Source organism: Streptomyces sp. NPDC090083, from assembly GCF_044747445.1.
Classification (GTDB): Bacteria; Actinomycetota; Actinomycetes; order Streptomycetales; family Streptomycetaceae; genus Streptomyces.
Genome location: NZ_JBIVED010000012.1, coordinates 170,972 through 227,973 on the forward strand (window position 1 = coordinate 170,972; position 57,002 = coordinate 227,973).

Consider the following 57,002-nt stretch of genomic DNA (forward strand, 5'->3'; position numbering starts at 1 on the left):
GGACCGCATCCTGCGGGCGCTGATCGAGGCACGGCTCTCGTTCCTGATCAGCGGCGGCACGGGCAGCGGCAAGACGACCTTGCTGAGCGCGCTGCTGGGGCTCGTCGGACCGGGCGAGCGGGTCGTACTGGCCGAGGACTCGGCGGAGTTGAGGCCGGACCACCCCCACGTCGTACGGCTGGAGAGCAGACCCGCCAACCAGGAGGGCGCCGGACTCGTCACGCTCCAGGACCTCGTCCGCCAGGCCCTCCGGATGCGACCGGACCGGCTGGTCGTCGGCGAGGTGCGCGGCCCTGAGGTCGTCCACCTCCTCGCGGCCCTCAACACGGGCCACGAGGGCGGCTGCGGCACGGTCCACGCGAACGCGGCGGCAGACGTACCGGCCCGCCTGGAGGCCCTGGGTACGGCTGCGGGCCTCGACCGGGCCGCGCTGCACAGCCAGTTGGCGGCCGCGCTGTCGGTGGTCCTGCATCTCGTACGGGACCGGGCCGGGCGGCGACGGATCGCCGAGGTCCATGTCCTGGAGCGGGACGGGTCGGGGCTGGTGCGGACGGTGCCGGCGTTGCGGTGGGGGGTGGAGGCGTTCGCGTACGAGCGGGGGTGGGAGCGGTTGCGGGGGCTGATTCGGGGCGGCGGTGAGGGGAGTTAGGGGTGAGCCGGTGGGTCAGTGGGTTGGCGTGGTGCGGGAGTTGGTGGCCCCGGAGTCGGGCGGAGTCATGACGGGCGTGGGTCCGGGATCGGGCGTGGTGGCGGCGAGTGGGAGTGGTGATGGGTGAGGTGTCGGGCGGGGTGGTCGTGGTGTGTGCCGGGGTTCTGGTGTGGCTGATGGGCGGGCGACAACCCGGATCTCGGCGGGCCGAGTTGCTGTTCGCGGGCAGTGGAGGCGTGGGCGTAGGACCGCCGTCCTGGGAGCGCGCCTTCGGTGAACTGCGCCGGATCAGGGGGCGGTTGCAGGTCGAGTGGTGGGCGCTGGGGATCGGGCTGGTGGTCGCGGTGCTGGGGGCCTCGGTGGTTCCGGTCGTCGCGGGGGCGGTCGGAGTGCCGTTGCTGCGGCGGGTGCGGATCGCCGGGGAGGCGCGTCGGGCCGGGGAGGCGCGGGGGGACGCGGTGATCGCGCTGTGTTCGACGCTCGCGGGCGAGGTGCGGGCCGGGCGGCAGCCGGGGGAGGCGTTGCTGCGGGCGGCGCAGGACTCCGGCGGGCTCGGGGAGGCGCAGGCCGGGGTGTTGGCGGCGGCGCGGTTCGGCGGAGATGTGCCGGGCGCGCTCACCTCGGCGGCGCGACAGCCGGGCGCGGAGGGGCTGTTGGGGCTGGCCGCGTGTTGGCGGGTCGCCGTGGACCAGGGCGCCGGGCTCGCGGCGGGACTCGACCGGCTCGAAGGGGCGTTGCGTGCCGACCGAGACCAACGGGCTGACTTGCGGGCCCAGTTGGCGGGGGCGCGGGCGACCGCCGTGATGCTCGCCGGGTTGCCGGTGCTCGGGCTGTTGCTGGGTGCGGCGATGGGCGCGGATCCGTTGCGGGTGCTGCTGCACAGCGGGGCGGGGTTGGGGTGCCTGCTGGTCGGGGGGTTGCTGGAGGGCGTGGGGCTGTGGTGGGCGATGCGGATTGTGCGGGGGGTGGAGGTGATGTGAGCGGTGGTGGGGCGCGGGTCGGAGTCGGAGTCGGGTTGGTGGCGGCGGTAGTTGGCCGGAGTCGGTGTTGGTGGTCGGAGGCAGGAGGTCGTATGGGTGCGGAAGTTGTCCACAGTCTGGGGGTGGCCCTGGCGGCGGTGCTGGCCGTGGGGTGGCTTGCGTGGTGGCTGGACGGGGTGCGGCGTGAGCGGAGGGCGCGGCGGAGGTTGGCCGAGCTGCTGCTTCGGGAAATGCGGGAAGCGCGAGCAGCGCGGGCGGTCCACGAAGTTCCGGAAGGGGTGCCCAACAGGCCGGGGTTCGCGGTGCGGGACGTCGCTCGGCGGTGGTTGCCCGTGGCCGGTGTGGTGGGGGCCGGGTGGGTGGTGGTCGGCGGCGTTGCCGGCGCCGTGGTCGGCGGGGTTCTCGCCGGCGGGCTGTGGCAGTGGCGGCGCCGGCAGGCGGCCGGGGACACCGGTGCCGAGCGCGATGCCGCCACCGCCGCCCGCCAACTCCCCCTTGCCGCCGATCTGCTGGCCGCCTGCATCGCCGCCGGGGCCTCGCCGGTGATCGCGTCCCAGGCGGTGGGCGAGGCGCTCTCGGGGCCCGTGGGGGAGCGGCTGGCGCGGGCCGCGGCTGAGGTGCGGCTCGGCGGCGAACCGGCCGATGCCTGGCGGAGGTTGGCCGCGCTTCCGGGCGCGGGGCCGTTGGCCCGGTTACTTGAACGGGCCGATGAGTCGGGGCTGCCCGCCGCCGGACCGGTAGCGCGGCTCGCGGCGGAGGCTCGCGCCGAGTGGACCCGTACCGCGACGGCACGGGCTCGGCGGGCGGCCGTTCTGATCACCGCGCCGGTGGGGCTCTGTTTTCTGCCCGCGTTCATCGCGGTCGGCGTACTGCCCGTGGTGATCGGGCTCGCGGGCGGTGCGGCGGGAGGGGGTGGCGGCTGACGGGAGGAGCACGGCGGTGACGGGCGTACGACGAACGACGACTCACCAAGCAAGCGAAACAAGTGAAGCAAGCGAAGCCGGCAATCAAGTGAAGCAAGCAACCAAGCGAAGCAAGCAAGTGAACTGACGGGAACCTCACGGGGGTTGAGATGTACAAGGCAGTGCAGGCGATGCAAGCGGTGCAGGCAGTGGCGGTGCGGGGCGTGCGAGCGGTGCGGGAGCGGTGGGGTGCGGCGGCGCGCAGGGACGCCGGGATGGCCACCGCCGAGTACGCGATGGGGCTGGTCGCGGCGGTGGCGTTCGCGGTGGTGCTCTACAAGGTGGTGACCAGCGGCGCGGTCAGCGCGGAGTTGCAGAGCATCGTGAAGCGGGCTCTCGATGCGCAGGTGTGAACGCCGGGGCGGGGACCGGGGGTTCGTGACGGCGGAGGCGGCCGTGGTGCTGCCGGTGCTGGTGATGTTCGCGATGGCGCTGGTGTGGGGGCTGCTGGTGGTGGCCGCGCAGATCCAGTGCGTGGACGCGGCCCGTTCGGGTGCTCGGGCGGCGGCTCGGCAGGATCCCGCCGACGCGGTTGTCCAGGTGGTCCGGGACACGGCGCCGCGTGACGCGAAGGTCACGGTCGGCCGGGAGGGCGACCAGGTCCATGTGGTCGTCGTCGCGAAACCCCCGGTGTTGAGCGGGCTGCCCTTCGAAGTGCGCGAGGAGGCCGTGGCGTTGGCGGAGGAGACGGTGGGCGAGGGGAGGGCGGTGCCGTGAGGCGGTGGATCGCGGCGGGGCGGTGTGTGGTGTCGGCGCGGGGGCGGCGTAGGAGATCCCGGGGCTCGGATCGTGGGTCCGCCACCGTGTGGAGCCTTGGTGGGATGGCCGTGATGTGTGTCGTGTTCGGGGTGGTGCTGGCTCTGGGGCAGGCCGTCGTGGCCCGGCATCGTGCGGCCGGCGGTGCGGATCTCGCGGCGCTGGCGGCGGCCGACCACTGGGCCGAGGGCGGTGCGGGGGCCTGCGCGCGGGCGGAGCGGGTGGCGCGGGCGCAGGGAGTCCGGATCGTGCGGTGCGCGATCGTGGGTGAGACGTCGGACGTGACGGCGTCGGCGGGCGGGGGACCGTTCGCGACGGAGGTGAGGTCACGGGCGGGACCTGCGGGGCCGGCGGCGACACCGCTGCCCTCACCGCCCCCTGCGGTACCGGTGCCCTCCCTGCCCCCTGCGGCACCGGCACCGGCACAGACACCGGCACCGTGGGCATCCGTGCCACCGGTACCCGCACCCGTGCCCTGAGCCGATGTCTACCGATGCCGTGCGGCGGCGTTGCGGGCCGCCTGTGCCGTGCTGCCCGTCAGACCCCGCCCACCCGCTCGCCGGGCGCCCCTGACGCCTCCCCCGGCACATCGCCCGGCACCTCACCGGCCCCAGCCCCCTCCGGCGCTCCCCGCAACAGTTCCGTGAGCAGCCGCACGGCCCCCCGCTTGTGCAGCGGTTCGTTGCCGTTGCCGCACTTGGGGGACTGGATGCACGACGGGCAGCCGGCGTCGCATTCGCAGGCGGCGATGGCCTCGCGGGTGGCGGTGAGCCAGGCGCGGGCCGTGTGGAAGGCGCGTTCCGCGAAGCCCGCGCCGCCGGGGTGGCCGTCGTAGACGAAGACCGTGGGGAGCAGGGTGTCGGGGTGGAGCGGGACGGAGACGCCGCCGATGTCCCAGCGGTCGCAGGTGGCGAAGAGAGGAAGCATGCCGATCGAGGCGTGTTCGGCGGCGTGGAGGGCGCCGCCGAGGATCTCGGGGTTGATGCGGGCGGCGTCGAGCTGGTCCTCCGTGACCGTCCACCAGACGGCGCGGGTGCGGAGGGTGCGTGGAGGGAGGTCGAGTTTGGATTCGCCCAGGACCTCGCCGGTGATGACCCGTCGGCGGAGGAAGGAGACGACCTGGTTGGTGACTTCGACGGAGCCGTAGCACAACCGGCCCTGGCCCCACGGGATTTCGACGTCCGTCTCCAGGACGGAGATGGCCGTGGTGTCGCGGGCGACCGTCGAGTAGGGCGGGCTGGCCTCCTCGACCAGGGCCACCGAGTCCTCCAGGTCCAGGGAGCGCACCAGGTACGTGCGGCCCTGGTGGAGGTGGACGGCGCCCTCGTGGACGGACGCGTGGGAGGCGGCCTCGTCGACCGTGCCCAGGAGGCGGCCGGTGCCGTTCTCGACGACCTGGACCGGGCGCCCGCCCCCGCCGCGGATGTCGGTGAGGTCGGCGGCCCGTTCGCGGCGCGTCCAGTGCCAGGCCTTCGCCCGGCGGCGGAGCAGCTTCGCGGACTCCAGCTGGGGGAGGAGGTCCGCCGTCGCCGGGCCGAAGAGGTCCAGGTCCTCTTCGGTGAGCGGGAGTTCCGCTGCCGCCGCGCACAGGTGGGGGGCCAGGACGTACGGGTTGTCCGGGTCCAGGACGGTGGACTCGACCGGCTGGTCGAAGAGGGCCTCCGGGTGGTGGACGAGGAAGGTGTCCAGAGGGTCATCGCGGGCGATCAGAACGGCGAGCGCTCCTCGGCCGGAGCGTCCGGCGCGGCCCGCCTGCTGCCACAGGGAGGCGCGGGTGCCGGGGTAGCCGGCGATCAGGACGGCGTCCAATCCCGAGACGTCGATGCCGAGTTCGAGGGCGGTGGTGGCGGCGAGGCCGAGCAACTCGCCGGAGTGGAGGGCGCGTTCGAGGGCGCGGCGTTCCTCGGGGAGGTAGCCGCCGCGGTAGGCGGCGACCCGCCGGGACAGCGAGCGGTCGACCTCGGCGAGGCGTTCCTGGGCGATGAGCGCGATCAGCTCGGCGCCCCTCCGCGACCGTACGAAGGCCACCGAGCGGACGCCCTGGACGGCGAGGTCGGTCAGCAGGTCGGCGGTCTCGGCGGTGGCCGTGCGGCGGACCGGGGCGCCCTTCTCGCCGTGGAGTTCGGTGAGCGGGGGCTCCCAGAGGGCGAACACCAGCTCACCGCGCGGTGAGGCGTCGTCGGCGACCTCGACGACCGGGAGGCCGGTGAGGCGGCGGGCGGCGACGGAGGGCTCGGCGGCGGTGGCGGAGGCGAGGAGGAAGACGGGGGAGGAGCCGTAGCGGGCGCAGAGGCGGCGCAGCCGGCGCAGCACCTGGGCGACGTGGGAGCCGAAGACGCCCCGGTAGGTGTGGCACTCGTCGATGACGACGTACTTCAGGGACTTCAGGAAGGAGGACCAGCGCGGGTGCGAGGGCAGTATGCCCCGGTGGAGCATGTCGGGGTTGGTCAGGACGTAGTTGGCGTACTGGCGGACCCACTCGCGTTCCTCGAACGGGGTGTCGCCGTCGTACACGGCCGGGCGAACCGCATTGCCCAGAGGTTGTGAAAGTTCCTTCACGGAACGCAGCTGGTCGGCTGCCAGGGCTTTCGTGGGGGCCAGGTAGAGCGCGGTGGCGCCGCGGCCGTTCGGCGCCTCGGAGCCGTCCAGGAGCGTCGAGAGGACCGGTACCAGATAAGCCAGCGACTTGCCCGAGGCGGTGCCTGTGGCAACGATCACTGACTCGCCGTCCAGGGCGTGCTCGGCCGCCTGTGCCTGATGGGCCCAGGGGTGTTCGACACCGGCTTCCTGGACGGTGGCGATCACCTCCGCGCGAATCCGGTCAGGCCAGACGGCATGGCGGCCCTCACGTGGGGGCAAGTGCTCCGTATGAGTGATGCGCGAAGCCCGGCTCGGTCCCGACGCCAGCCGGTCCAGAACCGTGCTCGGCGAGAGGCCGGACACGGTGTCCGCCGAGGGTCGATCGGTTCGCTGATTCTTGGCCATCGGCACCGAGTGTGTCACTGGCGTGACGGACAATGGAGCCAAGGCGTCGTGCACGCCCTGCGGTAAGTGATTGAATGCCATCGCGGCTGGCGAACCGTCCTGGGGGCTCTGCCGAGGTGTCCCATGGGATGACCGCTCGATAGCAAGGTGCTGGAGGATCCGTGGACCTGTCCCTGTCGACCCGTACCGTCGGCGATCGTACGGTCGTCGAGGTCGGTGGCGAAATCGACGTATATACCGCGCCCAAGTTGCGCGAACAGCTGGTCGAGCTGGTGAACGACGGGAGTTTCCACCTCGTCGTGGACATGGAGGGAGTCGACTTCCTCGACTCCACCGGGCTCGGCGTGCTGGTCGGCGGCCTGAAGCGGGTGCGTGCCCACGAGGGCTCGCTGCGCCTGGTCTGCAACCAGGAGCGCATTCTGAAGATCTTCCGTATCACCGGCCTCACCAAGGTGTTCCCGATTCACACCTCGGTCGAGGAAGCGGTGGCGGCCACCGACTGACCGACCGTTCAGGGAGCGGTGTGAGACCGCTCCCCGATCGGCCGTATAGACGACCGGCGGACCGGGCTTTCGGCGGCCCGGCCCTCCGACAGCACGCCCGTAGTCCCGAGGGGGATGCATGGCCACCGTTGAACTCCGCTTCAGCGCGCTGCCCGAGCACGTCAGGACCGCCCGTCTGGTGGCGGCAGCGGTGGCGCGCAGGGCCGGAGTGGACGAGGCCGTACTCGACGAGGTCAGACTCGCCGTGGGCGAGGCCTGTTCCCGCGCCGTCGGGCTGCACCAGAGCAGTGGGATCACCGCCCCGGTGAAGGTGCTGCTGATCGAGGAGGAGAAGCAGTTCTCCATCGAGGTCGGCGACGAGGCACCACGCTCGGCCCCCGGCGACAAGGCGCCCGGGGCGCTGGGCTCCGACCCGGACGCGGAGACCGAGGAGGACGAGATGGGCCTCGCTGTCATCAGCGGGCTCGTCGACGACGTCGAGGTCACCGCCGGGGAGCACGGCGGCTCGATCCGTATGACCTGGCCGACGACACCGCCGGCCACGACGCTTTCCTGAGACCCGCCGTACAACACAAGACCCGCCGCACGTCACAGCCGAAGGGCCCTGCTGAGCAGGGCCCTTCGGCATTTCCGAGAGAGGGCGGCCGGGGTGTCTTCCCGGATGTGTCCCCCGGTGTATCCCCGGCGCGACTGAATTCGTGAATCAATTCACGATCAATGCTTCCCGGTGCCCCGATAATTTGATCAAGCACCAATGCTTTCAAGGCATTACTATGCGAAGGCCAATTCCGTTTGCCGCGCTCTGTTTTGATCAGGTTCCGGTACCTACAATCCGTCCACATCTTGAGCTCAGCACAGGCGTCAAGGAGGACGAATGGCGGGGCTTTCTACCCCTCAGCAGTTTGACCACCCCACAACCTTCGCAGCCGCAGTTCTGACCGACGACAACCGCATCCTCGTGATGGTGATCGGCCTCGTGGCGCTGGCCGCGCTCGTGGTCGCGGGCATCCTGGTCCGCGAGGTGCTCGCGGCCGGTGAGGGCACGGACAGCATGAAGAAGATCGCGGCAGCGGTCCAGGAGGGCGCCAACGCCTATCTGGGACGGCAGTTGCGCACGGTCGGCGTATTCGCCGTGATCGTTTTCTTCCTGCTTCTGCTGCTCCCCGCGGACGACTGGAATCAGCGCGCCGGACGGTCGATCTTCTTCCTGATCGGCGCGGTGTTCTCGGCGACCACCGGCTATATCGGCATGTGGCTCGCCGTACGCAGTAATGTCCGTGTCGCCGCGGCGGCCCGGGAAGCGACCCCGGCGGAGGGTGAGCCGGAAAAGGATCTCACCGCCGTCTCGCACAAAGCAATGAAGATCGCTTTCCGTACGGGCGGCGTCGTCGGCATGTTCACGGTGGGGCTCGGTCTGCTGGGCGCCTCGTGCGTGGTGCTGGTGTACGCGGCCGACGCGCCCAAGGTGCTGGAGGGATTCGGCCTCGGAGCCGCCCTCATCGCCATGTTCATGCGCGTCGGCGGCGGCATCTTCACCAAGGCCGCCGACGTCGGCGCCGACCTGGTCGGCAAGGTCGAGAAGGGCATCCCGGAGGACGACCCGCGCAACGCCGCGACCATCGCCGACAACGTGGGCGACAACGTCGGCGACTGCGCGGGCATGGCGGCCGACCTCTTCGAGTCGTACGCCGTGACGCTGGTCGCCGCGCTGATCCTCGGCAAGGCGGCCTTCGGCGACTCCGGGCTCGCCTTCCCGCTGCTCGTGCCGGCGATCGGTGTGATCACCGCCATGATCGGCATCTTCGCGGTGGCGCCACGCCGGACCGACCGCAGCGGCATGTCCGCGATCAACCGGGGATTCTTCATCTCCGCGGTGATCTCGCTCGTGCTGGTGGCGGTCGCGGTCTTCGTCTACCTGCCGTCGTCCTACGGCGGTCTCGACGGCGTCACCGACGCGGCGATCAAGGCCAAGGACGGCGATCCGCGGATCCTCGCGCTCGTCGCCGTGGCCATCGGCATCGTGCTCGCCGCGCTGATCCAGCAGCTGACCGGCTACTTCACGGAGACCAACCGCCGTCCCGTGACGGACATCGGCAAGACCTCGCTCACCGGCCCGGCCACCGTGATCCTCGCCGGGATCTCGCTGGGCCTCGAATCGGCCGTCTACACCGCCCTGCTGATCGGTCTCGCGGTGTACGGGGCGTTCCTCCTCGGGGGCGCCTCGATCATGCTGGCGCTGTTCGCGGTGGCGCTGGCCGGCACAGGTCTGCTCACCACGGTCGGCGTGATCGTCGCCATGGACACCTTCGGGCCGGTCTCCGACAACGCGCAGGGCATCGCCGAGATGTCCGGCGACGTCGAGGGCGCGGGCGCGCAGGTGCTCACCAACCTGGACGCGGTGGGCAACACCACCAAGGCCATCACCAAGGGCATCGCCATCGCCACCGCCGTCCTGGCGGCGTCGGCGCTCTTCGGGTCGTACCGGGACGCGATCGTCACCGCCGCGAGCGACGTGGGCGAGAAGGTCTCCGGGGCGGGCGCGCCACTGAACCTGATGATGGACATCTCCCAGCCCAACAACCTGGTCGGGCTCATCGTCGGCGCCGCGGTCGTCTTCCTCTTCTCGGGGCTCGCGATCAACGCCGTCTCACGGTCCGCGGGGTCCGTGGTCTACGAGGTGCGGCGGCAGTTCCGCGAGCACCCCGGGATCATGGACCACACCGAGACGCCGGAGTACGGCCGCGTCGTCGACATCTGCACCAAGGACGCGCTGCGCGAGCTGGCCACGCCCGGTCTGCTCGCCGTGCTCACGCCGATCGCGGTCGGGTTCACGCTCGGCGTCGGCGCGCTCGGCTCGTTCCTCGCGGGCGCGATCGGCACCGGCACGCTGATGGCGGTCTTCCTCGCGAACTCGGGCGGTGCCTGGGACAACGCGAAGAAACTCGTCGAGGACGGCCACCACGGCGGCAAGGGCAGTGAGGCCCACGCCGCCACGGTGATCGGCGACACGGTCGGCGACCCGTTCAAGGACACCGCCGGCCCGGCGATCAACCCGCTGCTGAAGGTGATGAACCTCGTCGCGCTGCTCATCGCGCCCGCGGTCATCAAGTTCAGCTACGGCGACGACAAGAACATCGGGGTGCGCATCGCGATCTCGGTGCTCGCGTTCCTCGTGATCGCAGGCTCCGTGTACGTCTCCAAGCGCCGCGGGATCGCCGTGGAGGACGGGGACGACGCCGATCGCTCGGCCAAGTCGGCCGACGCGGCGGTCGTTTCGTAGGGGGTCCTGCGGGGCTCGGCTCAACGGGCGGGCGGATGGCGCGAGTTGTGGGCGCCGCCCGCCCGTTCCCGCTGTGTCCAGGACCTCGCCGTGAGCCTTCTCTCGCTTGGTGCAAATAGCTCCAAAAGGTCTGCTATCGGACCCTGGGTCCGGAGGTGTGGCCCGTCCGCCGTGTATGTTCCGGGGCCGAGAGCCATGGAAGGGACCGATCCGGTGAACAAGAAGCTTGCGCTCGCACTGTCCGGCGGTGCGGTACTGGTACTGGGGCTGTCGGGATGCGGCGGCAGCGGCGACGACAGCAACGCCAAGCTGGACGCCTGGGCCAAGCAGGTCTGCGTCGCGGTACAGCCGCAGGCGAAGAAGATCGAGGCCGCCAACACGGCGATCCAGAAGGAGACCTCGGACAACAGCACCCCGGAAGAGGTCCAGAAGACCGACGCACAGGCCTTCCAGGACATGTCCGACGCCTACAAGGCGATCGGGGCCGCCGTGAACTCTGCCGGGGCGCCGGACGTCGACAACGGCGCGAAGAAGCAGCAGGACGCCGTCAAGGAGCTCAACGACATCTCCACGTCGTACGCCACCCTGAAGACGCAGGTGGACGCGCTGAACACCAAGGACCAGGCGAAGTTCGCGGACGGCCTCAAGGACATCGCGACCTCCCTGGACAAGCTCAGCACCAGCGGGAACGACGCGCTGAAGACCCTCGAAGAGGGCGACGTCGGCAAGGCGATGACCAAGCAGGAAGCCTGCAAGACGGCTACGCCGGTGGCTTCTTCGTCGGCGGCGTGACCCGACCCGGAAAATGACGTCCCTGGAGGGCGTTTTTCCTCCGGCGTCTCCGGTGAAGGACGTCTCCTGTAGACAGCGATCTCGGCAGCGATCTCGGCAGCGATCTTTCAGGTGCTGAAAGATGCCCCGGTACGCGTGCGTGCCGGGGCCTTCGGCTGCGCGGGGGCCGTGTCGCCCGGCACGGGGCGGGGTGCCGGTCGGCCCCGGGGGGTTGCCGGTCGGCACCGGGCGGGTTGTCGGTGCGAGCCGCCACAATGGGGGAGTGAGTAACTCCAGCCTCCCCGCCCTGCCCGCATCCGACCGCCCGGAGGTCGCCGCCCGGCTCCGGGACGCCCTGCTCGGCGCCGCCTTCACCGCCGACGGACTGCTCGAACTGCTCGGCGCCCCCGCGTACACGGCGCTGGCCCGCAGCGAGACCGTGCCGGCGCTCCGGGCGACCAGAGGCGACACCCCGCTGGAGACGCTGGTCCGGCTGTTCCTGCTCCAGCAGCCCGTACCGCACGCACGCGTGGCGGACGTCCTGCCCGTCGCCGCGTGCCTGGAGAGCGGCTGGCTGGTCTCCGTGGGCACCGACGAGGTCGCCGCGACCGTGGACGTACGGCCCTACGGCGGGCCCGACGGCGAGGACTGGTTCATCGTGTCCGACCTGGGGTGCGCGGTCGGCGGGGCCGGCGGGATCGGCAGCCGGGAGGAGGGCGTCGTCCTCGGGGTGGGCGGCGCGTCCACCACGCTCGCGGGGATCACCGTACGGACGCCGGTCTCCGCCGCGCTCGACCTCGGCACCGGCTCCGGCATCCAGGCGCTGCACGCGTCCCGGCACGCCACGCGCGTGACGGCCACCGACCTCAACCCCCGTGCCCTGCACATCACCGCGCTCACCCTGGCGCTGTCCGGCGCGCAGGCCGCCGGCCTCCGCGAGGGCTCGCTCTTCGCGCCGGTCCGGGACGACGAGACGTACGACCTGATCGTGTCGAACCCGCCCTTCGTGATCTCGCCGGGCGCGCGGCTGACGTACCGCGACGGCGGGATGGGCGGGGACGATCTGTGCCGGTCGCTCGTTCAGCAGGCGGGGGACCGGCTGCGCGAGGGCGGATTCGCGCAGTTCCTCGCCAACTGGCAGCACGTGGAGGGGGAGGACTGGCAGGACCGGCTGCGCTCGTGGGTGCCGCGCGGATGCGACGCCTGGATCGTGCAGCGCGAGGTCCAGGACATCACGCAGTACGCCGAGTTGTGGCTCAGGGACGCGGGCGACCACCGGGGCGACACGGCCGCGTACGAGGCGCTGTACGACGCGTGGCTCGACGAGTTCGAGGCGCGCAAGGTCAAGGCCGTGGGCTTCGGCTGGATCACCCTGCGCAGGACGGACTCCGACGCGCCCTCGATCACCGTCGAGGAGTGGCCGCACCCGGTCGAGCAGCCGCTCGGGGACACCGTCCGGGAGCACTTCGACCGGATCGACTACCTGCGCGCCCATGACGACGCGGCCCTGCTCGCCGCCCACTTCAGGCTCGCCCCCGAGATCATCCAGGAACAGGTCGGGCTGCCCGGAGCGGAGGACCCCGAGCACGTCGTGCTGCGCCAGCACCTCGGGATGCGCCGCGCGACCAAGGTCGACACGGTCGGCGCGGGCTTCGCGGGCGTCTGCGACGGCACGCTGAGCGCCGGGCGGATCCTGGACGCGATCGCCCAACTCGTGGGCGAGGACCCGGTCCTGCTCCGTGATCGGACGCCGGCGCAGATCCGGTTGCTGGTGGAGCAGGGGTTCTTGGAGCCGGTTGGCTGAGTGGGGTGGATGTGGGCGTGGGCGTGGGCGTGGGTGGGGTCGGCCGTCGCGCTTGAGGCTGTGGAGGGCTTGCGCGGGGCGGTGGGGGCGGTGGGCCATGCGTCGTGTGTCGGGTGCCGTGTGGTGGGTGCCGAGCGTGGATCGGCTACGGCGGGTGCAGTGCGCGGTGCGGCCCGGCGTCACGGGTGGGGCCTGTGCGCGCCCGTGAGTCGCGTGTGTCCGTATCCGGTGTGATTATTCGGATCCGGTGTGGAAAAGACCTCTTGTCAGTGGCGGGTGCGAGGCTACTTTCAGAGACAGGTTCCACGCGTCCTCGGGGGAGGCGCGCCGTCTCGGTGGAGGCGTGATGGGCGGGGGCACGGCGGAACAGGGCGAGGGCAGGATCGTCGGCGGCCGGTATCGGTTGCTGCGGAGGCTTGGCCCGGATGGTGTGGGTGACTCGGGTGGCGCGTGCCGTGTATGGCTCGCGTACGACGAGGAGTTGGCCTGCGAGGTCGCCGTCAAGGAGATGCCGCTGCCGGATGTGCGGGGTGCGCCGGGTGTGCGGGGTGCGCCGGATGTGCGGGGCTCGTCGGACGTGTGGGGCGCGTTGGACGTGTGGGAGGGCGTGCCGGGGGGTCTCGGCGAGCGGGCTCAGCGCATCGTGCGGGCGCGGAGCGAGGCCCAGCACGCGGCAGGGCTGCGCGGTCATCCGCACGTGGTGACCGTGCATGGCGTGGTGATCCACGATGGCCTGTCCTGGATCGTCATGGAGTACGTCCCGGATGCCATCGACCTTCAGCGGGTCCTACGGCGTTCCGGCCCGCTGTCGCCCGCCCGGGTGGCCCGCATCGGGCTGGCCGTCCTCGACGCGCTCGGCGCCGGACACCGGGTCGGCATCCCGCACGGGGATGTGAAACCGGCCAACATCCTTCTGGCGCCGGACACTTCGGGTGACCCGTACGCACGCGTACTGCTCACCGGCTACGGCACCGGAATCCGGCCCGAGCCTCCTGAACCCCGGCCCAGCGCCACGGCGGGCAGCCACGGCACGTCCGACTTCCTCGCCCCGGAGCGGGCTCGCGGTGAGCCGCCCACGGCAGCGGCGGATCTGTTCTCGCTCGGCGCGACGCTGTATGCCGCGGTGGAGGGGCGGGGGTCGTTCGGCGGTGACAGCGATGGCGACAGTGACAGCGGTGGCGGTGACGACTCCGACTTCGCGACGTTCACGGTGTTGCTCGGTGAGGAGCCGACGTCGGCTGTCCGCGCGAGCGAACTGGGGCCTGTGCTGCGGGGGTTGCTGGTGAAGGACCCGGCGTTGAGGTGGTCGCCCGAGAGGGTTGCGCGGGGGTTGGAGAGGGTGGTTCGGGGAGCGCGGGGGGCTGGGGCGGCGGCTGGGAGTGCGGGGGTCGTGGGTGGGGGTGCGTCTGGTCGGGGTGTGGACAGGGATGCGGCAGGGGTGGTGGTGGATGGGGACGAGTTAGGTGTGGGGGCGGACAGGGACTCGTTCGTCGGCGGTGTCGACGGGGGTGAGTTCGGCCGGGGGGTGGATGGGTTCGGGCCGCTGCCGGAGGGGTTTGTGCCGGTGGGGGGTTCTGGTTCGGTACCGGGTGGGTTCGGTGCGGCGCCGGAGGGACTTGGCCCAGCAACGGATGACTTCGGTTCGGGGCAACGGGGTTCAGGTTCGACATCGGAGGGGGACGGCTCGGACCGGGGTGGTTCCGACTCGGCATCGGACGGGTTCGGCTCGGGTGAGGGTGATCGGGGCTCGGCTGACAAGCCGCAGTGGATTGCCGCAGATGGTGCGTCCGGTCGGGGTGGGCGTGGCTTGCCCGGTTACTCAAGGAGTGGTCCGTCCGGAGATGCCCCGGACGGGGTCACTGGCCACGTCGGGAGAGACCAGCCCGGCCACGTGGAGAGTGAGCCTGATGGGCAAATGCCGGACAGGGCACGAGGCCGGCTCCGGGACGATGAGGGAGGCCAACTCCCCGGTGAGTCCCGGCGTCAACTCCCGGACAGGCCAACGGGATACACGATGGGCGGTCCCTACGTAGGCGGTCCATATGCCCCGCGGGTCCCGGGGGAGTCTGGGGCCACACACCAGGACCCGGCGCCGTACGGTGACCGATCTGCGGAAGCCCTCGGAGGCTCCATGCCTGGAGGGCGCCCCTATCCGGGTAGCCCGCAGACTCCAGGTACGCCGAAGACCTCGGAAACGCCGGAGAGCCTGGACGCTTCGGAGACTCCGGGCACCTCGCAGGCCCCGTGCACCCCTGATGCCTCCCGCACGTCAGACGCCCCGCCGCCCCCGCGCCCTCCAGGTACCCCGCAGACCCCGCACACCCCAGGCGCCCCGCAGGCCCCGAAATCCTCCGACACCTCTCATCCCACGGGCACCCCGAAGACTCCGTACACCCCTGACAACCTGCCCACGCCGGCCACCCTGCCGCCCCCCAAAACTCCAGGCACCCCTGGCATCTCGCCCTCGCCAGGCATCTCGCGGACCCCACGCGCCCAGGGCACTCCGCCGACCCCCAACACCCCGAATACCCCACCCGTCCTCAACACCCCACTAACCCCCAACTCCCCACCCCCTGCCGCCTCCCTGTACTCCCCGCAACGCCACCCCAGCTCGCCCAAGGGCACCCCGCACGGCCAAGGGAACCGCTACGAGAGCAACCCCCCAACCCCTGACGAGCAGCCCCACCCAGGCCCCCGCCGCGCCGCCCACCCGAACCCCCACCAGGCCACCCCACCAACACCCCCGTACACGGCTGCCCGTGGCCCGACATATCCCGGTGGACCGGGGCCCGCCGACCGTGGTCCGGCGCATCCACCGCATCCAGCACACAGAGGCGCAAGGCGGCGGCCATCAGGCGGTGCCGTGCTCGCGCTGGTCGTGGCCGTCGTCCTGTTCGTCGTCGGGGGAGTCTGGGCCGTGACCTCCTTGAGCGGTGGCGGCAAGCACCCGGCCGCGACGAAGGCGGCGTCACCCGGCGAGCCGTCCGCATCCTCGTCCTCCGGGGCCGGGGCCGGGGCCGGTGCTGGCTATCCGTACGGCGCTGACGTCGGGCTCAAGAAGGCGCTGCGGGCCGGCGACTGCGTACGCGCCGAGTGGACCGGGACGGCCTTCGTGTCGCGGCCCGAACTGGGGGTCGTGGACTGTGCGCACGGCGTGCCGGACGGGCAGGTGATGGCCGTCGACCCGGCGAGGGACTTCGCCGACGCACGGGATCACGGAGGCGCTCGGTGCGCGGGGGAGGTGAAGGGCGTGGCCGGGGCGCTGCCCGACGCGGGGGTCTACGCGCTCACGCCGACCGAGGCCGGCTTCGGGGCGGCCGACAGCGGTACGGCGTGTCTCGTGCTCGGCAGGCACGTGCCGATCGGTGGCGCGATAGGGCACTTCCGGAAGACCGGGTCGAACGTGTGGACCACCGAGATGAGCGTCGGCGACTGCTGGCTGTACGTCAATCACACGACGTACTTCCTCGCGACTCTCACCGGCTGCGCCGATCGGCACACCGACCAGGTGATCGGTTCTGTGACCGCTCCGAGGGCAACCGCGTTCGAGGACGCGCTGCGGCAGGCGAACAACCTGTGCGGCAACAGGTTCGAGTCGACTTGGGCACCGGGATCCGACCGTTCCGTCTTCGGGTATCTGTCCGACGAGAACAATTGGAAGGCCGGTTTCGACTCCGTCGTGTGCACCGTCGGAAAGGCGGACCGCTCCCCGACGACGGGCGCGATATCGTCCCCCGGCCCGGCCGCCTGAGCGCTGTGTGCCGCGAGTTCACCCGGGGTTGGCCCGCCCGTCGCCCGCGGGTGCCAGCCTCCGGGACCGGGGCATCCGGCCGGGAGGGGACACACATGGAGAGCGGGCCAGCGATCTTCGCGGGGTTGGTGTTCGCCCTGTTCGGGGCCGCGCTGCTGCTGTGGACCGTGGTCAGGGTCCGGCACCGCGAACCCGTCGCCCAGGGTGTGAACCCGGTCGCATCGGCGACCCTCGCGAGCCTCGTCGCGCTCGCCGCCCTCCTCCTCGGCACCTGGTGCTTCCTGCACGTCTGAGCAGCGCGCCGTAGCCCCGGCACGGACCACCGGCGGACTGCCGGCGGGCAACCGGGCGATCACTCCCCGGACGGCTCCGAGAAGGCCGGTGGGGACTCCGGGCGGCAGGAATGGCGGTAGTCGGGTTACCGTTCGAGTGGCCGTTGCGGGCTTTTCCCGTTTGACACGGGGGCGGGATGTACCGTCACACTCCGCAGCGTCACCATGACCCGACCCCGGGGGAAGAGACCTTGGGGGAGGCCCCAGCGTCGACCGGAGAGAAGAGCGAAGTTGTCCCCGACCAGCGAGACCGCACACGGCGGCCGCCGACTCGTCATCGTCGAGTCCCCTGCCAAGGCGAAGACGATCAAGGGCTACCTCGGCCCCGGATATGTCGTCGAGGCGAGCGTCGGGCACATCCGCGACCTTCCCAACGGCGCCGCGGAGGTGCCCGAGAAGTACACCGGCGAGGTCCGCCGCCTCGGTGTGGATGTCGACCACGACTTCGAGCCGATCTATGTGGTCAACGCCGACAAGCGTGCTCAGGTCAAGAAGCTCAAGGACCTGCTCAAGGACTCCGACGAACTCTTCCTGGCCACCGATGAGGACCGCGAGGGCGAAGCCATCGCGTGGCACCTCCTGGAGGTCCTGAAGCCCAAGGTCCCGGTCAAGCGCATGGTGTTCCACGAGATCACCAAGGACGCGATCCGCGCCGCCGTGGCCAACCCGCGCGACCTCAACCAGCTGATGGTCGACGCCCAGGAGACCCGCCGCATCCTCGACCGCCTCTACGGCTACGAGGTCTCGCCGGTCCTCTGGAAGAAGGTCATGCCGCGCCTGTCGGCCGGCCGTGTCCAGTCCGTCGCCACCCGGCTCGTCGTCGAGCGGGAGCGCGAGCGCATCGCGTTCCGCTCCGCCGAGTACTGGGACCTGACCGGCACCTTCGGGACCGGCCGGGCCGGGGACGCGAGCGACCCGTCGACCCTTGTCGCCCGTCTCCAGGCGGTCGACGGCAAGCGCGTCGCCCAGGGGCGTGATTTCGACTCCCTCGGCCAGATCAAGGGCGCGAACACCCTCCACCTGGACGAGGCCAACGCCCGCGCGCTGGCCGCCGCCTTGGAGGACACGCGGTTCGCCGTCCGGTCCGTCGAGTCGAAGCCGTATCGACGCTCTCCGTACGCGCCGTTCCGTACGACGACGCTCCAGCAGGAGGCCAGCCGCAAGCTCGGCTTCGGCGCGAAGGCCACGATGCAGGTCGCGCAGAAGCTGTACGAGAACGGCTACATCACCTACATGCGTACGGACTCCACGACCCTGAGCGAGACGGCCGTCACCGCCGCCCGCGCCCAGGTGACGCAGCTGTACGGCGCCGACTACCTGCCGGCCCAGCCGCGCGTGTACGCCGGGAAGGTCAAGAACGCCCAGGAGGCGCACGAGGCGATCCGCCCCTCGGGTGATCGTTTCCGCACGCCCGCCGAAACCGGCCTGACCGGCGACCAGTTCAAGCTCTACGAGCTGATCTGGAAGCGGACTGTCGCCTCCCAGATGAAGGACGCGGTCGGCAACTCCGTCACCGTGAAGATCGCGGGCACCTCGTCCGACGGCCGGGACGTCGAATTCAGCGCCTCCGGGAAGACGATCACCTTCCACGGCTTCCTGAAGGCCTACGTTGAAGGCGCCGACGACCCGAACGCCGAGCTGGACGACCGCGAGCGCCGACTGCCCCAGGTCGCCGAGGGCGACGCGCTCACCGCCGAGGAACTCACGGTCGACGGGCACGCCACCAAGCCCCCGGCCCGCTACACCGAGGCCAGCCTCGTCAAGGAGCTCGAAGAGCGCGAGATCGGCCGCCCGTCGACGTACGCGTCGATCATCGGCACGATCCTCGACCGCGGCTACGTCTTCAAGAAGGGCACCGCCCTGGTGCCGTCCTTCCTGTCCTTCGCCGTGGTCAACCTCCTGGAGAAGCACTTCGGGCGGCTCGTCGACTACGACTTCACCGCCAAGATGGAGGACGACCTCGACCGCATCGCCAGCGGCGAGGCCCAGGCCGTGCCGTGGCTGCGCCGCTTCTACTTCGGCGAGGGCGAGGTCGGCGGCGCCGCCGAGGCCGGCAACGGCGACGGCGACCACCTCGGCGGCCTCAAGGAACTCGTCACCGACCTGGGCGCGATCGACGCCCGCGAGGTGTCGTCCTTCCCGGTCGGCAACGACATCATGCTGCGCGTCGGCCGCTACGGCCCCTACGTGGAGCGCGGCGAGAAGGACTCCGACAACCACCAGCGCGCCGACGTCCCCGAGGACCTGGCGCCGGACGAGCTCAGCGTCGAGCACGCCGAGGAACTGCTCGCCAAGCCGAGCGGCGACTTCGAGCTGGGCGCCGACCCCGAGTCGGGCCACCAGATCATCGCCCGCGACGGCCGCTACGGCCCCTACGTCACCGAGGTGCTCCCCGAGGGCACCCCGAAGACCGGGAAGAACGCCGTCAAGCCGCGCACGGCCTCGCTGTTCAAGTCGATGTCCCTGGACACGGTGACGCTCGCCGACGCCCTCAAGCTGATGTCGCTGCCCCGCGTCGTCGGCAAGGACGCCGAGGGCGTGGAGATCACCGCGCAGAACGGGCGCTACGGGCCGTACCTGAAGAAGGGCACGGACTCCCGCTCGCTGACGGCCGAGGACCAGCTCTTCACGATCACCCTCGAAGAGGCGCTGGAGATCTACTCCCAGCCCAAGCAGCGCGGCCGGGCCGCCGCCAAGCCGCCGTTGAAGGAACTGGGCACCGACCCGGTCAGCGAGAAGCCCGTCGTCGTCAAGGACGGCCGTTTCGGGCCGTACGTCACCGACGGCGAGACCAACGCGACCCTGCGCTCCGGCGACAGCGTCGAGGACATCAGCCCGGAGCGCGGCTACGAGCTGCTCGCCGAGAAGCGGGCCAAGGCGCCCGCCAAGAAGACGGCGAAGAAGGCCCCGGCGAAGAAGGCGGCGGCCAAGAAGGCGCCCGCCAAGAAGACGACGACGGCCAAGAAGACCGTGGCGAAGAAGACGACGGCCACCGCCAAGAAGACGACGGCCGCCACCACCGCCAAGAAGACGGCCTCCTCCAAGGTGACGTCCGAGGACTGACGGACGAGGACCGACGGACGAGGACCGACGGACCAGGACCGACGGACCAGGACTGCGATCGATGACCGACGGCTGACGACGGAGGCCTGGCGGACCGGAACTGACGGTCCGTCGGGACGTCTCCCGTGCATCGGCGAGGTCACGCTTCCTGCACCACAAGGTCGCGAAACGCACGCCCCGGCATCACTTTGGTGTCGGGGTGTGTGCAGCTCCGGGCGGGCGCGGCTTGTTGTCGGTGGCTGCCGATAGGCTGAAAGCATGACGCCAGCCGAGCAGCCAACGGGCCACCAGCCGGCCCCCGACGACGCCCTTGTCGCGGACTCCCGCGAGCGTGCCGTCCGCGCCCTGCTGCGCCAACCGCAGCTCAAGCGGCTGTGGAGTGCGCAGTTCGTGACGGGTGTCGGTGACACCCTCGCCCTGCTGGTCCTGGTCGTGCTCGCCTTCCAGGCGGCGATCGCCCAGGGCTCGTTCGGCGGTGGTTACCGGGGTGTGGCGTTCGCGGTGGCGACCGTCTTCGGGGCGCGCGTCCTGGCGACGCTGCTCTTCGGGGCGGTGCTGCTCGGCCCGCTCACCTCGCTCACCTCCCAGGAGGGGCCGCTCGACCGGCGCTGGACCATGGTCGGCGCGGACGGTCTGCGGGCCGCGCTGCTGATCGTCGCCCCCCTCTGGATCGACTGGACTCCGGACAACGCACTGGCGGTGCTCCTGGTGACCGCCTTCGTCACCGGAGTCGCCGAGCGCTTCTGGACGGTGTGCCGCGAGAGCGCCGCGCCCGCCCTGCTGCCGGCCCCGCCGCCCGAGGGCGCCACGGTCCGGCCGCTGCCCGACCACCTGGACGCGCTGCGCCGGCTCTCGCTGCGCACGAGCTTCGTGGCCATCCCGCTCGCCGCCGCCGCACTCGTCGTCGCGGCCCTGCTCAACAACCTGTTGGGCACCGGCGTCGCCTGGTTCGACCAGCACCAGGCCGCACTCGGGTCGTACGTCGCGGCCGGACTGTTCGCCGCGTCCCTCTCCGTCCTGACCGCCCTGGAGCTGCCCGGAATCCGCACCCCGCGCCCGCGGTCGCCCCTCGAAGGGCTGCGCCGCCCGCGCACGGGCACCGGCGTCGACAAGGGCCGTACGGGCGCCATCGCGCTGCTCGTGACCGCCTGCGCGGCCGTCGCCGGGGCGATCTCCGCCGCCGTCGCCGTGTCCGTGCTCCAGGCCAAGGATCTGCACGGCGGCCCGGTGACCTTCGGGCTGCTGGTGCTCGGCCTGACCGGCGGGGTCGTGATCGGCATCCGTACGGCGCCCTCGCTGCTGCCCACGCTGTCGCGCCGCCGCCTGCTGACCCTCGCCATCGCCTTCACCGGCATCGCGCTGCTCGCCGCCGGCCTGGTCCCGGACGTCACCACGGTGCTGCTGATCGTCGCGCTCGCCGGCATCGGCGCGGGCGTGGCCGCCAACACCGGGCACACCCTGCTCGACCAGGAGGCCGAGGACTACCGCAAGGCCCGCACGACCGAGCACCTGCACGCGGTCGTCCGGGTCGCGGTGGCGCTCGGCGCGCTGATCGCCCCCCTGGTGGCGGCGCTGATCGGCCCGCACCGCCTGGAGAACGGCAAGTTCGTCTTCGCGCACGGCGGTGCCGCGTTCACGCTGATGCTGGTCGGCGCCCTGCTGCTGCCGGTCGCCGCGCTGGTCCTGGCCAAGGTCGACGACCGCGCGGGAGTGCCGCTCCGCCACGACCTGCGGGACGCGCTGCTCGGCGGCGACGACCCCGAGACGGTGCCCGCGACCACCGGTTTCTTCATCGCCCTGGAGGGCGGCGACGGCGCCGGCAAGTCCACCCAGGCCGAGGCACTCGCCGAGTGGATCAGGGGCAAGGGACACGAGGTCGTGCTGACCCGCGAGCCCGGCGCGACCCCGGTCGGCAAGCGGCTGCGGTCGATCCTGCTCGACGTGTCGTCGGCGGGACTGTCCCACCGCGCGGAGGCCCTGCTCTACGCCGCCGACCGCGCGGAACACGTCGACACCGTCGTACGGCCCGCCCTGGAGCGCGGCGCGATCGTCGTCTCCGACCGCTACATCGACTCGTCCGTCGCCTACCAGGGCGCGGGCCGCGACCTGTCCCCGACCGAGATCGCCCGCATCAACCGCTGGGCGACCGACGGACTCGTCCCGCACATGACCGTCCTGCTGGACGTGGACCCGGAGACCGCCCGCGAGCGGTTCACGGAGGCGCCGGACCGACTGGAGTCGGAGCCCGCCGAGTTCCACGCGCGCGTACGGTCCGGTTTCCTCACCCTGGCCGCCGCCGACCCCGGCCGCTACCTCGTGGTCGACGCGGGCCAGGAGCCCGAGTCGGTCACCACGGTGATCAGGCACCGCCTCGACACCGTCCTGCCGCTCTCCGAGGCCGAGATCAAGGCCCAGGAGGAGGCGCGCAAGGCCGCCGAGGAGGAGGCCCGCCGCAAGGCCGAGGAAGAGGCCGCCCGCAAGGCCGAGGAGGAGCGCCTGGAGCGCGAGCGCCAGGAGCAGCTCGCCCAGCTGCGCGCCGAGGAGGAGGAGCGCAAGCGGCGCGAGCTGGAGGAGGCCCAGCGCCGCGAGGCCGAGCGCCAGGCCGAGGAGGCCAGGCAGCGCGCCGAGGACGCGCGCAGGCGTGCCGAGGAGGAGAAGGCCCGCCTCCTCGCCGAGGAGGAGGCCCGCGCCGCCGAGGAGACCCGCCGCAGGGCGGAGGCCGACCGGCTGCGCAAGCAGGCCGAGGACGAGGCCCGGCTGCGCGCGGACGCGGAGGCCCGGCGACTGGAGAAGCAGCGCAAGGCCGAGGCGGCCCTGCTCGCGGCCGAGGAGGCACGCCGGTTGGCGGCCGAGGCGGCGGCCGCGGCGGAGCGGGCCGCCCGTCAGCCGACGGTTCCGCCGGTCCCGGAGGTCAGGCCCGAGGCGTCGACCGTCCAGACGCCGGTGGTGAAGCCGTCGGGTGCCGGTGCCGGTGCCGGTGCCGGTGCTGGTGGCGGTGCGGCTTCTGGTTCGGGTGGCCGGTCGGCGGAGGACACGGCCGTGCTGCGGTCGGTGTCCCCGGACGCCGAGAAGCGCGACTCCGACGTACGCGACTCCGAGGCGACGACCGAGCTGCCGCAGCCGTCGGCTCCCGCGGGCGCGGCGGACGAGACAGCCGTACTGCCGCCGGTGTCCGCGGCGGAGGAGACGGCCGTGCTGCCGCCCGTTCCGTCCGGTCCGGCCGACGAGACCGCGGTGCTGCCGCCGGTGCGGGACCAGGGTCCTTCGGACCGGGTGCCCGCGGGGTACTTCCGGGACGAGCGGCCGGGCGATCGTGCCGACGGCGGAGAGGACCGCACCCGCGAGCTGCCCCAGGTCGACGAGCAGGGCACACCGCGGCGCCGGCCGCGCCCCGACTGGGCCGAGGAGACTCCGCTGGACGACCTGCCCTCCCTGGCCGACGAACTGCTCGGCCCGCGCGAGGACGGCGACCACGACGACGACACCGGTCGCGGGCGGGGTCGTGGACGGGGACGTCGAGGCTGAGGGCGGGAGCGTCGGGCTGACCGTGACGGGCGCGCGGGGCTGACGGTGCTGTGAGCCGGGGCGCGGCAGGCGGCGGGTCGGTGACCCGCGCCTCGCCTCGCGCACCCGTCTCCACGTCAGCGGCCCGCACCCGCCGCCGCTCTCCCTGATCGGCGTCGCGCACAGCACTCGGCCCCCGTTGTCAGTGGTGGCCCGCACAATGGATTCCGTGACTCGAAGCGTGACGAAAGGGCCGGTGACCCATGACGGTGTGGGATGACCTGGTGGGCCAGGAGAAGGTGAGCGAGCAGCTCGACGCCGCCGCTCGGGACGCCGACGCCTTCGTCACCGCCGCGACCACCGGCACCGCCCCGCCGGAGGCGTCGAAGATGACGCACGCCTGGCTGTTCACGGGTCCGCCCGGCGCCGGGCGCAACCAGGCGGCGCGCGCCTTCGCCGCCGCGCTGCAGTGCGTGAGCCCCGACCGCGCGCTCGGCGGCAGCCCCGGCTGCGGCTTCTGCGACGGCTGTCATACGGCGCTGATCGGCACCCACGCCGACGTCACCACGGTCGCCGCCGTCGGCACGCAGATCCTCGCCGACGACATGCGGGACACGGTCCGCAAGTCCTTCACCTCACCGGCGACGGGCCGTTGGCAGATCATCCTGGTCGAGGACGCCGAGCGGCTGAACGAGAAGTCGGCCAACGCGGTCCTCAAGGCCGTGGAGGAACCCGCTCCCCGCACGGTCTGGCTCCTTTGCGCCCCCTCGATCGAGGACGTCCTCCCCACGATCCGCTCCCGCTGCCGCCACCTGAACCTGACCACGCCCTCGGTCGACGCCGTCGCCGACCTGCTCGTCCGCCGGGAGGGCGTCGAGCCCGCCGTGGCCATGGCCGCCGCGCGCGCCACGCAGGGCCATGTCGACCGGGCCCGCCGCCTGGCCACCGACCCGGCCGCCCGCCAGCGCCGGGCCGCCGTGCTGAAGCTGCCGTTGCGCGTCGAGGACGTCGGCGGGTGTCTCAAGGCCGCCCAGGAGCTGGTGGACGCGGCCGCCGAGGACGCCAAGCAGCTGGCCGAGGAGGTGGACGACAAGGAGACCGAGGAGATGAAGGCGGCCATGGGCGGCGGCCAGGGCAGCCGGATGCCGCGTGGCACGGCCGGGGTGATGAAGGACCTGGAGGACAAGCAGAAGCGCAGGAGGACGCGTACGCAGCGCGACAGCCTCGACCTGGCGTTGACGGACCTCACCGCCTTCTACCGGGATGTGCTCGCCCTCCAGCTCGGTTCCCGGGTGGCGATCGCCAACGCGGACGCCGAGGACGCGTTGGAGCGGCTCGCGCGGGCCGGGTCGCCGGAGTCCACGCTGCGCCGTATCGAGGCGATCGGCGCGTGCCGGGTGGCGCTCGACCGCAATGTGGCGCCGTTGCTCGCGGTGGAGGCGATGACGCTGGCGCTCAGAGCGGGGTGAGTGGGTGGAGTGGGTTGAACGGGGTGGTCGGCTGAGCGGGGTGGTCCGCTGGGGTGGCCGATCGGGCGGCGCCGGGTTGACTGGCCGACGGGTGACGGACGTGACGGGCATGAGCGGGGTGGGCGTGAGTGAGACGGGTGCGAGGTTGACGGCGTAACTCGTCCGGGGCCGATCATGCACGTACGGCATTCAAGAGATCGCGCAGCGTTACGCTCGGGCGATGCAGATCAGGCGCCCCCTCCGCCGGCCCAGCCGGAGCAGTCAGCCGAGTCAGCCGAGTCAGCCCAGCGAGGCCGAGGTCCAGATCGGTCCAAGTCGCCGGGGCCGGAATCGGACTCGGGCTCGGACTCAGAACGGGAGTCAGCGCGGCAGTACTCGCAGGGCCGGTGGCGCGTTCCTGGCCGTGGCCGCACTGCTCGTGTCCGCGTGCTCCTCGGGAGGTTCGACGACGGCGGCGAGTCCGGCCGCCGACGTGGCGCTGGCCGCGCTGCCGCGGGCGACGCCGTCCACGCTGACGTCGTACTACGGGCAGAAGCTCAGTTGGCACACCTGCGGTGTCCCCGGATTCGAGTGCGCCACGATGAAGGCGCCGCTGGACTACGCCAAGCCCGGCGCCGGTGACATCCGGCTCGCGGTCGCGCGCAAGAAGGCCACCGGCAAGGGCAAGCCGCTCGGTTCGCTGATGGTGAACCCGGGCGGGCCGGGCGGTTCGGCGGTCGGCTATCTCCAGCAGTACGCCGGGATCGGCTACCCGGCGGAGATCCGCGCCCGCTACGACATGGTCGCGATGGACCCGCGCGGTGTGGCCCGCAGCGAGCCGGTGGAATGCCTCGGCGGGCGGGCCATGGACACGTTCACGCAGACCGACACCACCCCCGACGACCAGCACGAGACCGGCGAACTCGTCGACGAGTACAAGAAGTTCGCGGAAGGCTGCGGCGCACATTCGGCCGGCCTCCTGCGCCATGTCTCGACAGTCGAGGCGGCGCGGGACATGGACGTCCTGCGGGCGGTGCTGGGGGACCGGAAACTGACGTACGTCGGGGCGTCGTACGGCACGTTCCTCGGTTCGACGTACGCGGGACTCTTCCCCAGCCGGGTCGGCCGCGTCGTCCTGGACGGCGCGATGGACCCGTCCCTGCCCGCACGCCGCATGAACCTCGACCAGACGGCGGGCTTCGAGACGGCGTTCCAGTCCTTCGCGAAGGACTGCGTACGGCAGACCGACTGCCCACTCGGCGGCAGGCGTACGACGCCGGGGCAGGTCGGCGACAACCTGAAGGCGTTCTTCAAGAAGCTCGACGCGCACCCGATCCCCACCGGCGACGCGGACGGCCGCAAGCTCGGCGAGGCGCTCGCCACCACCGGCGTGATCGCGGCGATGTACGACGAGGCGGCCTGGCCGCAGCTGCGCGAGGCGCTGACGTCGGCGATGAAGGAGCACGACGGCGCGGGCCTGCTCGTCCTCTCCGACAGCTACTACGAGCGGGACGCCGACGGCCGCTACTCGAACCTGATGTTCGCCAACGCCGCCGTGAACTGCCTCGACCTCCCGCCCGCGTTCACCTCCCCCGACCAGGTCGAACACGCCCTCCCCGAGTTCGAGAAGGCGTCCCCCGTCTTCGGCGACGGCCTCGCCTGGGCGTCCCTGAGCTGCGCGTACTGGCCGGTCAGGGCCACGGGCGAACCCCACCGCATCGAGGCGAAGGGTGCCGCGCCGATCGTCGTCGTCGGCACGACCCGCGATCCGGCGACACCGTACCCGTGGGCCCAGTCCCTGGCCCGGCAGCTGTCGTCGGCCCGGCTGCTCACGTATGTCGGCGACGGCCACACGGCCTACGGCCGGGGCAGCTCGTGCATCGACACGGCGATCGACGCGTACCTGCTGCGGGGGACGGCGCCGGCGGCGGGGAAGCGCTGTTCGTAGCGTGTGTGGGGGCGGGGACGGGGGCGGGACGGGGTGCGGCCAGGGGGTGTACGGAGCACCCCCAGAAACTGTGTAGACTTTCCGACGTTGCTGATCGCACCATGGTGTGGACAGCGCGCCGCCTTAGCTCAGATGGCCAGAGCAACGCACTCGTAATGCGTAGGTCTCGGGTTCGAATCCCGAAGGCGGCTCTGTGGAAGCCTCAGGACTCACTCGCCGTGACCTGGGGCTTTTGCTTTGGGTGGAGTCGGTCGGGGTTGGTTGCGGGACTGTATCTCGGCCAGAAGTGCGAGGGGCGAAGAGGGCGAGCGGGAACCTCGCTGACGTCGTCGCTGTGCCCCCCCAGACGGATGGGCGGACGGATGGACGAGCGGGCTGACTGACCGGCTGGCTGATGGACGGGCCCGCCGTCGATGGTCGGCGCATTCCTTTCGCACTGCCCGGAGGTTCACGGCATGGCCAACTCCCCTACGGCGGCCGGTGGTTACTCCGGTACTCCCCTCGCGAAGAAGATCGGTGCCAAGCCCGGTCACCGGGTAGGGCTGCGGCACGCCCCCGACGGCTGGGGCATTCCCGGGCTTCCCGGTGGCTGCGAGGTCGTCGACGGTGGCCCGCGCGGTGCGGACGTGACCGTCGCCTTCTACCGGGAACGGCGGCAACTCGACACGGAGGGACCGGAACTGGTCCGCGAGCTGGCCGACAGCGCCATGCTCTGGATCGCCTGGCCGCGCAAGGCCGCCGGCCATACGAGCGACCTCACCGAGAACCATCTGCGGGACCTCTTCCTCCCGCTCGGGGTCGTCGACGTGAAGGTCGCCGCGTTGGGGGACGACTGGTCGGGGCTGAAGTTCGTGCGGCGGAGGGAAAACCGGCAAAGCGACAACAAAGGTGCCGCAAAATGAACTTGAGTCGTGGCAACCGGTCGATCTGAGGCAACATCTTGGTGAACGGAGAGTGCTGCGCGGTCCGTGCGCGGGCATCGCCGGATGGCCGGATGGAGTGAGAGACGTGGTCGAGCCGAGGATCGCCGTCGCCGTGGTGACCATGGGAAACCGGCCCGCGGAGGTCGACGCGCTCCTCGAGTCCGTGGCCAAACAGGACCTCCCGCCCACCCGCATCGTGATCGTCGGAAACGGTTGCAGGCTCCCCGAGTTCGCCGCCCGGCTCTCCCTGCCCGGCGAGGTCACCACCATCGACGTCGACGAGAACCTCGGTTGCCCCGGCGGACGCAACGTGGGCCTGGCCCGGCTCCGCGCGTTCGGTGACGTGGACGTCGTGGTCGAACTCGACGACGACGGACTCCTCGTCGACGCGGACGTGCTGCGCCGGGTACGGGACCTGTACGCGGCCGAACCGCGCCTGGGCATCGTCGGGTTCAGGATCGCCGACGAGCACGGGGAGACCCAGCGGCGCCATGTGCCCCGGGTCGGCGCGAGCGACCCGATGCAGGGCGGCTACGTCACCGGGTTCCTCGGCGGCGGGCACGCGCTCAGCATGGCGATGCTCGCCGAGACGGGGGACTGGCCGGCCGAGTTCTTCTTCGCGCACGAGGAGACCGACCTCGCATGGCGGGCCGCCGACGCCGGCTGGAGCATCCGCTACGCCCCCGAGCTGCTCCTCCAGCACCCCAAGACCTCGCCCGCCCGGCACGCCATCTACTACCGGGTCACCGCCCGCAACCGCGTCTGGCTGGTCCGCCGCCGACTCCCGCTCGCGCTGATCCCGGTCCACCTGGGTGTCTGGACGCTGCTCACGCTCGTACGGACCCGGTCGGTGGCCGGGCTCCGGGCGTGGTTCGGGGGGTTCGTGGAGGGCGTGCGGGAAGGGGCGGGGGAGCGACGCCCGATGCGGTGGCGCACGGTGTGGCGGCTGACCCGGCTGGGGCGACCGCCGGTCATCTGAGCGGGGCGTGATGCCCGCCCGTAGTGCCCGTATCCCGTAGTGCCCGTGTCCCGTATCCCGTATCCCGTGTTCCGTATTCCGTATGGGGACGTCGACGCGCTTCTCGACGGGACTGACGAGACCGACAGGACCGGCGGGACCGGCGAGCATGGCGTCTTCCAAGGACTCGGCGAGCTGTTGGCCCGGTGTGGTGTGACGCGCGTCGAAACTCCGGGCCGTAGGGGCTATTTCGCGTCCGCGTAGCACTGGACGACCGCCACCGTGAAGGGGAAGCGGACCGGTGTCTCGCCGAAGGTCAGCCGGCCCGCGAGGTCGGCCGCCTCGCGTATCGCGGTGGCCACCGTCTCGGCCTCCGCCTCGGGGCAGTGCACGATCACCTCGTCGTGCTGGAAGAAGACCAGCTCGGCCTTCAGCGCCGCGCAGGACCGGCGCAGCGCGGCGAGCATCAGCAGGGCCCAGTCGGCCGCGCTGCCCTGGACGACGAAGTTGCGGGCGAAACGGCCGCGGGCGCGGGAGTTGGTGGAGGCGTAACCCGGCACCCAGCCCTGGTCGGTGGGGGCCGTGACCGGATCGTCCTGGGGGATGCCCGCCTCCTCCGTCGCGTCCTCGCCGCCGGCGACCGGTGGGCAGGTCCGCCCCAGCCAGGTCCGGACGAGGCGCCCCTCCTCACCGGCCCGCGCGGCGTCGTCGACGTAGGCCACCGCCTTGGGGAAGCGGCGTCTGAGCGCGGCGAGGTTCTTGAGGCCGTCGCCGGAGGTCTGGCCGTAGACCGCGCCGAGCACGGCGATCTTGGCCTGGTCGCGGTCGCCGGAGAAGGCGCGGTCGGACACGGACTGGTAGAGGTTGGTGGCGCGCCCGGCGACCTCCATCAGCCCGGGGTCGCGGGAGATCGCGGCGAGGACGCGCGGCTCCATCTGGTCGGCGTCGGCGACGACGAGCCGCCAGCCGGGGTCGGCGACCACGGCACGCCGGATGACCTTGGGGATCTGCAACCCGCCCCCGCCGTTGGTGACCCAGCGTCCGGTGACCGTCCCGCCCGCGAGGAACTCCGGCCGGAACCGCCCGTCCCGCACCCAGTCCTGCAGCCAGGACCAGCCGTGGGCGACCCAGATGCGGTACAGCTTCTTGTACTCCAGCAGCGGTTTCACGGCCGGGTGGTCGATGGACTCGATCTCCCAGCGGCGGGTCGATCTGACCTTGATCCCGGCATGGGCGAAGGCCTTGATCACCTCGGCGGGCAGATCCGGCCGCACCCGTCTCCCGAAGGCGACGGACACCTCGTCCGCCAGCTCGGCCAGCCGGCGCGGCTCGCCGCCGCCCGCGTACCGGTCCCCCAGCAGTTCGTGCAGCATCTCCCGGTGCACTTCCGCGCTCCAGGGCAGCCCCGCCCGGTTCATCTCGGCGGCGACCAGCATCCCCGCCGACTCGGAGGCGGTGAGCAGGCGCATCCGGTCGGGGTGGGAGGTGGCGTCATGCCGGCGCTGCTGTTCGGCGTAGACCGTGAGCAGGTCGGTGAGGGGGAGGTGGACGCTCTGCGGTTCGAAGAGGGAGGACTGCGCGCCCGGTTCGGCGGCGCGCTGCGGCGGGTCCGGTGGCACGGGTCCGCCCCGCGAACGGGCCAGCGCGGCGGCGGCCGACCGGGGTTCGCCGTGCCGTCCCTCGTGGCCGAGGAGGAGGGTCTCGGCGTCCTCCACGTCGTAGCACCGCTCCACCCGCACCCCCGCGGCGAGCAGCAGCGGGTACACCTCGGCCGTGGACCGCCACACCCATCGGCTCACGTGCGGTCGCGCGCGCACGGCCTCGACGAGGTCCGGCTCGCGGCGCACCGGGCCCGCGGGCAGCCCGTCCGGACCGAGGGCGGCGATCTCCGCGCCACCGCCCTCGGCCGGGGCGAGCGCCCAGCGATCGGTCATGTCAGCGAGTGTGGCACGCAGGTCTGACAACGTCCCCGACCTGCGCGAACCGGCTCGCGGTCGGCCGTCGGCCAGCGGGCGCCCGAGCGAGGAGACGTCACGGGCACACTCGTACGGGTGACGTATCACGAGATCGAGGACGGCCCTCTCGCCTACGCTGACGGGGTCGCTCCGTACGAAGGAGGTCCGCCGTGGCACTGACCGCCCCAGAGCGGCACCTGAGTCCTCATCCGAGTCCGACGGAGGAGAGGCGCATGGACGCTTCGGTCGAGGCCGCCTTCGACGCGTTCGACGCTGCTGCCCCGGAGGGCTGGCGCGTGGAGTTGATCGGAGGGGAGATCCACGTGGTGCCTCCGGCCGATGGGGAGCATGAGGAGATCGTGTCCGAGACGGCGGAACAGGTGACGCTCAACCGTCAGGACCGCGAGCTGCGTACGTACACGGGCGTCGGCCTGCACGTGCCGGACGTGCCCGGCACCGGCAAGGTCGTACCGGACCTGGTGATCGCCCCTAGGGGCAGTGTCGCCGACGACCAGCGCTATCACGACCCCGCGCCCGTCGTGCTCGTCGGCGAGGTGACCTCCGAGTCCACCGCCGTCAACGACCGGGGCCCCGAACTCCGCGGCTGCGCCCGGGCCGGCATCCCCTGTTACCTGCTGATCGACCGGGAGGCCGGGACGGTCATCGTCTACAGCGAGCCCACCGGCGACCGGTACACGCGTGCCGCGGAGATCGAGGTCTCCAAGACCGTGGCGTTGCCCGAGCCGCTCGGGTTCGACCTCGACACGAGCCGGTTCTGACCCGAGCGGCGGAGCGGTCGCACGTCAGGGTCAGCCCTGGAGCCGGTTGAGCATCTCGGCGATGTGCCGTTCGGTGGCGGGCTTGTCGATGCCGAGGCCGTTGAGGACGCCCTCGCCGTTCTCGTGCTCCAGCAGCGCGAGCAGGATGTGCTCGGTGCCGATGTAGTTGTGGCCCAGGCGCAGGGCCTCCCGGAAGGTGAGTTCGAGGACCTTCTTGGCGTCGGGCCCGTAGGGGACGAGATCCGGGACCTCCTCGGCGGCCGGCGGGAGCGCGGCGGTGGCGGCCTGCCGTACGGCGTCCAGGAGGACGTCCTGCGCGAGGATCGCCTTGGCCGCGAGGGCGTCCGGTTCGCTGAGCAGGCCGAGGATCAGGTGTTCGGGGCGGCCCTCGGGGTTGCGGGCGGCGACGGTCTCGTTGTGGGCGGCCATCACCGCGTTGCGGGCGCGTGGCGTGTACCGGCTGAATCCCTGAGCGGGGTCGAGGTCCGCCGAGTCCTTCGAGTCCTTCGCCACGAACCGCTTCTGGGCCGCCTGCCGGGTGACGCCCATGCTCCTGCCGATGTCGGTCCAGGAGGCGCCGGACCGCCGGGCCTGGTCCACGAAGTGGCCGATCAGGTGGTCGGCGACATCGCCCAGGTGGTCGGCGGCGATGACCGCGTCCTCCAGCTGGTCGAGCGGGGCGGGGTGGACTTTCTTGATGGCGTCGATGAGGTCGTCGAGACGTACGGACGAGGTGACGTTCGGATTGGTCGTCATGTGTCAACCGTAGGTTGACAGTCGATGACTGTCAACCCCGGGTTGACACCTTGAGGGATCGAAGCCGAAGTCGCCCGGCATCGCGTCATACGGCGGCGCCCTCATGCGAGCCGACCTCACCACCCGGCCGAACGGCCTTGAATCCGCGCGGAGTTACTTCTCCACAGGCTGTGGACGACCTGCACCCGCGACCAGCCCCCACCGATCAGCCCGCACCCACCCGCACCCACCCGAACCCCGCGTCCGAACACCCCTGCCCTACAAACCCCCTGGCCCGGCCCAGGTCACCCCATGGCACGATCGCCAGGTGACCACCCCCACCTCCGTCGAGCGCGCCTTCGAAGCCGCTCTCTACGACGACACCCATGACGCCCTGGACGCAGGTGCCTCGATCCTCGCCGCCGATCCCGCGTCGGACGCCGAACTGGCGCGCCGGGGCAGGGAGTTCGTCGCGGCGGCCTGGCGGCGGGGGTGGCAGCCCGCGGATGTCGTGCGGCTGGTGCGGCGGGAGTTGGACGACGTACACGTACGCCTCGTCTCGGTGTTGATCCGTGCGCAGGCGCCGGACGACCGTGCGCGCGGCCCCCGTTGGGCGGCGCAGCTCGACGAACTGAGCGCCGACGAACCGCCCCGCACCGACCGTTTCACGCACGCCACCACCGTGCTGGAGCTGTACCGCCTGCTGCTGCGCCTGCCGAGCCTCGAACCCCTGGAGGAGCAGCGGCCGCAGGAGCGGCGGCGGCCCGCCTCCCGCATGCTCACCCGTATCCGCGCGCTGCTCGCGAAGGCGGAGGCGACCGGGTTCCCGGAGGAGGCGGAGGCGCTCAGCGCCAAGGCGCAGGAGCTGATGGCGCGGCACAGCATCGACGAGGCGCTGCTCGACGCGCAGGCCCCGGCGAAGGACGCGCCCGGCGCGTGCCGGATCGGGGTCGAGGCGCCGTACGAACAGGCGAAGGCGGTGCTGCTGGACGCGGTCGCCGGGGCGAACCACTGCCGGGCCGTGTGGAACGAGGCCTACGGCTTCTCGACCGTCGTCGGTTTCGAGGGCGACCTGGAGGCGGTCGAGCTGCTCTACACCTCCCTGCTCGTGCAGGCCACCTCCGCGATGACCCGGGCGGAGGCGGCCCAGCGCGCGGGCGGACGCCGGCGGACGAAGACCTTCCGCCAGTCCTTCCTGGCCGCCTACGCCCACCGCATCGGCACCCGGCTGGCCGAGGCCGCCGAGACGCAGGTCACCGACGACCTCCTCCCGGTCCTGGCCACCCGCGAGGTCGCCGTCACCGACCGCGTCGACGCGATGTTCCCGGAGACGACCACGACCCGCCTGCGCGGGGTCACCGACGAGGCGGGCTGGACGGAGGGCGCCGAGGCGGCGGACCGGGCCCAGGTCAGGTCCCGCCCCCGGCTCGGCGACCCGAACGGGGACTGAACGGGACTGGGGGACGTCCTCAGTCGCCGGCCTGTGTGAAGGCGCTGACCGAGGCCTCCGTGTCGCTCACGTCGCTCTTGCCCTGGACGGGCCCGTACGACCACTTGTAGGCGGCGCTGTCGCTGCTGCCCGGCAGGGTGACGACCAGCTTCGTCGCGGCCAGGCTCAGTTTGTCGCCCGCCTTGCCGCGTACGTAGGTGATGGTGAAGGAGGCCGCGTCGCCCTTGGCCAGCCGCAGCTTCTGCGCCTTGGCGCCCTTCAGGGTGGGGAGGGCTACCTTGGTGCCGCCGGCCTCCAGCGTGGCGCCCGGGAAGCCGTTCAGGTCGCACGGCTTGCTCTGGTTGGTCAGCGAGACGGGCACCTCGCCCGTGTCACCGGCCGCCGGAGCGGTACTGGCGGGCCCGACCTGGACGGAGACCCCGTCGAACGAGCAGGCCGAGCCGTTCTTGCCGTCGGACGAACCGCCACCGCCGCCGCTGTCGCAGCCGGTCAGGAGCAGAGCCGAGGCGAGTGCGGCCGCGGCGAGGGGAATGGTGCGCATGAGGGGATCATCCCGCACCCGACGCCCCTCCGCCGCCAGCCGCACACCCCGAGAGCCACGACGGGCGGGCGACCGCCACCCCCTACGGGCCTGACCCCGTAAGGGGCTGACCCCTACGGATTCCTACGACCTGCCCCTGCGACCCGCCCCTACGACCCCAGACTCGCCGTAGGCAATCCGGACGGGAACTTCCCGCCCTCCGCCCGCGTGTACGCCTCCTTGCCGAGACTGCCCGACCAGGTGACCGCGAGCGCCGACTTGCTGACGGAGTCGACCATTCCGGTGGCGCGGGTCTTGGTGCCGTCGGTGCACTTGAGGTGGATCATCCGCATGCCCGCCTCCTCGCCCGCCGTCCCGCTGCACACGCTCCCGCCCGTGGTGAACAGCGCGGCCTGCTTTCCGGTGATCACCAGGGCCACCGCCTTGCCGTCGGTCGTGGCGAGCCAGCTGCCCTGCAGCCCGTCGGACGCGGCCGACGGGCTGCTGCCGGTGCCGCCCGAGTCCGCCGTCGCGGTGGACGTAGGGGACGCGCTCGGGGTGGACGACGAGTCGTCCGACGAGTCACCGCTGCACCCGGTCAGCACGAGCGCGCCCACCAGGCCCGCGGCAGCCGCCGCTGTCCGTACCGTCGACACCGTCGAAAACGCCGTAGTCACTGGTAGCTCCCAAGCTGTAGCCGGACGGCCGCCCGGTCGGCCTTGGCCGGAACGACCGCAGCACGTTACCAGGGGTCACCAGGAGGACTTGCGGACGCCGGGCAGGTATCCGCTGTGAGCTTGGCCGCGCAGGTTCACCCGGGACAGCCCGAACGCGCGGAAGTAGCCGCGGGGCCGCCCGTCGATCTGGTCGCGGTTGCGCACGCGCGTCGCGCTCGCGTCCCGCGGCTGGCGGCTCAACTCCTTTTGTGCGGCGGCCCGTTCGGCCTCCGTCGAACCGGGGCGCCGGACGATCTCCTTCAGTTCGGCCCGCCGCGCCGCGTACCGCGCGACGATCCGCTGCCGTTGTTCGTTCTTCGCGATCTTGCTCTTCTTCGCCATCAGATCCTCACCCCGCGCTCGCGGATACGGGCCACGGCCGCCTCGACGCCGATCGCGTCGACGGTCTTGATCCCCTTCGCGCTCAGCCGCAGCCGTACGTACCGGCCCTCGCCGGGCAGCCAGTAGCGCTTGGACTGGATGTTCGGGTCGAAGCGGCGCGAGGTGCGCCGGTGGGAGTGGGAGATGCGGTTGCCGAAGCCGGGCCGGGCGCCGGTCAGCATGCAGTGGGCGGACATGAGTGACGTACCTCTCCTCGATCGGGATCGTAGCCAGTGATGCTAATGGAATTCATTTTCAGTAAGGTATCAGGCATGGCTCGCAACGAACTCCGCCCGGTCATCAAGCTCCGGTCCACGGCCGGCACCGGCTACACCTACGTGACCCGCAAGAACCGCAGGAACAACCCCGACCGCCTGGTCCTGCGCAAGTACGACCCGGCCGTCGGCCGCCACGTCGACTTCCGAGAGGAGCGCTGACCCCGATGCGCGCGAACACCCACCCGCCCTACGGCCCCGTCGTCTTCCGGGACCGGGCCGCGGGCCACGCCTTCCTCACCCGCTCGACGATGACGAGCGCGCGGACCATCGAGTGGGAGGACGGCCACACCTACCCCGTCGTGGACGTCGAGATCTCGAACGTCAGCCACCCCTTCTACACCGGCACGGCCCGCGTCCTGGACACGGCCGGCCGCGTGGAGCGCTTCGAGCGCCGGTACGGGAAGCAGGCCTGACGGTGTCCGACCTCTCCGTCGCGATCGTCGCCGGCCTGCACGCCGAGGCCCGCAGAACGACCGTCGCCCGCCTCCTCCACGACGTCCCCGGCAGCGTCGTACTCCACCACGACCTCGCCACGGCGACCGCCGGCACGGTCGTCCGCACGGTCCGGGACGCCACCGGCGTCCTCGACGCCGGCGAGACCCCCCTCGTCAACGACTGCGCGTGCTGCGCGCTCCGCGAGGACCTCGTGCCGGAACTGCGCCGACTGGCCCGTGCGGGTCGCGTTCGGCTCGCCGTCGTCGAGTTGTGGGACTCCGTCGAGCCCAAGGCGATGGCCGAGGTGATCAGCGCCGGCGGTCTCACGGTCACCGGTGTCATCACCGCCGTGGACCCGGCGCTCCTCCTCCCGTACCTCGGCAACGGCGACGACCTCGCGGCGGCCGGTCTCGCGGCGGCGGCCACGGACGAACGCACGATCGCGGACACCTTCGCCCGCCAACTGGAGTACGCCCCCGTCCTCGCCGTCCTCGACTCGGAGGAGGCCGACGACGAAGACCGCGAACTGCTCGGCCAGTTGCACCCGACCGCTCGCCAAGTGCCGGTCGGGGCAGCCGACTTGCCGGGCGGCGGGGACGACCATGACGACACCCCGGCCCCGGCCCCGGCTTCCACTCCGCATACCCCCAACTCCCCAGGGGCGCGGGGAACTGCGCGACCGACCCCCACGGACCCGCACTCCGCAGACAACCCCAACCACCCACCCCCGACCCGGCCTTCCGCCTCCCACCCCAACCCCGCCACACCCCTGCGCAGCGTCCTCGCTCGCGCCGCCCTCGCCGGGTTCGACGTGGAGGCCGCCGCCGCGGCCCAGCACCCCGCCTGCGCCCTGCTCCCGGTCGACGCGGACGCCCACGGCGTCACCACCCTCGTCTGGCACCGGCGCCGGCCCTTCCACTCGGAGCGGCTCTACGCGGCACTGGAGGACATCACCTGCGCCGCCGCCCGCAGCCGGGGCCGGTTCTGGCTCGCCGACAAGCCCGATTCGCTGTTGCACTGGGACGCGGCCGGCGGAGCCCTGTGCGTGGAGAGCGCGGGGCCGTGGCTGGCCTCGCTGCCGGACGCGGCCTGGGAGTTGGTGCCACCGGTGCGCCGCGCCGCCGCCGCGCTCGACTGGCACCCGGAGCACGGCGACTGCTGCCAGCACCTCGTGTTCACGTCCCCGGGGCTCGACCGCGACGGACTCGAACGGCTCCTGGAGTCCTGCCTGTTGACCGACGCCGAGTACGCCGCGGGCCGCTCCGCCTGGAAGCGCCTTCCGCCCGCCTTCGACACCCTTCTGGAGATCTGACCGTGCCCCGCAAGCCCGAACGCCGGCCCGCCAAGTCCCGCCGCAATCCCCTGGACGCGGCCGGCGTGACGTACATCGACTACAAGGACACCGCCCTGCTGCGGGCGTTCGTCTCCGACCGGGGCAAGATCCGCAGCCGTCGGGTCACCGGCGTATCCGCCCGGCAGCAGCGACAGTTGGCGATTGCGATCAAGAGCGCTCGGGAGATGGCATTGTTGCCGTACTCGACCCGATAGGCGTTCGCAGGGAACACGAAGGCTCCCGTACGCGTCTTCCCCAGTACATGCCCTGCCCAGTCGTGGGCAGACGCTGGAACGGCAACGGTAAAGCAGTCGTCAAAGCTGTAACCGGAGGACCACCCCGCGTGCACGTGCATCTGCCCATGCATCTGCACATGAACAGGGCTATGATCCGGAACAGTTGACCACTGCATCAATGGCCACACCAGCCAGTGCACAACCGGGAGCGACCTGTGGACCACCGCGTTGACAGCGTGTACTTGGGGTTCGACGTGTACAACGGCATGGCTGCCACGCAGCTGGACGGAGTGGCCTGGCAGAAGAGCCGGCACAGCAACTCGCAGGGTTCCTGCGTGGAGTTCGCGCGACTGCCGGGCGGCGACGTCGCGGTGCGCAACTCGCGCTTCCCCGACGGCCCGGCGCTCGTCTACACCCGCGCCGAGATCGAGGCGATGCTGCTCGGCATCAAGGACGGCGAGTTCGACCACCTGATCGCGGGGTAGCGCGCCGACCGGAGGAAGCCACGGCAACGCGCGTAGAACCGCGACCCCAAAAAGGGGCGCGGTTCCTCACGCGTTGTTCTGGGCCGGCTCGCCCGGCAGCCGGAACAGGGCCCAGACCACCTTGCCGCTGAGCGTGCCCGCCAGCGGGTGCCAGCCCCAGCCGTCGGCGAACGAGTCGACGAGGAACAGGCCGCGGCCCGACTCCGCCGCGAAGTCGTCGGATTCGCGGGCGACGGGGCTGTCGTGACTGGGGTCGCGCACGGCGCACACGAGCCGTTCGGTCCACCGCATCAGGTGCAGCCGCACGGGCGGGTTCTGCTCCGGGACGCGCGGGGTGTTCGCCGGCAGGGCGTGCCGCAGGGCGTTGGTGACCAACTCGGAGACGACCAGACAGACGTCGTCGAAGCGGTCGCCGACGTCCCACTGGTCGAGGGTGCGGCGGGTGAACTGCCGTGCCTCGCGCACCGCTTCGTAGCGGGCGGCCAGAGCACACGACGCGGCGCTGGACACGGCCGAGGGGTCCAGTGGCGGAAGGCCCTGCCGTAACGGCTCGAGCATGGTCGATCCATTCGTCCCCATGCGAGGCACTCCCGGGAATTCGCGGTCGTTGCGATGCAGCGGTGGCGCGAGACCATGGTTTCGGATGCGTACAGCAGATGCAAGGGCAGATGCACGTGCAGCTGACCGAATTGGACCCTCCCGTACCGCTTGTTGGCCATTTTTTCCGCCAACTTCACGCCGTTCTCGGGCTCCTGGCTTGCTTCTTCCTGACGACTTCCTGACAGATCCCTGTGGACGGCCGCCCCTTCTTTCCATATCTGTAATCGAACGAGTACTGCTCGAAGTGTTTTAGTGGCAGACTGCGGCCCCTGAAGACGGTTGGGGAGGCTGGCGAACGTGAGCGCGGGAGAGCCCGGATCGGTGGTGCGGCGGATGCTGCTCGGCTCGCAACTCAGGCGACTGCGGGAAGCACGTGGGATCACTCGCGAGGCCGCGGGGTACTCGATCCGCGCTTCCGAATCCAAGATCAGTCGCATGGAGCTGGGGCGAGTGAGCTTCAAGACGCGGGATGTCGAGGACCTGTTGACGCTGTACGGCATCACCGACGAGGCGGAGCGCATCTCACTCCTCTCCCTCGCGAAGGAGGCCAACGTAGCGGGCTGGTGGCACAGTTACTCCGACGTCCTGCCCAGCTGGTTCCCCACCTATGTGGGCCTGGAGGGCGCCGCCTCCCTCATCCGCGCCTACGAGGTCCAGTTCGTGCACGGGCTGCTGCAGACGGAGGAGTACGCCCGCGCGGTCGTCCGGCGCGGCATGAAGGGCGCGAGCGAGGCCGACGTGGAGCGGCGGGTCGCCCTGCGTCTTGAGCGGCAGAAGTACCTGGTCAACGAGAACGCCCCCGACTTCCACATCGTCCTGGACGAGGCCGCCCTGCGCCGCCCGTACGGAGATCGTGAGGTGATGCGCGGGCAGTTGCAGCATCTGATCGAGGTCTCCGAGCACGCGAACGTCCGCCTTCAGGTGATGCCGTTCGGCTTCGGCGGGCACGCCGGTGAGTCCGGCGCCTTCACGCTCCTCTCCTTCCCCGAGTCGGACCTCTCCGACGTCGTCTACCTGGAGCAGCTCACCAGCGCGCTGTACCTCGACAAGGCCGAGGACGTGGCCCAGTACGAGAAGGCGCTGAAGGAGCTTCAGCAGGACAGTCCCGGCCCGGACGAGAGCCGGGATCTTCTCCGGGGACTGCTCCAACTCTCTTGAAACACAAGTACGATGACGTGTGATCAGACCGTGATGATCGTGAGGGATCGCCCGGTCTGCTGTTGATCGTGTCTGCACCTGTCTGCAACTGATCGTGTCTGCTGACGATTGAGCGATTGAGGGATCACATGTCGTCCTACTTCACCGACCTGGCTCAGCAGTACATCGACGGTGAGTGGCGCCCGGGCACCGGCTCCTGGGACATCATCGACTTCAACCCGTACGACGGCGAGAAGCTCGCGTCGATCACGATAGCCACGGTCGACGAGGTCGACGAGGCGTACCGGGCCGCCGCCCGTGCCCAGAAGGCGTGGGGCGCCACCAACCCCTATGCCCGGCGTGCCGTGTTCGAGAAGGCCCTGCGGCTCATCGAGGAGCGCGAGCAGGAGATAGCCGAGGTGATCATCGCCGAACTCGGCGGCACGCACCTGAAGGCCGGCTTCGAACTGCACCTCGCCAAGGAGTTCCTGCGCGAGGCGATCCACCTCGCGCTGCGTCCCCAGGGCCGGATCATCCCCTCGCCGGTCGACGGCAAGGAGAACCGCGTCTACAGCGTCCCGGTGGGCGTCGTCGGCGTGATCAGCCCCTTCAACTTCCCCTTCCTCCTCTCCCTCAAGTCGGTAGCCCCCGCACTGGCGTTGGGCAACGGCGTGGTCCTCAAGCCGCACCAGAACACCCCGATCGTCGGCGGTTCCCTGATCGCGAAGATCTTCGAGGACGCGGGGCTGCCGGGCGGCCTTCTGAACGTCGTCATCACCGACATCGCGGAGATCGGCGACGCGTTCCTCGAGCACCCGATCCCGAAGGTCATCTCCTTCACCGGCTCCGACAAGGTCGGCCGCCACGTCGCGACCGTCTGCGCCGCGCAGTTCAAGCGCACGGTGCTCGAACTCGGCGGCAACAGCGCCATCGTGGTCCTTGACGACGCGGACATCGACTACGCCGTCGACGCGGCGGTCTTCAGCCGCTTCGTCCACCAGGGCCAGGTCTGCATGGCCGCGAACCGGGTCCTCGTCGACCGGTCGATCCGGGACGAGTTCACCGAGAAGTTCGTCGCCAAGGTCAGGTCCCTCAAGGTCGGCGACCCGAGCGACCCGCAGACGGTGATCGGTCCGGTCATCAACTCCTCGCAGGCGGACGCCCTTTCGGGTGTCGTGGAGCAGGCCGTCGCGGAAGGCGCGACGGCCCTCGTGCACGGCACGACCACCGACAACCTGGTCGCCCCCTCCGTCCTCACCGATGTCCCCGCCGACTCGGACCTGCTCCGCCAGGAGGTCTTCGGCCCGATCGCCTTCCTCATCCCGTTCGACGGCGAGGAGGAGGCGGTGAGCATCGTCAACGACACGCCGTACGGTCTGAGCGGCGCGGTCCACACCGGCGACATCGAGCGCGGCGTGAACTTCGCCAAGCAGATCGACACGGGCATGTTCCACGTCAACGACGGCACCGTCCACGACGAGCCGATCGTCCCCTTCGGCGGCGAGAAGGCCTCCGGCGTGGGCCGCCTCAACGGCGAGTCGATGCTCGACGCGTTCACCAGCCTGAAGTGGATCTCCGTGCAGCACGGCCGGAGCGGGTTCCCGTTCTGATCACGCGGGCGGCCGGTCCTCCCGAACGGCCCCTTTCCTGAGTACGACGTCGTAGCGCGGGCCATTGAGGACAGAAACTGACCTCGATGGCCCGTAGCTTCGTCGGTGTCGGGCAGGGGGAGAGGCTCCCGGTCCGCACCGGCGAAAGGCGAAAGTCATGGTCACGCACGTACCTGCGGACACTCAGGGCGACGAGCGCGGGTCGCTGCTCACGTTCATCGAGGACCAACGGGGCGGTATCCGCAGGGCGTTGCTCGGGCTGACCGAGGAACAGGCCACGAGTACGCCGAGCGCGAGCGGGCTCTCCCTCGCCGGGCTGCTGAAGCATGTCGCCGACGTCGAGCAGGGCTGGATCGCGCGAGCGAAGCAGGAACCGCCCGCCGTCCAGCGCGATCAGAGCAACTGGCACGAGACGTTCCGGCTGGTCGGCGAGGAGACCGTCGAGTCCCAGCTCGCGTACTGGGAGGAGGTCGCCGCCCGGACCGAGGCGTACGTCCGCTCGGTGCCCAGCCTCGACGACACGTTCCCGGTCCCCGGTGACCCCTGGTTTCCGCCGGAGGGCCGCGTCTCCGTGCGCTGGCTCTGCCTGCACCTGATCCGCGAGATGGCCCGGCACGCCGGTCACGCCGACATCATCCGCGAGTCCATCGACGGCGCGACGGCCTACGAGCTGGTCATGAAGGAGCGGGGTGTGGTGGGGGGTTGAGCCTGCGTCTTCTGCGCCGGTGAGTGGGCGGGGGAGGGTGGGGGAGGGGAGTGTGGTGCTGTGGGTGGGTGCCGGTGCGTTGTGGTGCGTTGGCTTGCGTTGTGGGTCGGCGCCGCGCCGGGGGGTGTCCGTCCTCGGATCGGCGCGGGTGCCGTTGCTCACCGGCTCGCCCGTGCCGGACGCGCCGACCGCTGCGGGCGGACACCCCCCGACACGTCGCCTTCTCGCCGTACGTCCCTGACGGCCGTGACGTCCCTGTGGGTCAGTGGTGGAAGCCCGTCGCCGTTTGCTTGTCCCGGGTGAAGGGGTGGGGCTGGCAGCGCAGTTCGGGGAGGAGGCGGGTCAGGTCGTCCAGGAAGAGCTCGGCCAGGTCCGCCGAGAAGCCGTTGCGGCAGACGATGCGGAGGACGGAGAGGTCCTCGCGGTCGGCCGGGAAGGTGTACGCCGGGACCAGCCAGCCGTGTTCCCGTAGGCGGCGGGAGACGTCGAACACGTCGTACGTCGTGACGTCCGGGGCCGTGGTGAAGGCGAAGACCGGCAACTCGTCGCCCCGGGTGAGGAGTCTGAAGTCGCCGAGGGCTTCGATGCGGTCGGCCAGGCCGCGGGCCACGTCCCGGGTGGACTGCTGGACCGCGCGGTAGCCCTCGCGGCCCAGGCGGAGGAACGTGTAGTACTGGGCCACGACTTGGGCGCCGGGGCGGGAGAAGTTGAGGGCGAAGGTGGGCATGTCGCCGCCCAGGTAGTTGACGCGGAAGACGAGTTCCTCCGGGAGGGCGTCCTGGTCGCGCCAGAGGGCCCAGCCGACGCCCGGGTAGACCAGGCCGTACTTGTGGCCCGAGGTGTTGATGGAGGCCACGCGCGGGAGGCGGAAGTCCCAGACGAGGTCAGGGTCCAGGAAGGGGGCGACCATGGCGCCGGAGGCGCCGTCCACGTGGACCGGGATGTCGAGGCCCGTGCGCTCCTGGAGGGCGTCCAGGGCGGCGCACAGGTCGGCGATCGGCTCGTAGGAGCCGTCGAAGGTGGAGCCCAGGATGCCGACCACGCCGATCGTGTTCTCGTCGCACAGCTCGGCGGCGGCCTGGGGGTCGAGGTGGAAGCGGTCGCCCTCCATGGGGACCTGACGGGCTTCGACCTCCCAGAAGTTGCAGAACTTCTCCCAGCAGACCTGGACGTTGATCCCCATCACCAGGTTCGGGCGGGCTGCTGGGTAGCGGTCCTTGTTGCGCTGCATCCAGCGGCGCTTGAGCGCCATGCCGGCGAGCATGCAGGCCTCGCTGGAGCCGGTGGTGGAGCAGCCGACGGCCGCTGCGGGGTCCGGTGCGTTCCACAGGTCCGCGAGCATGGCCACGCAGCGCTTCTCCAGCTCCGCGGTGCGTGGGTACTCGTCCTTGTCGATCATGTTCTTGTCCCGGCACTCCGCCATCAGGACGCCGGCTTCCGGCTCCATCCAGGTGGTGACGAAAGTGGCCAGGTTCAGGCGGGAGTTGCCGTCCAGCATCAGCTCGTCCTGCACGAGCTGGGCCGCCGTCATGGGGGCCAGCGGGGCGTCGGGCAGCCGGTGCTTGGGCGGGGCCTCGGACATGCCGCCGACCGGGTTGGCCTCGCCGTAGAACGGGTTCACGGACAGGGGGCGCTCGGCGGACGGGTCGGGAGTCTGGTGCAACGGCATGGGCTTGCCTCCGATAAGGATCAACAGGACCAACGGGTACTAGCGAACCGGAGTTCCGTCCGCGCGCAACTGCATCTGCGGTCTTCCGGTCACCAGCAGCCAGGCCGGCAGCGAGGCGATGCACAGCAGGGCGAGGATCGCGGGGGAGGCCACCAGGATCGCGGCGGTGAACAGGCTCACCCAGCCCTGGCGGGTGATCGCGAGGAGCATGCCCAGGACGCCGGTCGCCACCGCGAGCGCCGGATGCACCGCGGGCACGACCGCGTGGGCGAACAGGCCGAAGGCGACGCCGATGAAGACGGAGGGGAAGATCCGGCCGCCCCGGAAGCCGCAGGAGGCGGCGATCAGCAGTGCCGCCAGCTTCACGACGGTCATCGTGGCGAACTGGCCGGCCGACCAGCCATCGGGGTCGGCCGCGAGCTCCCCGACCTCGTCCAGCCCCTTGAAGAGCGTCAGATGGCCCCCCAGCGCCGCCAGAAGGCCCAGGACCAGTCCACCGGCCGGAAGCGCCAGCATGGGGTGCTTGAGCCGTGAGAAGGCGCCGTGGGCGTACGGGAAGAGGTAGACGGCCACCATGCCGAGCGCGGCAGCCAGCGGTGCCAGCACCAGGGCCGCCAGCAGGTCGCCCCAGCCGGGCCTGCCGAACGCGGGCAGGCGCAGGTCGAAGGTCGGATGGGCCACCAGGGTGGTCGTCATGGCACCCGCCCCGGCCGCGGCGAGCGGCGCGAACACGTTGTCCCACAGCGCGCCCCTGGTCTGCTTCGTGGCCAGCGCCTCCGAGATGAGCAGCGCCGCCGCGACCGGCGTCCCGAACAGCGCCCCGATGGTCGCCGACTCGGCCAGCGCCCCCCACAGCCCGCCCGGCAGCCGCGGCACCAGCCTGCGCCCCAGCCACAGCGCGAGGGCGACGTTCACGGCGATGATCGGGTTCTCCGGGCCGAGACTCGGGCCGCCCGCGAGCATCAGCGCGGTCGCCAGGACGAGTCCCGGCAGCACTCCCGGGGGCAGCGCCACGGCCTCCAGGCCGGTGGTGGCGGGGTCGGGACCGGCGTGGCCGGGCACCTTCCACACCACCAGCCCGACCGCGATGCCGGTGGCCGTCAGCATGACGAGCATCCACAGCACCGAGTAGCGGCCGATGCCCAGGGCGTCGGGCAGGTTCTTCCAGAGCACGTGCTGGAGCTGCTCGGCCGCCTCGCTCACCCCGATGAAGAGGAGACTCGCGCCCACGCCCACGACCAGCGCGGGGACGATCATCGGCAGCAGCGTGCGCGCCGGGGTCGTCGGGGCGGCGGGTGCCTCGTGCGCGCTGTCCTGGGCCACGCGCTCACCATAAGCGGGCAAAACGGACCCAACATCTTGAGGGACGTCCAGAGAAGGGCAGGTTCCGTGAGCCGCGAGGCCCATGGGCTTGCACCTCACGTGGCGTGAGGACCCACCGTGGAGCGCGGACACGAGAAGGAGCGGAAGTGAGCTACTCCGTAGGACAGGTCGCCGGATTCGCCGGGGTCACCGTGCGCACGCTGCACCACTACGACGACATCGGCCTGCTCGTCCCGAGCGAGCGCAGCCACGCCGGTCACCGGCGCTACAGCGACGCCGACCTCGACCGGCTCCAGCAGATCCTGTTCTACCGGGAGCTCGGCTTCCCGCTCGACGAGGTCGCGGCCCTGCTCGACGACCCGGAGACGGACCCGCGCGCCCACCTGCGCCGCCAGCACGAGCTGCTGACCGCCCGGATCGAGAGGCTCCAGAAGATGGCCGAGGCCGTGGAACACGCCATGGAGGCACGCACGATGGGCATCAACCTCACCCCCGAGGAACGCTTCGAGGTCTTCGGCGACAAGGACCCCGAGCAGTACGCCGAGGAGGCCGAACAACGCTGGGGCGGCACCGAGGCCTACGCCGAGTCCCAGCGCCGCGCCGCCCGCTACACCAAGGCCGACTGGAAACGCCTCCAGGCCGAGGTCGACGACTGGAGCGAGCGCTACGCCACCCTGGTGATCGCGGGCGAACCCCCCACCGCCGACGCGGCGACGGACCTCGCCGAGGAACACCGCCTGCACATCGACCGCTGGTTCTATCCGTGCTCCTACGAGATGCACACCTGCCTCGCCGAGATGTACGTCTCCGACGAGCGCTTCAAGGCGTTCTACGACGCGATGGCCCCGGGCCTGGCCGACCACCTGAAGGACGCGATCCTGGCGAACGCGTCCCGGCACACCTCCTAGGGGCCCGGCCCGGGGGTACGCGCTACTCCCGGGCCAGGACCACCGCCGTCCCGTAGGCGCAGACCTCGGTGCCCACGTCCGCGGCCTCGGTCACGTCGAAGCGGAACGCCAGGACGCCGTTGGCGCCACGCGCGCGTGCCTGCTCGATCAGCCGCTCCATGGCCTGGTTGCGGGTCTGCACGAGGGTCTTGGTGAGCCCCTTCAGTTCACCGCCGACCATCGACTTCAGACCGGCGCCGATCTGGCTGCCGAGATGCCGCGAGCGCACCGTCAGCCCGAACACCTCACCGATCACCTGCTCGACCCGGTACCCGGGGACGTCGTTCGTCGTCACGACCAGCACATCGGCCTGCGGCCCCTGGCCGCCGCCGTACTCTTCGATACCCATGGCTCACAGCTTTGTCCTACGGGATGCACAGTGCATCCTGGAGTCACCGGTGGAACCTGGGACGGACACATCGCGTTGATAGCTTTGTGCGGCTGCACCTGGACGCCGACGCACCTCCCTCCACCCCTCAGGAGCCCGGAACCGTGATGACGCTCGCCCTCGGCCCGAGCTGGCTCGATCCGAACACCCTGCTCGACCGGTTCGGGATCTGGGGCCTCCTGCTCGTGGTCTTCGCGGAGTCCGGCCTGCTCATCGGGTTCTTCCTGCCGGGTGACTCGCTGCTGTTCACCTGCGGTCTGCTGATCACCGCGGGCACCCTCGACTTCCCGCTGTGGGCGGCCGTCGTGCTGATCTGCGTCGCCGCGATCCTCGGCGACCAGGCGGGCTACCTCTTCGGCAAGAAGGTCGGCCCCTCGCTCTTCAACCGCCCGGACTCACGCCTCTTCAAGCAGGAGAACGTGGTCAAGGCGCACGAGTTCTTCGAGAAGTACGGCCCCAAGTCCCTGGTCCTGGCCCGCTTCGTGCCGATCGTGCGCACCTTCACGCCGATCGTCGCCGGCGTCAGCGGCATGAAGTACCGCTCCTTCATCACGTACAACATCATCGGCGGCGTCCTGTGGGGCGCGGGCGTCACCCTGCTCGGCTCCTGGCTCGGCAACATCGACTTCGTCCACAAGAACATCGAAGCGATCCTGATCCTGATCGTCCTGATCTCCGTGGTCCCGATCATCATCGAGTTCCTCCGCGCCCGGTCCAAGGCCAAGAAGAACCCCGCGGCCCCCCAGGAGCACTCCGACGACCCGGCGGCGACCCAGCCGTTCCCCGTGATCATGGACGACTCGACGACCCAGCTCCGCCGCGTGGACAGGCCCCGCCAGCAGCAGCCGCAGCAGCCCCAGGCCCAGCCGCAGCCCCAGCACAGCAACGGCTACGACCAGAACAACGGTTACGACCAGAACAACGGTTACGACCAGAACAACGGCTACGACCAGTACTACGCCCAGCCCCAGCAACAGCAGCCGTACCAGCAACAGCCCTACGGCAACCAGCAGTACCCGCCGTACGACAACCAGGGCCAGGGCCAGGGCTATCCCCAGAACGGCTATCCCCAGGGCCGGCAGTAGCAGCCCGGCAGGGGCGCGGGGCCGGATCGGTATGCGGCGGCCAAGTCCCCGAGCCGGTGGGCGCTCAGAAACCCCGGGTGCGCTTGGCCGCCCGGCGAGCCCCGCTGGCAGCGCCCGGCATCCGTAGGAACAACCGCGAGATCTCCGAGCCCAGATTGACCCCGATGGCGATGGCCATGGCGAGAGAAGCCGCCGTGGCCAACGACACCAGACCCCGGTCGACCTCGTTCTGCGCGATCGCCAACAGCCCGAAGTACGTGGCCGACCCGGGCAGCAGAGGACCGATCGCCGCGGTCGTGTACGGCAGGGCCGACGCGAACCGGTAGCGCGACAGCAGCTGCCCGAACAGGCCGACCAGCCCCGCCGCGACGGCCGTGGACGCGACCGGCGAGATCTTGGCGACGTAGTGCATCGCCCCGTACACGGACCAGGCGACACCCCCGTTGAGGGACACCAGGAGCACGGTGGACCGTTCCTGCTGGAGCAGGACGGCGAAGGTCAGCGACAGCAGGACGGACGCGGCGATCTGCCACAGCGGCCGGTGCGAGTTGCCGAGGGCCGCGTCCGGGTTGAGCTGCGCGCCGAGCTTCACGCCGAAGTACAGGACGATCAGGACGCCGGCCACGATGCCGACGAAGAAGTACATGACCTCCAGGAGCCGCGCCGCCGCGGTGATGTAGAAGCCCGTCAGACCGTCCTGTACGCCCGCCACCAGCGCCCGTCCGGGCAGCAGGGCGAACAGCCCACCGGTGATGACCGCGGAGGCCTTCACGTCGACGTCCGCGACGGTGAGCGCGACCCCTATCGCGGCGGGCGGCATCGCGGCGACCGTGAACTGGTAGAACTCCGGCAGCCCGCGCCCCGCGCACAGCCACGCGAGCCGGTCGCCGAGCATCGCGCCGAGCGCTGCGGCGAAGAACACGATGATGTCGCCGCCGACGAGCACGGAGGCGGCACCGGCGAGCAGCCCGCTGGCGGAGGTCAGCACCCAGCCGGGGTACGGGTGCCGGTTGCGCCGCATCTCCGCGAGCCGCCGGTAGGCGTCCTCCAGGGAGAGCGCCGTCTCCGGGTCGCTGAGGTCCTGGACGAGCCGGAACACGGCCGCGAGCCGTGTGTAGTCGGTGCCCCGGCGCCGTACGGTCCGGGACGCGGTCACCGGATCGTCCACCAGGGAGGGCTGATAGGAGATCGACAGCAAGGTGAACGTGACGGTCGGCTCGCAGCGGTCGAGGCCGTAGGACCGGCAGACGGCGAACATGGCCGCCTCGACGTCCTCGGCGCCCTCACCGCCCGCGAGCAGCAACTCCCCGATGCGGAGCGTCAGATCGAGCACACGGGGCACGGCGGGGCCGCTGTCGTCCGGCTTCTGCACCGGCTCGGGCGCCGGCCGCTCGGCCACCGGCATGCGCAGCATCGTGCGCATCCGGTCCTGCCAGGGCACGTCCTTGGTGAGGCTGACGACCGGGATGCCGGTCGGCGGAGTGAAGGCGGGGGGCGCTTTGCGCGCCCTGTAGAGGCTGGGCGGACTGAACGCCGAGCCCTCGGAGTCCTCGGCGGCCGGCGCGGCCGTCACGTCGAACCCGCTCGGAACGGCGAACTCGGACGTCGTGGAGGACTCGCCGTCGATCGACGCGACCGCCGCCTCGACGCCCGCCGGAGCGGTGAAGGCACTCCTGGCCTCGTCCGACTGCGGCTTGCGGTCCTCGGCTTCCGTCACTCCGTGGCACTCCCTGTACGACGCCTCCAGTGATCCTTAGTATGCGCACAGACATGCAAACGGGCCCCACGCGTGTGCGTGGGGCCCGTCCGGCGCTGGGGGCTCAGTGGCCGCCCTGCTCCTTGAGTCGCTTGTACGAGCGCTCGATCTCCGCCTCGGCGTCCGTACGGCCCACCCAGTTGGCGCCCTCGACCGACTTGCCGGGCTCCAGGTCCTTGTAGACCTCGAAGAAGTGCTGGATCTCCAGGCGGTCGAACTCCGACACGTGGTGGATGTCACGCAGGTGCTCCACCCGCGGGTCGGACGCCGGGACGCACAGCAGCTTGTCGTCGCCGCCGGCCTCGTCGGTCATCCGGAACATGCCGATCGCGCGGCACTTGATGAGGCAGCCGGGGAAGGTCGGCTCCTCCAGGATGACCAGCGCGTCCAGCGGGTCACCGTCCTCGCCGAGCGTGTTCTCGACGAAGCCGTAGTCGGCCGGGTAACTGGTCGAGGTGAAGAGTCGACGGTCCAGGCGGATCCGACCGGTCTCGTGGTCCACCTCGTACTTGTTCCGCGAACCCTTCGGGATCTCGATCGTGACGTCGAACTCCACCGGTGGCTCCTCCATGATCAGCACATAGTTCTGGTGGTTAAGTGTCCCTCACGCAGGAGTGTGATCGCGAAAGGGGCTGGTGGTCGTGCCGGAGCTGAGGCCTTGGCGGGCCGCGAGACCGCATGTGGCGCGGATCGCGAGAGCCGTCCGGCCCCGTCTCGAGCGGGCCGCGAAGTCCGTGAAACCGCAGGTCACACGACTCGACCAAGCCGTACGACCGCGGGTCACGCGGCTCACTCAGGCCGTGTCGCCGAAGGTCGCCGCGCTCGTCGCATCCGTGTCACCGCGGGTCGCGAAGGTGCCGCGGCCCGACAGGACCTGGCAGTTCACCGCCGTCGCCGCCACCGCCGGAATGGCGCTGACCGCGGTCGTGGTGACCGCCGCGGGTCCCTGGGACTCCTCGGGTCAGCGTACGGCCGAGCGGGACCGCGCCGTCGCACTCGAACAGTCAGGTGGCGTAGATCACGGCAGTCATGCCGACACGTCCGCCAAGGCGCCCCGCCCGGCCCCGAGCGCCGCGTCCGTCCTGGTCGGCCTCGGCGGCTCCGCGAGCACCGTGAAGTCGGCCCCGACCGGCACGGCCCTCGCGGACGTCCTCACGCCTCTCCTGGGCGACGCCGCGCTCGGCAGCCGCCACACGGCCGCCGTGGTGGACGTCTCGACCGGAAAGCGCCTCTACGGAGTCGGCGCCGACGACGCGTTGACGCCGGCCTCGACCACGAAGATCGCCACCGCTGTGGCCGCCCTCTCCGCGATGGGGCCGGACCACCGCCTCACCACCCGCGCCGCTCTGGAGCCCGACACCAAGGAACTCGTCCTGGTCGGCGGCGGCGACCCCACCCTGACGGCCCACCAGGACGCCGACGGCTGGGCCAGCCTGCGCACGCTCGCGGACCGGACGGCGGCGAGCCTGAAGAAGCGCGGCATGAGCGAGGTGACGCTGTCGTACGACACGACTCTGTACGCCGGGCCCGAACTCCACCCGATCGGGGTCAACGACAACCTCGCCCCGGTCACCGCCCTGATGGCCGACGAGGGCCGTACGGACGACTCGTCCAGCGGTCAGGTGCTGCGGGTGACGGACCCGGCGGCGGACGCGGCGCAGAAGTTCGCGGGCTACCTGAAGAAGCAGGGCATCACGACGACGTCCCCTGGCCCCTCCAAGGCGACCGGCCGCGCCGCCACCCTCGCCACGGTCACCTCGCCGCCGCTCTCCGACATCGTCGAGCGGATGCTGACCAACAGCGACAACGACATCGCGGAGGCCCTGGCCCGCCAGACCGCCCTGGCCACGGGCAAGCGGGCCGACTTCGATGGCGGTGCCGCCGCGATCGCCGCCCAGCTGACGAAGCTTCACCTCCCGCTCAAGGGCACCGCGTTCAACGACGGCAGCGGCCTCAACCGCGACGACCGTCTCACCGCCGACCTCCTGACCGCCCTCCTGGTCAAGGCCGGCGACCCGGCCCACCCCGAACTCCGCCCGGTGCTCACCGGCCTCCCCATCGCCGCCTTCACCGGCACCCTGACCAGCCGCTACACCGACGCCACGGGCGCCGCGGGCGTGGTCCGGGCCAAGACCGGCACCCTCACGGGCGTCAACACCCTGGCGGGCACGGTCGTCGACAAGGACGGCCAACTCCTCGCCTTCGCCTTCATGGCCTCCGACACGACCAACACCCTGGAGGCCCAGGCGGCCCTGGACCGCACGGCGACCGCACTGTCGGCCTGCGGCTGCAGCTGACCGCCGCCGGCGCCGGGTGCCGTTCGCGCACACGCCCGCCCGACCGACGCTCGTGCCCTGCCCCAAGCCGTAGCGCTCACGTACGGTTGACGCATGACGAGCATCGGTGGTGCTGCATCTGCTGGGATGGTCGACTGGAATCTCGCGGTGGCGACCGCGACCCGACTGGTACGGCCGGGCCCCGAAGTGAGCCGCGACGAGGCCCGGGCCGTCGTCGCGGAGCTGCGCCGGCACGCGAAGGCCTCGGAGCAGCACGTCCGGGGTTTCACCCGGATGGGCACGGACGACATCCATGACACCCCGATCCTGGTCGTCGACCGCCCCGGCTGGGTGCGGGCGAACGTCGCCGGGTTCCGGGAGGTCCTCAAGCCGCTGCTGGACAAGATGCAGGAGCGGCGCGGCAACACCCCCGGGGGCGCCGTCTTCGGCGCGGTCGGCGGCAAGGTGACCGGCGTGGAGCTGGGCATGCTGCTGTCGTTCCTGTCCTCGCGGGTGCTCGGCCAGTACGAGACGTTCGCCCCGGCCTCCCGCGAGCTGCCGGCGGGGGCGAAGGGCGGCCGGCTGCTGCTGGTCGCGCCGAACATCGTGCACGTGGAGCGCGAACTCGACGTACAGCCCCACGACTTCCGCCTGTGGGTGTGCCTGCACGAGGAGACGCACCGGACGCAGTTCACGGCCGTGCCCTGGCTGCGGGACCACCTGGAGGGCGAGATCCAGTCGTTCTTGGGGGAGACCGAGGTCGACCCCATGACGGTCCTGGAGCGCATCCGGGAGGCCGCCCAGTCGCTGGCCGGCGGACGGCCCGAGGGCGAGGAGGACGACAGCGACGGCCGGTCCCTGGTGGAGATCGTGCAGACGCCCGCGCAGCGGGAGATCCTCGGCCGCCTCACCGCCGTGATGTCCCTGCTGGAGGGACACGCCGACTTCGTGATGGACGGCGTCGGTCCCGAGGTCGTGCCGAGCGTCGCGGAGATCCGCGAGAAGTTCCAGCAGCGTCGCGCGAAGGGCGCCTCGCGACTGGACTCGGCGCTGCGCAAGCTGCTCGGCCTGGACGCCAAGCTGCGGCAGTACCGGGACGGCGAGCGGTTCGTCCGCGCGGTCGTCGACCAGGTCGGCATGGACGGCTTCAACCGCGTGTGGACCTCCCCGAACACGCTGCCGACCAAGACGGAGATCGCCAAACCGGCGGACTGGGTCGCGCGGGTGCACCGCAAGGCCGAGTCGTGAACGGGCCGTGGGCGTGGTGAGAGGAATCCGGCCTGCGGCAGGCGAACGCCCCTGCAATCACCCGTCCGAGGGACCGTGAGCGATGGGTAGGCGTGCGATGCTCGGGGAACGCCCCGGTTCTGTCACCATCTACACACTCTGAGTGACCGAACCTCGGGCCAACCCCCCGAAAACTTCATGAAGGGAACCGGACATGGGTCCCCATCCTGCGGTCGCGGCGATACGCCTGGCGGTCCGCCGCGTACTCCACGACATCCTCACCGACCACGAGGCCCTCCAGACAGCGGGCGCCTCCCGGCACACCTCGCACGAGCGCCCGCCCTCGCCGCTCGTGCTCGTCGCATGCTCCGGCGGCGCCGACTCCATGGCGCTCGCCTCCGCCCTCGCCTTCGAGGCCCCCAAGCTGGGCATCAGGGCCGGCGGCATCACCGTCGACCACGGCCTCCAGGCCGGCTCCGACCTGCGCGCCGACGAGGTCGTCCTGCGCCTGCGCGAGCTGGGTCTGGACCCCGTCGAGGCCACCAGCGTGACCGTGGGCCGCGAGGGCGGCCCCGAGGCAGCAGCCCGGGACGCCCGTTACGCCGCCCTCGACGCCTGCGCCGCCCGGCACGGCGCCGCCGCCGTCCTGCTCGGCCACACCCGCGACGACCAGGCCGAGACCGTCCTGCTGGGCCTCGCCCGCGGCTCCGGCATCCGCTCCCTGTCCGGGATGGCCGCGGTCTCGGGGGCCGACGGCCGTTACCGCCGGCCCTTCCTCCAGCTCGACCGGCAGACCGCCCGCAAGGCCTGCATGGTCCAGTCGCTGCCCGTCTGGGACGACCCGCACAACGCCGACCCGGCGTACACACGTTCCCGGCTCCGCCACGAAGGCCTCCCGGCTCTGGAGAAGGCGCTCGGCAAAGGGGTCGTCGAAGCGCTCGCCCGTACGGCGCAGCTGTCCCGGGACGACGCCGACGCCCTCGACAGCTGGGCCAGCCAGGCCGAGGCCTCCGTACGGGACGCCACCGGGCTCCTGGAGTGCGCCAAGCTCTACGCCCTGCCGCCCGCCGTGCGCCGCCGCGTGCTGCGCCGGGCCGCCATCCAGGCCGGTGCCCCGGCCGGTTCGCTGTTCGCCCGTCACATCGAGGAAGTCGACCGCCTGATCACCGGCTGGCGCGGCCAGGGAGCCATCAATCTCCCGGGCAAAGTCGTCGCCCAGCGCCAGGGTGGCAGACTGGTCATTCGGCAAGGCTGAATCGACACCCCCTCCGGACCTCCGGGGGCGGGGCCAGGTAGTAGCCGGTTGGACGACCGAAAGTGATGCGGGTGGACGCGAAAGACATGGGTGACGACCTCCAGTCGGTGCTCATCACCAAGGAAGAGATCGACGCGAAGCTCGTGGAGCTCGCCGCGAAGATCGACGCGGAGTACGCGGGCAAGGACCTGTTGATCGTCGGCGTCCTCAAGGGCGCGGTGATGGTCATGGCGGACCTCGCACGGGCGCTGTCCACCCCCGTCACCATGGACTGGATGGCCGTGTCGTCGTACGGCGCGGGCACCCAGTCCTCCGGTGTCGTGCGGATCCTCAAGGACCTCGACACCGACATCAAGGGCAGGCACGTCCTCATCGTCGAGGACATCATCGACTCCGGGCTGACGCTGTCCTGGCTGATCTCCAACCTCGGCTCGCGCGAGCCGGAGTCGCTGAAGATCTGCACCCTGCTCCGCAAGCCGGAGGCGGCCAAGGTCGCCATCGAGGTGGAGTGGGTCGGCTTCGACATCCCGAACGAGTTCGTCGTCGGCTACGGCCTCGACTACGCCGAGAAGTACCGCAACCTCCCGTTCGTCGGTACGCTCGCGCCGCACGTCTACGGCGGCTAGGGCCACTCGGCCCAAGCCCTGTAAGACGATCGGGAACCCCAGCGGGTTTCGCGCCGTTGGAGCATGCAGACGCGTCTCCCAGCGGTCCTGTGCGGCTTCGGCCCACCATGCTGGGGTACCGTCAGAAGAACTGTCTTTATCAAACTCACTATGGCAGGAGGGACGGAGCGGACTCGCTCCGTATGGATGGACGTGAAGCGATACTTCCGTGGGCCGGTCATGTGGATCGTGCTGGCCGTCCTTGCCGTGGTCGTGTTGATGCAGGTCGTCGGCTCGTCCGGCGGCTACAAGACGGTGGACACCGGCCAGATCGTCCAGGCGATCAATGACAACAAGGTCGAGTCGGCCAAGATCACCACCGGTGACGAGCAGACCGTCAAGGCCACGCTCAAGGACGGCGTAAAGGTCGAGGGCAGCTCCAAGATCCAGGCGAGCTACATCGGCGACCAAGGCGTGGACCTCGCGGCCACGCTGCAGACCAAGTACCAGGACAAGCAGATTCCGGACGGCTACACGGTGTCGCCGACGAAGCAGAACGCTTTCGTCGGGATCCTGTTGTCGCTGCTCCCCTTCGTCCTCATCGTGGTCGTCTTCCTGTTCCTGATGAACCAGATGCAGGGCGGCGGCTCCCGAGTCATGAACTTCGGGAAGTCCAAGGCCAAGCTCATCACCAAGGACACCCCGAAGACGACGTTCGCGGACGTCGCGGGCTCCGACGAGGCCGTCGAGGAACTGCACGAGATCAAGGAGTTCCTCCAGGAGCCGGCGAAGTTCCAGGCCGTCGGCGCCAAGATCCCCAAGGGCGTACTCCTGTACGGCCCCCCCGGCACCGGCAAGACCCTGCTGGCGCGCGCCGTCGCGGGCGAGGCCGGGGTGCCCTTCTACTCGATCTCCGGTTCCGACTTCGTCGAGATGTTCGTCGGTGTCGGTGCCTCCCGAGTCCGTGACCTCTTCGAGCAGGCCAAGGCGAACGCCCCGGCGATCGTCTTCGTCGACGAGATCGACGCGGTCGGCCGCCATCGCGGCGCCGGCCTCGGCGGTGGTCACGACGAGCGCGAGCAGACGCTGAACCAGCTGCTCGTGGAGATGGACGGCTTCGACGTCAAGGGCGGCGTGATCCTCATCGCCGCGACGAACCGGCCCGACATCCTCGACCCGGCCCTCCTGCGCCCCGGCCGCTTCGACCGCCAGATCGCGGTCGACCGCCCGGACATGCAGGGCCGTCTGGAGATCCTCAAGGTCCACCAGAAGGGCAAGCCGGTCGCACCGGACGTCGACCTGTCGGCCGTCGCGCGCCGCACGCCGGGCTTCACCGGCGCGGACCTGAGCAACGTCCTCAACGAGGCCGCCCTGCTCACCGCCCGAGGCAACCGCAAGCTGATCGACAACGGCATGCTGGACGAGGCGATCGACCGTGTGGTCGCGGGCCCGCAGAAGCGGACCCGGATCATGTCGGACAAGGAGAAGAAGATCACCGCGTACCACGAGGGCGGACACGCCCTGGTCGCGGCGGCTTCCCCGAACTCCGACCCGGTGCACAAGATCACGATCCTCTCCCGAGGCCGTGCTCTGGGCTACACGATGGTCCTGCCGGAAGAGGACAAGTACTCGACCACGCGCAACGAGATGCTCGACCAGCTGGCCTACATGCTGGGTGGTCGCGCGGCCGAGGAACTGGTCTTCCACGACCCGACCACGGGCGCCGCGAACGACATCGAGAAGGCCACCGCGACGGCCCGCGCGATGGTCACGCAGTACGGCATGACCGAGCGCCTCGGCGCGATCAAGTTCGGCGGCGACAACACCGAGCCCTTCCTGGGCCGGGAGATGTCGCACCCGCGCGACTACTCGGAAGAGGTCGCCGCGCTCGTCGACGAAGAGGTCAAGAAGCTCATCGAGAACGCGCACAACGAGGCCTGGGAAATCCTGGTCGAGAACCGTGACGTGCTCGACGCGCTCGTGCTCCAGCTGCTGGAGAAGGAGACGCTGAACAAGGAGCAGATCGCCGAGATCTTCGCTCCCATCGTCCGGCGTCCGGCCCGTCCCTCCTGGACCGGCTCCTCCCGTCGTACGCCGTCCACCCGCCCGCCGGTGCTCTCCCCCAAGGAGCTGTCACTGACGAACGGGACGAACGGCGCGGGACCCGCGATCACCGCCGGTGCGACCACCGAGTCCTCTCCCACGCTGGAGAAGGCCCCGGAGGACCGCCCCGACAACTGAAGCGCGTCTCACACGGCTTGAAATGGAAGCCGCGCCCCCAGGGATTTAGCCTGGGGGCGCGGCTTTTCCATTTGCCCGCAACTGAGGCGTGTGTCCCGCACACGCGTGATGACCCGCACAGGAACGAGGCAGACATGACCGACCCCGTGACGCTGGACGGCGAGGGTGCGATCGGTGTCTTCGACGAGAAGCGCGCCGAGAACGCCGTACGCGAGCTGTTGATCGCGGTTGGTGAGGACCCGGAGCGGGAGGGGCTC

50 protein-coding genes, 1 tRNA gene and 1 pseudogene (2 of these 52 running past the window's edge) are annotated in these 57,002 nt (G+C 71.1%); 39 read left to right on the forward strand and 13 right to left on the reverse strand.

The annotated features are described in order from the left end of the window. The 6 genes from ACIPTO_RS34255 to ACIPTO_RS34280 all read left to right on the forward strand — a co-directional run. Positions 1–649, forward strand: the 3' portion of a protein-coding gene (locus ACIPTO_RS34255) for a TadA family conjugal transfer-associated ATPase (RefSeq protein ID WP_401198602.1). The gene continues 509 nt to the left of window position 1, outside the view; the window shows 649 of its 1,158 coding nt (coding positions 510–1,158); its start codon lies off the left edge, out of view; it ends in the stop codon at positions 647–649. A gap of 119 nt (positions 650–768) precedes the next feature. Beyond that, positions 769–1,629 carry a type II secretion system F family protein gene (locus tag ACIPTO_RS34260; protein ID WP_401198603.1) on the forward strand — a complete coding sequence of 287 codons (861 nt, stop codon included), beginning with the start codon at positions 769–771 and terminating at the stop codon, positions 1,627–1,629. A 92-nt stretch (positions 1,630–1,721) separates the two neighbouring features. Next, on the forward strand, positions 1,722–2,552 hold the full coding sequence (locus tag ACIPTO_RS34265; protein WP_401198605.1) for a type II secretion system F family protein: 831 nt from the start codon (positions 1,722–1,724) through the stop codon (positions 2,550–2,552). A 149-nt stretch (positions 2,553–2,701) separates the two neighbouring features. Continuing rightward, positions 2,702–2,944, forward strand: coding sequence for a DUF4244 domain-containing protein (locus ACIPTO_RS34270; protein ID WP_401198607.1), 243 nt, complete (start codon positions 2,702–2,704; stop codon positions 2,942–2,944). Then, entirely contained in the window at positions 2,931–3,308 is a 378-nt protein-coding gene (locus tag ACIPTO_RS34275; RefSeq protein WP_401198609.1) for a TadE family type IV pilus minor pilin, read from the forward strand. Before ACIPTO_RS34270 ends, ACIPTO_RS34275 begins: the two co-directional genes overlap by 14 nt. A gap of 104 nt (positions 3,309–3,412) precedes the next feature. Then, positions 3,413–3,826: an Rv3654c family TadE-like protein gene (locus ACIPTO_RS34280; protein ID WP_401198611.1), complete on the forward strand. Its 414-nt coding sequence runs from the start codon at positions 3,413–3,415 to the stop codon at positions 3,824–3,826. Between the two features lie 58 nt (positions 3,827–3,884). On the opposite strand, the gene ACIPTO_RS34285 is transcribed toward ACIPTO_RS34280, so the two are convergent. Next, complete coding sequence (locus tag ACIPTO_RS34285; RefSeq protein WP_401198613.1) at positions 3,885–6,413, reverse strand: DEAD/DEAH box helicase; 2,529 nt, start codon at positions 6,411–6,413, stop codon at positions 3,885–3,887. Between the two features lie 80 nt (positions 6,414–6,493). Here ACIPTO_RS34285 and bldG point away from each other — a divergent pair, with 80 nt between their 5' ends. From bldG to ACIPTO_RS34360, 15 genes and pseudogenes are all read left to right on the forward strand, one after another. After that, positions 6,494–6,835, forward strand: a complete 342-nt coding sequence (bldG, locus tag ACIPTO_RS34290) for an anti-sigma factor antagonist BldG (RefSeq protein WP_003975386.1) — start codon at positions 6,494–6,496, stop codon at positions 6,833–6,835. A gap of 118 nt (positions 6,836–6,953) precedes the next feature. Next, positions 6,954–7,391 carry an ATP-binding protein gene (locus ACIPTO_RS34295; protein WP_401198615.1) on the forward strand — a complete coding sequence of 146 codons (438 nt, stop codon included), beginning with the start codon at positions 6,954–6,956 and terminating at the stop codon, positions 7,389–7,391. 318 nt (positions 7,392–7,709) lie between these two features. After that, positions 7,710–10,115, forward strand: coding sequence for a sodium-translocating pyrophosphatase (locus ACIPTO_RS34300; protein WP_401198617.1), 2,406 nt, complete (start codon positions 7,710–7,712; stop codon positions 10,113–10,115). Between the two features lie 195 nt (positions 10,116–10,310). Then, the gene (locus ACIPTO_RS34305) at positions 10,311–10,907 is read left to right on the forward strand and encodes a small secreted protein (protein ID WP_366322324.1); all 597 of its coding nucleotides are present in this window, start codon (positions 10,311–10,313) and stop codon (positions 10,905–10,907) included. A gap of 262 nt (positions 10,908–11,169) precedes the next feature. Then, positions 11,170–12,690 carry a methyltransferase gene (locus tag ACIPTO_RS34310; protein WP_401198619.1) on the forward strand — a complete coding sequence of 507 codons (1,521 nt, stop codon included), beginning with the start codon at positions 11,170–11,172 and terminating at the stop codon, positions 12,688–12,690. A 508-nt stretch (positions 12,691–13,198) separates the two neighbouring features. Further along, positions 13,199–13,999: pseudogene (locus tag ACIPTO_RS34315) on the forward strand (serine/threonine-protein kinase); the annotation flags it as partial. Positions 14,000–15,553: 1,554 nt separating this feature from the next. Next, a complete protein-coding gene (locus ACIPTO_RS34320) occupies positions 15,554–16,441 on the forward strand; it encodes a septum formation family protein (protein ID WP_401198721.1) in 888 nt (295 codons plus the stop codon). 95 nt (positions 16,442–16,536) lie between these two features. Beyond that, a complete protein-coding gene (locus ACIPTO_RS34325) occupies positions 16,537–16,734 on the forward strand; it encodes a hypothetical protein (protein WP_366322320.1) in 198 nt (65 codons plus the stop codon). A gap of 270 nt (positions 16,735–17,004) precedes the next feature. Continuing rightward, on the forward strand, positions 17,005–19,836 hold the full coding sequence (topA, locus tag ACIPTO_RS34330; RefSeq protein ID WP_366322319.1) for a type I DNA topoisomerase: 2,832 nt from the start codon (positions 17,005–17,007) through the stop codon (positions 19,834–19,836). Positions 19,837–20,094: 258 nt separating this feature from the next. Then, a complete protein-coding gene (tmk, locus tag ACIPTO_RS34335) occupies positions 20,095–23,361 on the forward strand; it encodes a dTMP kinase (RefSeq protein WP_401198622.1) in 3,267 nt (1,088 codons plus the stop codon). 242 nt (positions 23,362–23,603) lie between these two features. Next, entirely contained in the window at positions 23,604–24,809 is a 1,206-nt protein-coding gene (locus tag ACIPTO_RS34340) for a DNA polymerase III subunit delta' (protein ID WP_266769882.1), read from the forward strand. 397 nt (positions 24,810–25,206) lie between these two features. Next, positions 25,207–26,736 carry an alpha/beta hydrolase gene (locus ACIPTO_RS34345; protein WP_401198713.1) on the forward strand — a complete coding sequence of 510 codons (1,530 nt, stop codon included), beginning with the start codon at positions 25,207–25,209 and terminating at the stop codon, positions 26,734–26,736. A 117-nt stretch (positions 26,737–26,853) separates the two neighbouring features. Next, positions 26,854–26,927 (forward strand) — tRNA-Thr (locus ACIPTO_RS34350). Positions 26,928–27,191: 264 nt separating this feature from the next. Next, positions 27,192–27,638, forward strand: a complete 447-nt coding sequence (locus ACIPTO_RS34355) for a DUF3052 domain-containing protein (protein ID WP_401198624.1) — start codon at positions 27,192–27,194, stop codon at positions 27,636–27,638. A 106-nt stretch (positions 27,639–27,744) separates the two neighbouring features. Next, positions 27,745–28,638, forward strand: coding sequence for a glycosyltransferase (locus tag ACIPTO_RS34360; RefSeq protein WP_366322309.1), 894 nt, complete (start codon positions 27,745–27,747; stop codon positions 28,636–28,638). Positions 28,639–28,862: 224 nt separating this feature from the next. Here ACIPTO_RS34360 and ACIPTO_RS34365 read toward each other — a convergent pair whose 3' ends face one another. Further along, complete coding sequence (locus ACIPTO_RS34365; protein WP_401198626.1) at positions 28,863–30,551, reverse strand: bifunctional 3'-5' exonuclease/DNA polymerase; 1,689 nt, start codon at positions 30,549–30,551, stop codon at positions 28,863–28,865. 254 nt (positions 30,552–30,805) lie between these two features. Here ACIPTO_RS34365 and ACIPTO_RS34370 point away from each other — a divergent pair, with 254 nt between their 5' ends. Beyond that, the gene (locus tag ACIPTO_RS34370) at positions 30,806–31,351 is read left to right on the forward strand and encodes a Uma2 family endonuclease (RefSeq protein ID WP_401198628.1); all 546 of its coding nucleotides are present in this window, start codon (positions 30,806–30,808) and stop codon (positions 31,349–31,351) included. Positions 31,352–31,381: 30 nt separating this feature from the next. On the opposite strand, the gene ACIPTO_RS34375 is transcribed toward ACIPTO_RS34370, so the two are convergent. Then, positions 31,382–32,107, reverse strand: a complete 726-nt coding sequence (locus ACIPTO_RS34375; protein ID WP_401198630.1) for a Clp protease N-terminal domain-containing protein — start codon at positions 32,105–32,107, stop codon at positions 31,382–31,384. A gap of 307 nt (positions 32,108–32,414) precedes the next feature. On the opposite strand from ACIPTO_RS34375, the gene ACIPTO_RS34380 reads away from it, so the two are divergent. Next, positions 32,415–33,536, forward strand: coding sequence for a DUF2786 domain-containing protein (locus ACIPTO_RS34380; protein WP_401198632.1), 1,122 nt, complete (start codon positions 32,415–32,417; stop codon positions 33,534–33,536). A 19-nt stretch (positions 33,537–33,555) separates the two neighbouring features. On the opposite strand, the gene ACIPTO_RS34385 is transcribed toward ACIPTO_RS34380, so the two are convergent. From ACIPTO_RS34385 to rpmB, 4 genes are all read right to left on the reverse strand, one after another. Beyond that, positions 33,556–34,077, reverse strand: coding sequence for a DUF4232 domain-containing protein (locus tag ACIPTO_RS34385; RefSeq protein WP_366322300.1), 522 nt, complete (start codon positions 34,075–34,077; stop codon positions 33,556–33,558). A 149-nt stretch (positions 34,078–34,226) separates the two neighbouring features. Then, positions 34,227–34,733, reverse strand: a complete 507-nt coding sequence (locus ACIPTO_RS34390; RefSeq protein WP_401198634.1) for a hypothetical protein — start codon at positions 34,731–34,733, stop codon at positions 34,227–34,229. A 75-nt stretch (positions 34,734–34,808) separates the two neighbouring features. Next, positions 34,809–35,114 (reverse strand): 30S ribosomal protein S14, encoded by a 306-nt coding sequence (gene rpsN, locus ACIPTO_RS34395; protein WP_366322296.1) that lies wholly within the window; start codon positions 35,112–35,114, stop codon positions 34,809–34,811. Next, the gene (gene rpmB / locus ACIPTO_RS34400) at positions 35,114–35,350 is read right to left on the reverse strand and encodes a 50S ribosomal protein L28 (RefSeq protein ID WP_033287273.1); all 237 of its coding nucleotides are present in this window, start codon (positions 35,348–35,350) and stop codon (positions 35,114–35,116) included. The genes rpsN and rpmB overlap by 1 nt, the downstream gene beginning before the upstream one ends. A gap of 75 nt (positions 35,351–35,425) precedes the next feature. On the opposite strand from rpmB, the gene rpmG reads away from it, so the two are divergent. The 5 genes from rpmG (at position 35,426) to ACIPTO_RS34425 (ending at position 37,920) form a co-directional block, all read left to right on the forward strand. Continuing rightward, entirely contained in the window at positions 35,426–35,590 is a 165-nt protein-coding gene (rpmG, locus tag ACIPTO_RS34405) for a 50S ribosomal protein L33 (protein WP_266769856.1), read from the forward strand. 5 nt (positions 35,591–35,595) lie between these two features. Further along, positions 35,596–35,844: a type B 50S ribosomal protein L31 gene (locus ACIPTO_RS34410; RefSeq protein ID WP_266769854.1), complete on the forward strand. Its 249-nt coding sequence runs from the start codon at positions 35,596–35,598 to the stop codon at positions 35,842–35,844. A gap of 2 nt (positions 35,845–35,846) precedes the next feature. Further along, positions 35,847–37,178 (forward strand): GTP-binding protein, encoded by a 1,332-nt coding sequence (locus ACIPTO_RS34415; RefSeq protein ID WP_401198638.1) that lies wholly within the window; start codon positions 35,847–35,849, stop codon positions 37,176–37,178. Between the two features lie 2 nt (positions 37,179–37,180). Next, positions 37,181–37,414, forward strand: coding sequence for a 30S ribosomal protein S18 (gene rpsR, locus ACIPTO_RS34420; protein WP_366322291.1), 234 nt, complete (start codon positions 37,181–37,183; stop codon positions 37,412–37,414). A 287-nt stretch (positions 37,415–37,701) separates the two neighbouring features. Beyond that, positions 37,702–37,920, forward strand: a complete 219-nt coding sequence (locus tag ACIPTO_RS34425) for a DUF397 domain-containing protein (RefSeq protein ID WP_051105974.1) — start codon at positions 37,702–37,704, stop codon at positions 37,918–37,920. A 66-nt stretch (positions 37,921–37,986) separates the two neighbouring features. Here the strand turns inward: ACIPTO_RS34425 and ACIPTO_RS34430 are convergent, their stop codons facing one another. Beyond that, positions 37,987–38,499 (reverse strand): ATP-binding protein, encoded by a 513-nt coding sequence (locus ACIPTO_RS34430; protein ID WP_401198640.1) that lies wholly within the window; start codon positions 38,497–38,499, stop codon positions 37,987–37,989. A 354-nt stretch (positions 38,500–38,853) separates the two neighbouring features. Between ACIPTO_RS34430 and ACIPTO_RS34435 the strand changes: the two genes are divergently transcribed. The 3 genes from ACIPTO_RS34435 (at position 38,854) to ACIPTO_RS34445 (ending at position 41,973) form a co-directional block, all read left to right on the forward strand. After that, positions 38,854–39,678 carry a helix-turn-helix transcriptional regulator gene (locus ACIPTO_RS34435; protein ID WP_366322565.1) on the forward strand — a complete coding sequence of 275 codons (825 nt, stop codon included), beginning with the start codon at positions 38,854–38,856 and terminating at the stop codon, positions 39,676–39,678. 128 nt (positions 39,679–39,806) lie between these two features. Then, positions 39,807–41,267: an aldehyde dehydrogenase family protein gene (locus ACIPTO_RS34440; RefSeq protein ID WP_366322288.1), complete on the forward strand. Its 1,461-nt coding sequence runs from the start codon at positions 39,807–39,809 to the stop codon at positions 41,265–41,267. A gap of 157 nt (positions 41,268–41,424) precedes the next feature. After that, positions 41,425–41,973 (forward strand): DinB family protein, encoded by a 549-nt coding sequence (locus ACIPTO_RS34445; protein WP_401198642.1) that lies wholly within the window; start codon positions 41,425–41,427, stop codon positions 41,971–41,973. Between the two features lie 262 nt (positions 41,974–42,235). Here the strand turns inward: ACIPTO_RS34445 and ACIPTO_RS34450 are convergent, their stop codons facing one another. Together ACIPTO_RS34450 and ACIPTO_RS34455 are read right to left on the reverse strand one after the other, a co-directional pair. Continuing rightward, positions 42,236–43,642 (reverse strand): glutamate decarboxylase, encoded by a 1,407-nt coding sequence (locus tag ACIPTO_RS34450; RefSeq protein WP_366322284.1) that lies wholly within the window; start codon positions 43,640–43,642, stop codon positions 42,236–42,238. Between the two features lie 39 nt (positions 43,643–43,681). Then, positions 43,682–44,965 (reverse strand): ion channel protein, encoded by a 1,284-nt coding sequence (locus ACIPTO_RS34455; protein WP_401198644.1) that lies wholly within the window; start codon positions 44,963–44,965, stop codon positions 43,682–43,684. A 146-nt stretch (positions 44,966–45,111) separates the two neighbouring features. On the opposite strand from ACIPTO_RS34455, the gene ACIPTO_RS34460 reads away from it, so the two are divergent. Then, positions 45,112–45,873: a MerR family transcriptional regulator gene (locus ACIPTO_RS34460; RefSeq protein ID WP_401198646.1), complete on the forward strand. Its 762-nt coding sequence runs from the start codon at positions 45,112–45,114 to the stop codon at positions 45,871–45,873. 22 nt (positions 45,874–45,895) lie between these two features. Here ACIPTO_RS34460 and ACIPTO_RS34465 read toward each other — a convergent pair whose 3' ends face one another. After that, entirely contained in the window at positions 45,896–46,261 is a 366-nt protein-coding gene (locus tag ACIPTO_RS34465; RefSeq protein ID WP_033286147.1) for a YbjQ family protein, read from the reverse strand. Between the two features lie 146 nt (positions 46,262–46,407). Here ACIPTO_RS34465 and ACIPTO_RS34470 point away from each other — a divergent pair, with 146 nt between their 5' ends. Beyond that, positions 46,408–47,385, forward strand: coding sequence for a DedA family protein (locus tag ACIPTO_RS34470; protein WP_401198716.1), 978 nt, complete (start codon positions 46,408–46,410; stop codon positions 47,383–47,385). Positions 47,386–47,449: 64 nt separating this feature from the next. Here the strand turns inward: ACIPTO_RS34470 and ACIPTO_RS34475 are convergent, their stop codons facing one another. Together ACIPTO_RS34475 and ACIPTO_RS34480 are read right to left on the reverse strand one after the other, a co-directional pair. Next, positions 47,450–49,102 (reverse strand): threonine/serine exporter family protein, encoded by a 1,653-nt coding sequence (locus tag ACIPTO_RS34475; RefSeq protein ID WP_366322278.1) that lies wholly within the window; start codon positions 49,100–49,102, stop codon positions 47,450–47,452. A gap of 103 nt (positions 49,103–49,205) precedes the next feature. Continuing rightward, the gene (locus tag ACIPTO_RS34480) at positions 49,206–49,697 is read right to left on the reverse strand and encodes an inorganic diphosphatase (RefSeq protein WP_019070224.1); all 492 of its coding nucleotides are present in this window, start codon (positions 49,695–49,697) and stop codon (positions 49,206–49,208) included. A 124-nt stretch (positions 49,698–49,821) separates the two neighbouring features. Here ACIPTO_RS34480 and dacB point away from each other — a divergent pair, with 124 nt between their 5' ends. The 6 genes from dacB to folE all read left to right on the forward strand — a co-directional run. After that, positions 49,822–51,438: a D-alanyl-D-alanine carboxypeptidase/D-alanyl-D-alanine-endopeptidase gene (gene dacB / locus ACIPTO_RS34485; protein WP_401198718.1), complete on the forward strand. Its 1,617-nt coding sequence runs from the start codon at positions 49,822–49,824 to the stop codon at positions 51,436–51,438. A 93-nt stretch (positions 51,439–51,531) separates the two neighbouring features. After that, a complete protein-coding gene (locus tag ACIPTO_RS34490; RefSeq protein ID WP_366322274.1) occupies positions 51,532–52,665 on the forward strand; it encodes a zinc-dependent metalloprotease in 1,134 nt (377 codons plus the stop codon). Between the two features lie 193 nt (positions 52,666–52,858). Continuing rightward, positions 52,859–53,899, forward strand: a complete 1,041-nt coding sequence (tilS, locus tag ACIPTO_RS34495) for a tRNA lysidine(34) synthetase TilS (RefSeq protein WP_366322272.1) — start codon at positions 52,859–52,861, stop codon at positions 53,897–53,899. A 65-nt stretch (positions 53,900–53,964) separates the two neighbouring features. After that, entirely contained in the window at positions 53,965–54,525 is a 561-nt protein-coding gene (gene hpt, locus ACIPTO_RS34500; protein ID WP_366322270.1) for a hypoxanthine phosphoribosyltransferase, read from the forward strand. A gap of 186 nt (positions 54,526–54,711) precedes the next feature. Beyond that, a complete protein-coding gene (gene ftsH / locus ACIPTO_RS34505) occupies positions 54,712–56,745 on the forward strand; it encodes an ATP-dependent zinc metalloprotease FtsH (protein WP_366322268.1) in 2,034 nt (677 codons plus the stop codon). 134 nt (positions 56,746–56,879) lie between these two features. Beyond that, on the forward strand, positions 56,880–57,002 hold the beginning of the coding sequence (folE, locus tag ACIPTO_RS34510; protein WP_366322266.1) for a GTP cyclohydrolase I FolE. 483 nt of this gene lie beyond the right edge of the window; the window shows 123 of its 606 coding nt (coding positions 1–123); it begins with the start codon at positions 56,880–56,882; its stop codon lies beyond the right edge, outside the window.

Bases quoted from the DNA above. Each gene is read 5' to 3' on its own strand.
- ACIPTO_RS34260 (WP_401198603.1), top strand. From the start codon at position 769: ATGGGTGAGGTGTCGGGCGGGGTGGTCGTGGTGTGTGCCGGGGTTCTG.
- ACIPTO_RS34285 (WP_401198613.1), bottom strand. From the start codon at position 6,413: ATGGCATTCAATCACTTACCGCAGGGCGTGCACGACGCCTTGGCTCCA.
- rpsN (WP_366322296.1), bottom strand. From the start codon at position 35,114: ATGGCGAAGAAGAGCAAGATCGCGAAGAACGAACAACGGCAGCGGATC.
- ACIPTO_RS34440 (WP_366322288.1), top strand. From the start codon at position 39,807: ATGTCGTCCTACTTCACCGACCTGGCTCAGCAGTACATCGACGGTGAG.
- ACIPTO_RS34445 (WP_401198642.1), top strand. From the start codon at position 41,425: ATGGTCACGCACGTACCTGCGGACACTCAGGGCGACGAGCGCGGGTCG.
- ACIPTO_RS34410 (WP_266769854.1), top strand. From the start codon at position 35,596: ATGCGCGCGAACACCCACCCGCCCTACGGCCCCGTCGTCTTCCGGGAC.
- ACIPTO_RS34280 (WP_401198611.1), top strand. From the start codon at position 3,413: ATGGCCGTGATGTGTGTCGTGTTCGGGGTGGTGCTGGCTCTGGGGCAG.
- ACIPTO_RS34370 (WP_401198628.1), top strand. From the start codon at position 30,806: ATGGACGCTTCGGTCGAGGCCGCCTTCGACGCGTTCGACGCTGCTGCC.
- ACIPTO_RS34465 (WP_033286147.1), bottom strand. From the start codon at position 46,261: ATGGGTATCGAAGAGTACGGCGGCGGCCAGGGGCCGCAGGCCGATGTG.
- ACIPTO_RS34435 (WP_366322565.1), top strand. From the start codon at position 38,854: ATGCTGCTCGGCTCGCAACTCAGGCGACTGCGGGAAGCACGTGGGATC.
- ACIPTO_RS34305 (WP_366322324.1), top strand. From the start codon at position 10,311: ATGGAAGGGACCGATCCGGTGAACAAGAAGCTTGCGCTCGCACTGTCC.
- ACIPTO_RS34300 (WP_401198617.1), top strand. From the start codon at position 7,710: ATGGCGGGGCTTTCTACCCCTCAGCAGTTTGACCACCCCACAACCTTC.
- ACIPTO_RS34375 (WP_401198630.1), bottom strand. From the start codon at position 32,107: ATGACGACCAATCCGAACGTCACCTCGTCCGTACGTCTCGACGACCTC.
- ACIPTO_RS34430 (WP_401198640.1), bottom strand. From the start codon at position 38,499: ATGGGGACGAATGGATCGACCATGCTCGAGCCGTTACGGCAGGGCCTT.
- tilS (WP_366322272.1), top strand. From the start codon at position 52,859: ATGGGTCCCCATCCTGCGGTCGCGGCGATACGCCTGGCGGTCCGCCGC.
- ACIPTO_RS34325 (WP_366322320.1), top strand. From the start codon at position 16,537: ATGGAGAGCGGGCCAGCGATCTTCGCGGGGTTGGTGTTCGCCCTGTTC.
- ACIPTO_RS34275 (WP_401198609.1), top strand. From the start codon at position 2,931: ATGCGCAGGTGTGAACGCCGGGGCGGGGACCGGGGGTTCGTGACGGCG.
- rpmG (WP_266769856.1), top strand. From the start codon at position 35,426: ATGGCTCGCAACGAACTCCGCCCGGTCATCAAGCTCCGGTCCACGGCC.
- ACIPTO_RS34365 (WP_401198626.1), bottom strand. From the start codon at position 30,551: ATGACCGATCGCTGGGCGCTCGCCCCGGCCGAGGGCGGTGGCGCGGAG.
- ACIPTO_RS34450 (WP_366322284.1), bottom strand. From the start codon at position 43,642: ATGCCGTTGCACCAGACTCCCGACCCGTCCGCCGAGCGCCCCCTGTCC.
- ACIPTO_RS34470 (WP_401198716.1), top strand. From the start codon at position 46,408: ATGACGCTCGCCCTCGGCCCGAGCTGGCTCGATCCGAACACCCTGCTC.
- ACIPTO_RS34425 (WP_051105974.1), top strand. From the start codon at position 37,702: ATGGCTGCCACGCAGCTGGACGGAGTGGCCTGGCAGAAGAGCCGGCAC.
- ACIPTO_RS34340 (WP_266769882.1), top strand. From the start codon at position 23,604: ATGACGGTGTGGGATGACCTGGTGGGCCAGGAGAAGGTGAGCGAGCAG.
- ACIPTO_RS34355 (WP_401198624.1), top strand. From the start codon at position 27,192: ATGGCCAACTCCCCTACGGCGGCCGGTGGTTACTCCGGTACTCCCCTC.
- ACIPTO_RS34490 (WP_366322274.1), top strand. From the start codon at position 51,532: ATGACGAGCATCGGTGGTGCTGCATCTGCTGGGATGGTCGACTGGAAT.
- tmk (WP_401198622.1), top strand. From the start codon at position 20,095: ATGACGCCAGCCGAGCAGCCAACGGGCCACCAGCCGGCCCCCGACGAC.
- rpmB (WP_033287273.1), bottom strand. From the start codon at position 35,350: ATGTCCGCCCACTGCATGCTGACCGGCGCCCGGCCCGGCTTCGGCAAC.
- hpt (WP_366322270.1), top strand. From the start codon at position 53,965: ATGCGGGTGGACGCGAAAGACATGGGTGACGACCTCCAGTCGGTGCTC.
- ACIPTO_RS34295 (WP_401198615.1), top strand. From the start codon at position 6,954: ATGGCCACCGTTGAACTCCGCTTCAGCGCGCTGCCCGAGCACGTCAGG.
- ACIPTO_RS34270 (WP_401198607.1), top strand. From the start codon at position 2,702: ATGTACAAGGCAGTGCAGGCGATGCAAGCGGTGCAGGCAGTGGCGGTG.
- ftsH (WP_366322268.1), top strand. From the start codon at position 54,712: ATGGACGTGAAGCGATACTTCCGTGGGCCGGTCATGTGGATCGTGCTG.
- ACIPTO_RS34385 (WP_366322300.1), bottom strand. From the start codon at position 34,077: ATGCGCACCATTCCCCTCGCCGCGGCCGCACTCGCCTCGGCTCTGCTC.
- ACIPTO_RS34265 (WP_401198605.1), top strand. From the start codon at position 1,722: ATGGGTGCGGAAGTTGTCCACAGTCTGGGGGTGGCCCTGGCGGCGGTG.